Annotated in this window: 40 protein-coding genes and 1 pseudogene (2 of these 41 only partly in view); 21 read left to right on the top strand and 20 right to left on the bottom strand. The window is 73.1% G+C overall.

From position 1 onward, the window contains the following. A protein-coding gene (locus tag ABEA77_RS08435) for an MFS transporter (RefSeq protein WP_345643377.1) crosses the window boundary here: on the bottom strand, positions 1-41 show its beginning. Its footprint begins 1,315 nt before the window's first position; 41 of the gene's 1,356 nt are visible here — the first part of the coding sequence; its start codon is at positions 39-41; its stop codon lies beyond the left edge, outside the window. A gap of 120 nt (positions 42-161) precedes the next feature. Here ABEA77_RS08435 and ABEA77_RS08430 point away from each other — a divergent pair, with 120 nt between their 5' ends. After that, complete coding sequence (locus ABEA77_RS08430; RefSeq protein WP_345643375.1) at positions 162-1,610, top strand: aromatic amino acid ammonia-lyase; 1,449 nt, start codon at positions 162-164, stop codon at positions 1,608-1,610. Positions 1,611-1,695: 85 nt separating this feature from the next. On the opposite strand, the gene pyk is transcribed toward ABEA77_RS08430, so the two are convergent. The 3 genes from pyk to pta form a co-directional block, all read right to left on the bottom strand. Further along, the gene (pyk, locus tag ABEA77_RS08425) at positions 1,696-3,123 is read right to left on the bottom strand and encodes a pyruvate kinase (RefSeq protein ID WP_345643373.1); all 1,428 of its coding nucleotides are present in this window, start codon (positions 3,121-3,123) and stop codon (positions 1,696-1,698) included. Positions 3,124-3,197: 74 nt separating this feature from the next. After that, the gene (locus tag ABEA77_RS08420; RefSeq protein WP_345643370.1) at positions 3,198-4,436 is read right to left on the bottom strand and encodes an acetate kinase; all 1,239 of its coding nucleotides are present in this window, start codon (positions 4,434-4,436) and stop codon (positions 3,198-3,200) included. Beyond that, on the bottom strand, positions 4,433-6,520 hold the full coding sequence (gene pta, locus ABEA77_RS08415) for a phosphate acetyltransferase (protein ID WP_345643367.1): 2,088 nt from the start codon (positions 6,518-6,520) through the stop codon (positions 4,433-4,435). The genes ABEA77_RS08420 and pta overlap by 4 nt, the downstream gene beginning before the upstream one ends. A gap of 370 nt (positions 6,521-6,890) precedes the next feature. Here pta and ABEA77_RS08410 point away from each other — a divergent pair, with 370 nt between their 5' ends. After that, positions 6,891-7,916, top strand: a complete 1,026-nt coding sequence (locus ABEA77_RS08410; protein ID WP_345643364.1) for an ATP-dependent 6-phosphofructokinase — start codon at positions 6,891-6,893, stop codon at positions 7,914-7,916. Positions 7,917-8,055: 139 nt separating this feature from the next. Here ABEA77_RS08410 and ABEA77_RS08405 read toward each other — a convergent pair whose 3' ends face one another. Together ABEA77_RS08405 and ABEA77_RS08400 are read right to left on the bottom strand one after the other, a co-directional pair. Continuing rightward, positions 8,056-8,745 (bottom strand): response regulator, encoded by a 690-nt coding sequence (locus ABEA77_RS08405; protein WP_345643361.1) that lies wholly within the window; start codon positions 8,743-8,745, stop codon positions 8,056-8,058. Then, entirely contained in the window at positions 8,742-10,349 is a 1,608-nt protein-coding gene (locus tag ABEA77_RS08400) for an ATP-binding protein (protein ID WP_345643479.1), read from the bottom strand. The genes ABEA77_RS08405 and ABEA77_RS08400 overlap by 4 nt, the downstream gene beginning before the upstream one ends. A 265-nt stretch (positions 10,350-10,614) precedes the next feature. Between ABEA77_RS08400 and ABEA77_RS08395 the strand changes: the two genes are divergently transcribed. Next, on the top strand, positions 10,615-12,006 hold the full coding sequence (locus ABEA77_RS08395; RefSeq protein ID WP_345643358.1) for a cation:dicarboxylate symporter family transporter: 1,392 nt from the start codon (positions 10,615-10,617) through the stop codon (positions 12,004-12,006). A gap of 136 nt (positions 12,007-12,142) precedes the next feature. Here the strand turns inward: ABEA77_RS08395 and ABEA77_RS08390 are convergent, their stop codons facing one another. Next, on the bottom strand, positions 12,143-12,901 hold the full coding sequence (locus tag ABEA77_RS08390) for a class I SAM-dependent methyltransferase (RefSeq protein WP_345643355.1): 759 nt from the start codon (positions 12,899-12,901) through the stop codon (positions 12,143-12,145). A 249-nt stretch (positions 12,902-13,150) separates the two neighbouring features. Between ABEA77_RS08390 and ABEA77_RS08385 the strand changes: the two genes are divergently transcribed. Genes ABEA77_RS08385 through ABEA77_RS08375 form a run of 3 tightly spaced genes read left to right on the top strand, consistent with a single transcriptional unit; the run spans position 13,151 to position 17,256 of the window. Further along, positions 13,151-15,415 (top strand): HelD family protein, encoded by a 2,265-nt coding sequence (locus ABEA77_RS08385; RefSeq protein ID WP_345643353.1) that lies wholly within the window; start codon positions 13,151-13,153, stop codon positions 15,413-15,415. A 45-nt stretch (positions 15,416-15,460) separates the two neighbouring features. Further along, on the top strand, positions 15,461-16,096 hold the full coding sequence (locus ABEA77_RS08380) for a TetR/AcrR family transcriptional regulator (RefSeq protein WP_345643351.1): 636 nt from the start codon (positions 15,461-15,463) through the stop codon (positions 16,094-16,096). A gap of 26 nt (positions 16,097-16,122) precedes the next feature. Further along, the gene (locus tag ABEA77_RS08375; RefSeq protein WP_345643349.1) at positions 16,123-17,256 is read left to right on the top strand and encodes a glycosyltransferase; all 1,134 of its coding nucleotides are present in this window, start codon (positions 16,123-16,125) and stop codon (positions 17,254-17,256) included. 145 nt (positions 17,257-17,401) lie between these two features. On the opposite strand, the gene glgB is transcribed toward ABEA77_RS08375, so the two are convergent. From glgB to ABEA77_RS08355, 4 genes and pseudogenes are all read right to left on the bottom strand, one after another. Continuing rightward, positions 17,402-19,810, bottom strand: coding sequence for a 1,4-alpha-glucan branching enzyme (glgB, locus tag ABEA77_RS08370; protein ID WP_345643346.1), 2,409 nt, complete (start codon positions 19,808-19,810; stop codon positions 17,402-17,404). A 158-nt stretch (positions 19,811-19,968) separates the two neighbouring features. Continuing rightward, positions 19,969-21,393 (bottom strand): maltokinase N-terminal cap-like domain-containing protein, encoded by a 1,425-nt coding sequence (locus tag ABEA77_RS08365; protein ID WP_345643343.1) that lies wholly within the window; start codon positions 21,391-21,393, stop codon positions 19,969-19,971. 410 nt (positions 21,394-21,803) lie between these two features. After that, positions 21,804-23,519, bottom strand: a pseudogene (gene treS / locus ABEA77_RS08360) (maltose alpha-D-glucosyltransferase); the annotation flags it as partial. After that, entirely contained in the window at positions 23,516-25,504 is a 1,989-nt protein-coding gene (locus tag ABEA77_RS08355) for an alpha-1,4-glucan--maltose-1-phosphate maltosyltransferase (protein ID WP_345643477.1), read from the bottom strand. The pseudogene treS and the gene ABEA77_RS08355, both read right to left, overlap by 4 nt. Positions 25,505-26,063: 559 nt before the next feature. On the opposite strand from ABEA77_RS08355, the gene glgP reads away from it, so the two are divergent. After that, positions 26,064-28,754 (top strand): alpha-glucan family phosphorylase, encoded by a 2,691-nt coding sequence (glgP, locus tag ABEA77_RS08350; protein WP_345643341.1) that lies wholly within the window; start codon positions 26,064-26,066, stop codon positions 28,752-28,754. Positions 28,755-29,038: 284 nt separating this feature from the next. Beyond that, positions 29,039-30,280, top strand: a complete 1,242-nt coding sequence (locus ABEA77_RS08345; RefSeq protein WP_345643337.1) for an alginate lyase family protein — start codon at positions 29,039-29,041, stop codon at positions 30,278-30,280. A gap of 74 nt (positions 30,281-30,354) precedes the next feature. Here ABEA77_RS08345 and ABEA77_RS08340 read toward each other — a convergent pair whose 3' ends face one another. From ABEA77_RS08340 to glgX, 5 genes are all read right to left on the bottom strand, one after another. After that, positions 30,355-31,266: a squalene/phytoene synthase family protein gene (locus ABEA77_RS08340; RefSeq protein WP_345643335.1), complete on the bottom strand. Its 912-nt coding sequence runs from the start codon at positions 31,264-31,266 to the stop codon at positions 30,355-30,357. A 165-nt stretch (positions 31,267-31,431) separates the two neighbouring features. Then, a complete protein-coding gene (locus ABEA77_RS08335; RefSeq protein ID WP_425588230.1) occupies positions 31,432-33,114 on the bottom strand; it encodes a M4 family metallopeptidase in 1,683 nt (560 codons plus the stop codon). Between the two features lie 422 nt (positions 33,115-33,536). Continuing rightward, positions 33,537-35,414: an ABC transporter ATP-binding protein gene (locus ABEA77_RS08330; RefSeq protein WP_345643334.1), complete on the bottom strand. Its 1,878-nt coding sequence runs from the start codon at positions 35,412-35,414 to the stop codon at positions 33,537-33,539. Continuing rightward, a complete protein-coding gene (locus tag ABEA77_RS08325; protein WP_345643332.1) occupies positions 35,411-37,498 on the bottom strand; it encodes an ABC transporter ATP-binding protein in 2,088 nt (695 codons plus the stop codon). The genes ABEA77_RS08330 and ABEA77_RS08325 overlap by 4 nt, the downstream gene beginning before the upstream one ends. Positions 37,499-37,880: 382 nt before the next feature. Continuing rightward, entirely contained in the window at positions 37,881-40,172 is a 2,292-nt protein-coding gene (glgX, locus tag ABEA77_RS08320) for a glycogen debranching protein GlgX (protein WP_345643329.1), read from the bottom strand. A 182-nt stretch (positions 40,173-40,354) separates the two neighbouring features. Here glgX and ABEA77_RS08315 point away from each other — a divergent pair, with 182 nt between their 5' ends. The 5 genes from ABEA77_RS08315 (at position 40,355) to ABEA77_RS08295 (ending at position 46,022) form a co-directional block, all read left to right on the top strand. Next, positions 40,355-41,581 carry a L,D-transpeptidase gene (locus ABEA77_RS08315; protein WP_345643326.1) on the top strand — a complete coding sequence of 409 codons (1,227 nt, stop codon included), beginning with the start codon at positions 40,355-40,357 and terminating at the stop codon, positions 41,579-41,581. 229 nt (positions 41,582-41,810) lie between these two features. Beyond that, on the top strand, positions 41,811-43,091 hold the full coding sequence (locus ABEA77_RS08310; protein WP_425588229.1) for a L,D-transpeptidase: 1,281 nt from the start codon (positions 41,811-41,813) through the stop codon (positions 43,089-43,091). A gap of 100 nt (positions 43,092-43,191) precedes the next feature. Continuing rightward, entirely contained in the window at positions 43,192-43,962 is a 771-nt protein-coding gene (locus tag ABEA77_RS08305; RefSeq protein ID WP_345643325.1) for an enoyl-CoA hydratase/isomerase family protein, read from the top strand. A gap of 355 nt (positions 43,963-44,317) precedes the next feature. Beyond that, positions 44,318-44,830, top strand: a complete 513-nt coding sequence (locus ABEA77_RS08300) for an ATP-binding protein (RefSeq protein WP_425588232.1) — start codon at positions 44,318-44,320, stop codon at positions 44,828-44,830. A gap of 199 nt (positions 44,831-45,029) precedes the next feature. Continuing rightward, a complete protein-coding gene (locus tag ABEA77_RS08295; protein ID WP_345643319.1) occupies positions 45,030-46,022 on the top strand; it encodes a L,D-transpeptidase in 993 nt (330 codons plus the stop codon). Here ABEA77_RS08295 and ABEA77_RS08290 read toward each other — a convergent pair whose 3' ends face one another. The 3 genes from ABEA77_RS08290 to ABEA77_RS08280 all read right to left on the bottom strand — a co-directional run bounded on the left by ABEA77_RS08290 (position 46,023) and on the right by ABEA77_RS08280 (position 48,777). Then, a complete protein-coding gene (locus tag ABEA77_RS08290) occupies positions 46,023-46,742 on the bottom strand; it encodes a DedA family protein (protein ID WP_345643316.1) in 720 nt (239 codons plus the stop codon). It abuts the gene before it with no gap. 154 nt (positions 46,743-46,896) lie between these two features. Further along, positions 46,897-48,363 (bottom strand): hydrolase, encoded by a 1,467-nt coding sequence (locus tag ABEA77_RS08285; protein ID WP_345643314.1) that lies wholly within the window; start codon positions 48,361-48,363, stop codon positions 46,897-46,899. A gap of 201 nt (positions 48,364-48,564) precedes the next feature. Then, positions 48,565-48,777 carry a hypothetical protein gene (locus tag ABEA77_RS08280; RefSeq protein ID WP_345643311.1) on the bottom strand — a complete coding sequence of 71 codons (213 nt, stop codon included), beginning with the start codon at positions 48,775-48,777 and terminating at the stop codon, positions 48,565-48,567. A gap of 864 nt (positions 48,778-49,641) precedes the next feature. On the opposite strand from ABEA77_RS08280, the gene ABEA77_RS08275 reads away from it, so the two are divergent. After that, on the top strand, positions 49,642-52,533 hold the full coding sequence (locus ABEA77_RS08275) for an AfsR/SARP family transcriptional regulator (protein ID WP_345643309.1): 2,892 nt from the start codon (positions 49,642-49,644) through the stop codon (positions 52,531-52,533). A 42-nt stretch (positions 52,534-52,575) separates the two neighbouring features. Here ABEA77_RS08275 and ABEA77_RS08270 read toward each other — a convergent pair whose 3' ends face one another. Continuing rightward, entirely contained in the window at positions 52,576-52,776 is a 201-nt protein-coding gene (locus tag ABEA77_RS08270; protein ID WP_345643306.1) for a hypothetical protein, read from the bottom strand. Positions 52,777-53,060: 284 nt separating this feature from the next. Here ABEA77_RS08270 and ABEA77_RS08265 point away from each other — a divergent pair, with 284 nt between their 5' ends. From ABEA77_RS08265 to ABEA77_RS08235, 7 genes are all read left to right on the top strand, one after another. Further along, positions 53,061-53,843, top strand: coding sequence for a class I SAM-dependent methyltransferase (locus tag ABEA77_RS08265; protein WP_345643303.1), 783 nt, complete (start codon positions 53,061-53,063; stop codon positions 53,841-53,843). Positions 53,844-53,856: 13 nt separating this feature from the next. Continuing rightward, the gene (locus ABEA77_RS08260) at positions 53,857-54,570 is read left to right on the top strand and encodes a 7-carboxy-7-deazaguanine synthase QueE (RefSeq protein WP_345643300.1); all 714 of its coding nucleotides are present in this window, start codon (positions 53,857-53,859) and stop codon (positions 54,568-54,570) included. Between the two features lie 41 nt (positions 54,571-54,611). Then, the gene (locus ABEA77_RS08255; RefSeq protein WP_345643297.1) at positions 54,612-54,974 is read left to right on the top strand and encodes a 6-pyruvoyl trahydropterin synthase family protein; all 363 of its coding nucleotides are present in this window, start codon (positions 54,612-54,614) and stop codon (positions 54,972-54,974) included. A 35-nt stretch (positions 54,975-55,009) separates the two neighbouring features. Further along, the gene (gene folE / locus ABEA77_RS08250) at positions 55,010-55,600 is read left to right on the top strand and encodes a GTP cyclohydrolase I (RefSeq protein ID WP_345643294.1); all 591 of its coding nucleotides are present in this window, start codon (positions 55,010-55,012) and stop codon (positions 55,598-55,600) included. Between the two features lie 52 nt (positions 55,601-55,652). Further along, complete coding sequence (locus ABEA77_RS08245) at positions 55,653-56,636, top strand: aspartyl/asparaginyl beta-hydroxylase domain-containing protein (RefSeq protein WP_345643291.1); 984 nt, start codon at positions 55,653-55,655, stop codon at positions 56,634-56,636. A 73-nt stretch (positions 56,637-56,709) separates the two neighbouring features. Next, the gene (gene queC / locus ABEA77_RS08240) at positions 56,710-57,399 is read left to right on the top strand and encodes a 7-cyano-7-deazaguanine synthase QueC (RefSeq protein ID WP_345643289.1); all 690 of its coding nucleotides are present in this window, start codon (positions 56,710-56,712) and stop codon (positions 57,397-57,399) included. After that, positions 57,396-57,671, top strand: the beginning of a protein-coding gene (locus tag ABEA77_RS08235; protein WP_345643286.1) for an isopenicillin N synthase family dioxygenase. Its footprint extends 750 nt past the window's final position; the window shows 276 of its 1,026 coding nt (coding positions 1-276); the start codon lies at positions 57,396-57,398; its stop codon lies off the right edge, out of view. Before queC ends, ABEA77_RS08235 begins: the two co-directional genes overlap by 4 nt.

Raw genomic sequence — 57,671 nt, 5'->3', positions numbered from 1 at the left:
GCCGGCCCCGTGGCCTGCGTCGTCAGGTCGTGATCAGGCATCGTTCCACGTGGTCCCATCCGCGGCGCGGGCAGCGGTGCCCGCCCTCTTGCCAAGGTCCTGAATAACAAGTTTCATGGAGCCTCATTCATGAATGAATAGTTGTCAAGGAGGTGAACGGCATGGGCTCTGGCACCCTCCGCGTCGACGGACGCGGGCTGCGCCCCGAGGACGTCGTACGGGTCGCGCGGCGCGGCCAGGCGGTCAGCCTCGACGGGAAGGCGCTGGAACGCGCGCTCCAGGCGTACCGGGTCGCACGGGACAGCGAGACCAAGCGGGCCGTCTACGGAAGGACCACAGGAGTCGGCGCCAACCGCCACGAGGTCGTCGACCCGGACTCCGTCGACCAGCACGGGCTGCGCCTGCTGCGCAGCCACGCCGGCACCTCGGGACCGCGGACCCCGGAGGACACCGTACGGGCCACCCTCCTCATCCGCCTCAACCAGCTCGCCGCGGCGGGCAGCGGAGTCCACCCGCGGATCCTGGAGGCGCTCGCCGCCGCGCTGCGCGCCGGGGCCGTGCCCGCGCCCCACGCGCGCGGCTCCATCGGCACCGGCGACCTCGGCGCGCTCGCCGAGATCGCGCTGACCCTCGCGGGCGAGCGGCCCTGGGCGAGCGGTCACCTCGACCCCGTGCCGATCAGTCCGGGCGACGCGCTCGCCTTCATCTCCAGCAACGCCGCCACCCTCGCCACCTCCGTCCTCGCCTGGTCCGACCTGAGCAGGCTGCTGCGCGCGAGCCATGTGGTCGCGGCGCTCTCGTACGTGGCGCTCGACGGCTCGCCCGAGGCGTTCGCCACCCGGGTGCACGCGCAGCGCCCGCACCCCGGCTCGGTGCACTGCGCGGCCGAGATGCGCAGGCTGCTGTGGGGCGAGGCGGAGCCCGCTGACGGCGCCAGGCTCCAGGACCCGTTCGGGCTGCGCGCCTTCCCGCAGGTGCAGGGGCCCGCGCTGGAGGCGGCCGACGCCCTGCGCGCCGTGCTGGAGATCGACATCAACGCGGCCGCGGAGAACCCGTTCATCGACGCCGAGACCGGCCGCGTCTACCACCACGGCCACTTCGCGACCTCGCACCTCGCGCTCGGCCTCGACCGGCTGCGGGCGGCGCTGCACCATGTCGCGGAGCTGTCGAGCGCGCGGCTGAGCGACCTGGTGGAGCCCGACCTGACGGGCCTTGCGCCGTTCCTCGCGGACGGCCCCGCGGGCAGTTCGGGGATCATGATCCTGGAGTACGTGTCGCACGACGCGCTCAGCAGGCTCAGGCACGCGGCCTCGCCCGTGACCCTGGGCACCGCGATCATCTCCCGCGGTCTGGAGGACCACGCGAGCTTCGCCTCGCAGGCCGCGCACAGCACGACCGAGGCGGTGAGCGCGTACCGCACGGTGCTCGCCTGCGAGCTGCTCGGCGTGGTGCGCGCGCTGTCGCTGCGGACGCCCGACCTGCCGGACACCCCGGTCGCCGAGGCACTCCACCGGGCGCAACAGGTGCTGCCCCTGGTGCGCGAGGACCACCCGCTGACGGCGGAGATAGCGGCCGCCGAGAACATCGTCCCGTTCCTCGCCGACCTCTGACCGGCCGCGGGCGGCGGACGTACGACGGCGGGCCGCGCCCCCCCGGTCGGGGGAGCGCGGCCCGCCGTGGGCGCCGCCGTGCGGCTCAGAGCTGTGTGCCGCCCAGGTGGTGGACCCGGACCATGTTGGTGGTGCCGGGCACCCCGGGGGGCGAGCCCGCGGTGATGACCATGGTGTCGCCCTCGCCGAAGCGCTGGAGCTTCGACAGCTCCACGTCCACCAGGTCGACCATCTCGTCCGTGGTGCCGACCCACGGCACCACGAAGGACTCCACGCCCCAGCTGAGCGCGAGCTGATTGCGGGTCGCCTCGTCGGTGGTGAAGGCGAGGATCGGCTGGCAGGCGCGGTAGCGGGAGAGCCGGCGCGCCGTGTCGCCCGACTGTGTGAACGCGACCAGCGCCCTGCCGTCGAGGAAGTCCGCGATCTCGCAGGCCGCGCGGGCGACCGAGCCGCCCTGCGTGCGCGGCTTGCGTCCCTCGACCAGCGGTTCGAGGCCCTTGGAGAGCAGTTCCTTGTCGGCGGCCGTGACGATCTTCGACATCGTCTTGACGGTCTCGACGGGGTACGCGCCCACCGAGGACTCCGCCGACAGCATGACCGCGTCCGCGCCGTCCAGGATCGCGTTGGCCACGTCGGACGCCTCGGCGCGCGTCGGGCGGGAGTTGGTGATCATCGACTCCATCATCTGGGTCGCCACGATCACCGGCTTCGCGTTCCGCCTGCACAGCTCGATGAGCTGCTTCTGCACCATCGGGACCTTTTCGAGCGGATACTCGACGGCCAGGTCGCCGCGGGCCACCATGACGCTGTCGAACGCCGCGACGACCGCCTCCATGTTGGCGACGGCCTGCGGCTTCTCGACCTTGGCGATGACCGGGACCCGGCGGCCCTCCTCGTCCATGACCTTGTGGACGTCCACCACGTCCTGCGCGTCCCGCACGAAGGACAGCGCGACCATGTCGCAGCCCATCCGCAGGCCGAAGCGCAGGTCCTCGATGTCCTTGTCGGACAGCGCGGGCACGTTGACCGCGGCGCCCGGCAGGTTGATGCCCTTGTGGTCGGAGATGACGCCACCCTCGACCACCATGGTCTTCACCCGAGGCCCCGACACCTCGACGACCCGCAGCTCGACGTTGCCGTCGTTGATCAGGACCGGGTCGCCCTTGGCGACGTCGCCCGGCAGGCCTTTGTACGTGGTCCCGCAGATGGTCTTGTCGCCGGGGACGTCCTCGGTGGTGATGGTGAACTCGTCACCGCGCACCAGCTCGACGGGGCCCTCGGCGAAGGTCTCCAGGCGGATCTTGGGGCCCTGGAGGTCGACCATCACACCCACGGCGCGGCCGGTGTCGGCCGAGGCCCTGCGGACGCGGTCGTAGCGGCCCTGGTGCTCCTCGTGGCTGCCGTGGCTCATGTTCAGACGGGCCACGTTCATGCCGGCCTCGATGAGAGCCTTCAGCTGCTCGTAGGAATCAACGGCTGGGCCCAGGGTGCAGACGATTTTGGAACGGCGCATGAGGCTGATCCTATCGGTTTGTTTCCCGGCGGAATATTCCGCCTGGTGAAAAATACAAATGGGCAGTACCCCGCTCAGGCGTGTCTTTTCTCCGGGCCGCCGTCACGGGAAGAGGCGAGTGCGAAAGTCTGCCGCGCGATCTCCAGCTCCTCGTCGGTCGGCACCACGGCGACGGCGACCCGCGCCCCCTCCGGCGAGACGAGCCGCGGCTCGCCCGACCGCACGGCGTTGCGGCCGGCGTCCACCGCGAGGCCGAACCCTTCGAGGCCCGCGACGGCAGCCTCCCGCACCTCCGCCGCGTTCTCACCCACCCCCGCTGTGAACACCACCGCGTCCACCCGGCCGAGCACCGCCGTATAGGCGCCGATGTATTTCCGCAGCCGGTGCGTGTAGACGGCGAAGGCGAGTTCCGCCGCGCGGTCGCCCTCGTCGATCCTGCGCCGGATCTCGCGCATGTCGTTGTCCCCGCAGAGACCGACAAGTCCGCTTTTCTTGTTCAGAAGTTCATCGATCTCGTCGATGCCCATACCGGCGACCCGCGACAGGTGGAACACCACCGCCGGGTCGATGTCCCCGGAGCGCGTGCCCATCACGAGCCCTTCGAGGGGGGTGAGCCCCATCGAGGTGTCCACGCAGCGGCCGCCCGCCACCGCGGAGGCCGAGGCGCCGTTGCCCAGGTGCAGGACGATCACGTTGGTGTCCTCAAGCGGGCGTCCCAGCAGCTCGGCCGCGCGGCGCGAGACATACGCGTGCGACGTGCCGTGGAAGCCGTAGCGGCGCACCAGGTGCGCGTCCGCGGTCGCCGTGTCGACCGCGTAGCGGTACGCGTGCTCCGGCATCGTCGCGTGGAACGCCGTGTCGAAGACCGCGACCTGCGGCAGGTCGGGGCGCAGCTCCCGGGCGGTGCGGATGCCCATCAGGTTCGCCGGGTTGTGCAGCGGCGCGAGCGGCACCAGCTTCTCGATCTCCGCGAGTACGTCGTCGTCGACGAGCGCGGGCTCGGTGAACCGGGGCCCGCCGTGCACCACCCGGTGGCCGACCGCGGCCACCTCGGGGGAGTCGAGGCCGAGGCCGTCGGCGCGCAGCTCCGCCGAGGCGGCGCGCAGCGCCTCGCCGTGGTCCGCGACCCGCTCCGTGCGCTCTCTGCGCCCGCCGGCCGGCGCGAGCGGGGTGTGCACGACGCGGGAGGAGCGCTCGCCGATCCGCTCCACAAGACCTGACGCGAGCCGGTCGCCCGAGTCCATGTCGATCAGCTGGTACTTCAGCGACGACGAGCCCGAGTTCAGCACCAGGACGCGTGCGGGCCTGCTCATACGGTCTCTTCCTCCTGCGCCGCCTGCGCCTGGATGGCGGTGATCGCGACGGTGTTGACGATGTCCTGGACCAGCGCGCCCCGCGAGAGGTCGTTCACGGGCTTGCGCAGTCCTTGCAGGACCGGCCCGACCGCGACCGCGTTCGCCGACCGCTGGACCGCCTTGTACGTGTTGTTGCCGGTGTTCAGGTCGGGGAAGACCAGCACCGTCGCCCGGCCCGCCACCTCGGAGCCCGGCAGCTTCGTCGCCGCGACGGACGGCTCCACGGCCGCGTCGTACTGGATCGGCCCCTCGATCCGCAGGTCCGGGTGCGCCTCGCGTACCCGGAGCGTCGCCTCGCGAACCTTGTCGACATCCGCGCCCGAACCCGACGTGCCGGTCGAGTACGACAGCATCGCGATCCGCGGGTCCACGCCGAATCGCTCCGCCGTCGCGGCCGCCTGCACGGCGATGTCCGCGAGCTGCTCGGCGTCCGGGTCCGGGTTGACCGCGCAGTCCCCGTACACCAGGACGCGGTCGGCCAGGCACATGAAGAAGACCGAGGAGACGATCGAGGCGCCGGGGCGGGTCTTGATGATCTCGAACGCCGGGCGGATGGTGGCCGCCGTGGAGTGCACGGACCCGGAGACCATGCCGTCCGCGAGGCCCGCCTCCACCATCAGCGTCCCGAAGTAGTTCACGTCCGCCACCACGTCGTACGCCAGCTCCACCGTCACGCCCCGGTGCGCGCGCAGCTCGGCGTACCGCTCGGCGAACCGCTTGCGCAGATCGGAGACGGCCGGGTCGACGAGGTGTGCGTCCCCGAGGTCGGCGCCGAGGTCCGCGGCCCGCTTGCGGATCGTGTCCGGGTCGCCGAGCAGCGTCAGGTCGCACACGTCCCTGCGCAGCAGCACGTCGGCCGCGCGCAGCACCCGCTCCTCGGTGCCCTCCGGCAGCACCACCCGGCGGCGCACCGCGCGCGCCTGCTCCAGCAGGTCGTGCTCGAACATCATCGGCGTGACGCGCGCGCCCCGCTCGACCGAGAGCCGCTCGACCAGGTCCGCCGTGTCCACGTACCGCTCGAAGAGGCCGAGCGCGGTCTCCGCCTTGCGCGGCGTGCCCGCGGTGAGCTTGCCCTCAAGGGCGAAGAGGCGCGCGGCCGTCGGGAAGGACCCCTGGGCCACCGAGACCACGGGCGTGCCGGGCGCGAGCCGCTCCGCGAGCCGCAGGACGGAGTCGTCGGGCCGCTCGTCCAGGGTCAGCACGACCCCGGCGATCGGCGGTGTGCCCGCCGAGTGCGCGGCCAGCGCCCCCACCACGATGTCCGCGCGGTCCCCCGGCGTGATCACCACGCAGCCGGGCGTCAGCGCGCCCAGCAGGTTGGGCAGCATCGCCCCGCCGAAGACGAAACCGAGCGCGTCGCGGGCGAGCCCGGAGTCGTCGCCGAGCAGCACCGTCCCCCCGAGCGCCCCGGTGACCTGCGCGACGGTCGGCGCCGCGAGCGCCGCGTGGTCGGGCAGCACGTAGCAGGGGACAGGCAGCTGCCCGCCCAGTCCCGCGGCGATCGCGTCGCGATCCTCGGCCGCTACCCGGTTCACCACCAGCGTCATCACGTCGCAGCCGAGCGCCTCGTACGCCCTGAACGCGTTGCGCGCCTCCGCGCGCACCGACTCGGCGTGCTGGTCCTTGCCGCCGACGACGGCGATCACGGACGTGCCGAACTCGTTGGCGAGGCGGGCGTTGAGCGCCAGCTCGTCGGGGAGCTGCGTGGCGGCGAAGTCCGTGCCCAGCACCAGCACCACGTCGTACGCGGCGGCCACCCGGTGGAACCCGTCCACCAGCCGGGACACCAGCTCGTCCGTGCCGCTCTCCGCCTGGAGCACGGACGCCGTGCGGTAGTCGAGGCCGTAGACCGTGTCCGGGTCCTGGGAGAGGCGGTAGCGCGAGCGCAGCAGCTCGAACATCCGGTCCGGGCGGTCGTGCACCAGCGGCCTGAACACCCCCACCCGGTCCACCTGCCGGGTCAGCAGCTCCATGACCCCCAGCTCGACCACCTGCCGCCCGTCCCCGCGGTCGATCCCGGTCACGTACACGCCGCGCGTCACCCCGTGCTCCCCTCGTTCCGTCGTCCGTCGTCCGTCGCCTGACGCCCGACGCCTGACGCCTGTCAACATCAATGGCTCTCCGCGTACCCCCACCCGCGGGGCGCCCGGCCCCGCGCCGAGCCCGCGATCCGGTGGCGTACGCCCTCTTGACAGTAACCCGGGCGGATGGGTAGAGCGCTCCGGGGCCGTACGGGCCGCGACCCGGTCGCCACGGGCGCGCGGATGTGCTCCCCGGAGCGCTTCTGAGCGCCGTGCGGCCGGTGCGCTGCGGGCCCCTGGACCGTGGCAGGATCGGTACACGGCCACCGACCGGGCCGGCCCGGCCACCGCGTCGGCCGCCGCAGAGCAGGAGCAGGAGACGACAGCGACCATGCGTATCGGAATTCTCACAGCGGGCGGCGACTGCCCGGGGCTGAACGCCGTGATCCGCTCGGTCGTGCACCGCGCCATGGCCGAGCACGGCGACGACGTGATCGGCTTCGAGGACGGCTTCAAGGGCCTGCTCGACGGCCACTTCAGGCCCCTCGACCTCAACGCGGTGAGCGGCATCCTGGCCCGCGGCGGCACCATCCTCGGCTCCGCGCGGCTGGAGCGCGACCGGCTGCGCGAGGCCGCGGAGAACTGCCGGGAGCTGGCCATGCGCTACGGCATCGACGTGCTCATCCCGATCGGCGGCGAGGGGACGCTGACGGCCGCGCGGCTGCTGTCCGACGCGGGCATGCCGGTGGTCGGCGTCCCGAAGACCATCGACAACGACATCCACTCCACGGACCGCACCTTCGGCTTCGACACCGCGGTCGGCGTCGCCACCGAGGCCATAGACCGCCTCAAGACCACCGCGGAGTCCCACCAGCGTGTGATGGTCGTCGAGGTCATGGGCCGGCACGCCGGGTGGATCGCGCTGGAGTCCGGCATGGCGGGCGGCGCGCACGGGATCTGCCTGCCCGAGCGGCCCTTCGAGGTCGACAAGCTGGTCAAGATGGTGAGGGAGCGCTTCGAGCGCGGCAAGAAGTTCGCCGTGATCTGCGTCGCCGAGGGCGCCCACCCGGCCGAGGGCACCATGGACTACCGCCGCGGCGAGATCGACCAGTTCGGCCACGAACGCTTCCTCGGCATCGGCAACCGCCTCGCCGCCGAGCTCGAACGCCGGCTCGGCACCGAGGCCAAGCCGGTCATCCTCGGCCATGTGCAGCGCGGCGGCACCCCGACCGCGTACGACCGCGTCCTCGCCACCCGCTTCGGATGGCACGCCGTCGAGGCCGCGCACCGCGGCGAGTTCGGCCGGATGACCGCGCTGCGCGGCACCGCCATCGAGATGGTCCCGCTGGCAGAGGCGGTCACCCGCCTCAAGACCGTCCCGGAGAACCGGATGTTCGAGGCCGAGTCGGTCTTCTGACCCCGACAGCCTTCTGCCCCGGCCACCGCGCTGTCCCCGGCAGTCCTCTGCCCCCGGCCGCCGCCCTGTCCCCGACAGTCTTCCGCCGCGCTGTCCCCGCGTCGCGCGCCCGGAGCCGTGGGGTGCGCGGGCGTGCGGGTCAGTGGCGGGCCGGGAGCCAGCGGTACTGGAGTTCCGGGCGGCCCACCTGGCCGTAGCGCGGGCTGCGCTCCGCGCGGTGGGCGGTGACCAGGTGCTCCAGATAGCGGCGGGCCGTGATGCGGGAGATGCCGACCTCGACGGCGAGTTCGGCCGCGGTCAGACCCGCGTCCGAGGCGCGCAGCGCCGTGGTGACGGCGGTCAGCGTGGGCGCGCTGAGCCCCTTGGGCAGCGCCGCGGGCTCCGGCGCGCGCAGGGCGCCGAGCGCGCGGTCCACCTCGTCCTGGCCGCTGGCCTCCCCGGCGGCGCCCCTGAACTCCGCGTAGCGCACGAGGCGTTCGCGCAGCGTCGCGAAGGTGAAGGGTTTCAGCACGTACTGCACCACGCCGAGGGAGACGCCCTCCCTGACCAGCGCCAGGTCCCGTGCCGAGGTCACCGCCACCACGTCGGCCTGGTGGCCGCCCGCCCGCATCGCCCGCAGCAGCTGGAGCCCGTGGCCGTCCGGCAGATAGAGGTCGAGCAGGATCAGGTCGACCGCCCGCCGGTCGAGCAGCCGCACCGCCTCGGCGCGGCTGTGCGCGACACCCACCGCCGTGAACCCCGGCACCCGGCCCACGTACAGTTCGTGCGCGTCGGCCGCGACCGGGTCGTCCTCCACGATCAGCACCCGGATCGGCTCGCCCCCGGTCACGGGGCCACCGCCCCGGCCCGCGCGCCGGCCAGCGGCAGCCGCACCGTGAACTCCGCGCCGCCGCCCTCAGCCCCGGCCACCGCCACGCTGCCGTGCGCCCGGTGCACGGCCTGCCGTACGAGCGCGAGGCCGAGCCCCCGGCCCGGACCGTTGGTCGACCAGCCGCGCCTGAACACCTCGTCGGCCTGCTCGGGCGCGACTCCCGGGCCGGTGTCGCGCACCCGCAACAACAGCTCTCCCACCGCGGCGCCGTCCTCCGCGGCGCCCTCCTCCGCCCGCGCGGGCGCGGGCTCTACGCGTGCCGTCACCGTGACCCTCGCCGGGCCCTCGCCGGAACCCGCGGCGTCCACGGCGTTGTCGACGAGGTTGCCGAGGATCGTCACCAGGTCGCGGGTGGACAGCGTCGGCGGCAGCACCCCGTCGTCCATCCTGCTGTCAGGGGCGAGTACCAGCTCCACCCCGCGCTCGTTGGCCTGCGCCGCCTTGCCGAGCAGCAGCGCTGCGAGCACCGGCTCGCCGACCGCCGTGACCACCTGGTCGGTCAGGGCCTGCGCGAGCTCCAGCTCCGAGGTGGCGAACGCGACGGCCTGGTCCACCCGCCCCAGCTCGATCAGCGACACCACCGTGTGCAGCCGGTTCGCCGCCTCGTGCGCCTGCGAGCGCAGCGCCTCGGTGAAGCGCCGCTCCGAGTCCAACTCGCCCGAGAGCGCCTGTAGTTCGGTGTGATCGCGCAGGGTGACCACCGTACCGCTGCGCTCGCCGCCCACCACGGGCCGGGTGTTGACCACCACGATCCGCTCCTCCGTCAGATGCACCTCGTCGACCCGGGGCTCGGACGCGAGCAGCGCGCCGGTCAGCGGTGCCGGCAGGCCCAGCTCGGCCACCGGGCGGCCCACCGCCGACGCGTCGAGCCCCAGCAGCTCCCGGCCGCCGTCGTTGATCAGCGCGATCCTGCGCCGTCCGTCGAGCATCAGCAACCCCTCGCGCACCGCGTGCAGCGCGGCCTGGTGGTAGTCGTACATCCGGCTCAGGGCCCGCGCGTCCAGCCCGTGCGTGTGGCGGCGCAGCCGCGCGTTGATCACATACGTGCCGAGCGCGCCCAGCACCAGCGCCGCGCCCGCCACCAGGGCGAGCACCCTGAGCTGGTGCATCACCTGGCTGGATATCCGCTCCACCGTGATGCCCACGCTCACCAGGCCGACGATGCGGCCGCCGTCCCTGACCGGCGTGACCGCACGGACCGAGGGGCCGAGCGTGCCCGCGTACGTCTCGGTGAAGGTCTTCCCGCGCAGCGCGGGCGCGGTGGTGCCGAGGAAGCGCTTGCCGATCTGCCGGGGGTCGGGATGCGTCCAGCGGATGCCGTGCGTGTCCATGATCGTGATGAAGTCGACCTTCGTGTCGCGCCTGACCCGCTCCGCGTACGGCTGGAGCGCGGCCGAGGGGTCGGGCGTGCGGATGGCGTCCGCCACGGACGGCGCCTCCGCGAGGGAGCGCGCCGCGACCACCACCTCGCGCGCCGCGGTGCTCCGGGCCTGGGAGCGGTCGTTGGCGTACGCGAACACGGCGCACCACGCGACGACCACGGCCACCAGGACGGCCTGCATCGCGAACAGCTGGCCGGCCAGGCTGCGCGGCCTGCGTCCCACGGGGAAGACCCGGGGGAGGCCCCTGGTGAAAGGCGCGGCGAAGGCCCTGGGGAGAGCCGTGGGAAAGAAGCGCATGGCGCCAGTGTCCCTGCCCGGCGCCCGGGGAGTGGTGGCGATATCCACACAACCCCTGGCCGGAAATCGTATGAACGAAATGAACAGAAGGGTGACCGGGGTCACAGCACGGTGGATAGTCGCCGAGACCCCGAGTCAAGGAGGACACGTGGCTGCGAGGCGGGACCGAACCCACTTCCTGTACATCGCCGTTGTGGTGGCCGTGCTGCTCGGCATCCTGGTGGGCTTCGTCGCCCCCGGAACCGCCGTCCAGCTCAAGCCCATCGGCACCGGATTCGTCGACCTCATCACCATGATGATCGCGCCGGTCATCTTCTGCACGATCGTGCTCGGCATCGGATCCGTGCGCAAGGCCGCCAAGGTGGGCGCCGTCGGCGGTCTGGCCATCGGCTACTTCCTGGTGATGTCGACCGTCGCCCTCGCCATCGGCCTGATCGTCGGCAACATCCTGGAGCCAGGACAGGGGCTGCACCTCACCGAGTCCGTACGCCAGTCCGGCGTGGCGCAGGCCAAGGGGACGAGCGACTCGCTGCCCGACTTCCTGCTCAGCATCATCCCCACCACCCTGGTCTCCGCCTTCACCGAGGGCTCCACGCTCCAGGCGCTGCTGATCGCGCTGCTCGCGGGCTTCGCGCTGCAGGCCATGGGCTCGGCGGGCGAGCCGGTGCTCCGCGGCATCGAGCACATCCAGCGGCTGGTGTTCCGCATCCTCGCCATGATCATGTGGGCCGCCCCGGTGGGCGCGTTCGGCGCGATGGCGGCGGTGGTCGGCGAGACCGGCGTCGACGCGCTCAAGTCGCTCGCCGTGATCATGATCGGCTTCTACGCCACCTGCGCGATCTTCGTCTTCGTCGTCCTCGGCCTGGTGCTGCGGGTGTTCGCCAAGGTCAACATCTTCCTGCTGCTGAAGTACCTGGCGCGCGAGTTCCTGCTGATCCTCTCCACGTCCTCGTCGGAGTCCGCGCTGCCCCGGCTGATCGCGAAGATGGAGCACCTGGGCGTCAGCAAGTCCGTCGCGGGCATCACCGTGCCGACCGGCTACTCGTTCAACCTCGACGGCACGGCCATCTACCTGACCATGGCGTCCATCTTCATCGCCGAGGCGATGGACAAGCCGCTCTCGATCGGCCAGCAGATCTCGCTGCTCGTCTTCATGATCGTCGCGTCGAAGGGCGCGGCGGGCGTCACCGGCGCGGGGCTCGCCACCCTCGCGGGCGGCCTCCAGTCGCACCGGCCGGAACTGGTCGACGGCGTCGGCCTGATCGTCGGCATCGACCGGTTCATGAGCGAGGCGCGCGCCCTGACCAACTTCGCGGGCAACGCCGTCGCCACCGTTCTCGTCGGCAACTGGACGAAGGAGCTCGACCGGGGCCGCCTCGACGAAGTCCTCGCGGGCCGCGTGCCGTTCGACGAGCGCACGCTGATGGACGAGAGCGACAAGGCCGCGGCGCCCGCCCTCGACAAGGCCGCGGCCCCCGCCGCCGCGGTGGCCGACCAGCGCGGTGACGACGCCGCGCAGCAGACCAGGGCCGGGGTCTAACCCCCCCCATCCCCCCACCCCGGCCCGGGGAACCGGCCGGCCCGAGCGGACGCGCAGCCGCCCCGCCGGCCGGACGACTGCGTCCCAAAGGCGCCCCCGGGGCGGCTGCGCGTCCGCTCGGGCGGCGCCCCGCCGCTCAGCCCAGCCGCGCGTGGGCCGTGTGCAGGACCATGCCGCACGGCGTGGGCCCGCCTGGCGGGGTGATCGCCGCGGCCTGCGCGAGGAAGGCGCCGCGCACCTCGGTCACCAGATCCGGCGGCAGCGGCCGCACGTCGTACATCCCCGCCATGGACTCCCAGACCCGCTCGGCGGGGCCGCTCAGGTCGACGCGCAGCGTCGCCCAGGCGACCGGGCCGAACCCGGCGGGCGCGAGCAGCTCGTCGAGCCCCTCGCGGGTCCTGGCGCGCGGATCGCCGAGGCGTGGGATGCGCAGCGGCCCGGCCTCCGGCGGTACGGCCCGCCGCAGCAGCGCCGCGAAGACCTCGTACGCCCCCTCGCCCCCGCCGCCCACGACGCAGGCAAGCAGCCCGCCGGGCGCCAGCACCCGCGCGGCCTCGGCCGCCACCCGGTCGGCCTGCGCCATCAGCATCAGCGCCATGTGCGCGACGCACGCGTCGAACGAACCGTCGGCGAACGGCAGTTCCTGGGCCCTGCCGACGCGCAGCCGGGCCCCGGCGAGCGCGGGCCGCCGCCGTGCGAGCGCCAGCGCCTGAGGCGACAGGTCGACGCCCGCGAGGTCCGCGGGGTCGCGCTCCCGCGCCAGGAGCTCAAGCAACAGTCCGTCGCCGCAGCCCAGTTCGACCACCCGGCGGGCTCCCGCGACGAGGTCGGCCAGCACCCGGTAGCTCGACCGTCCGTCCCCGGTCCCGGCACGGCCCAGCAACTGGGAGGTCACGTCCGGGTGTTCGGCGTGGAAGGCGCGGAGAAAGGCTTCCTGGACACCCGCATCGTCGGGCGGCGGTGGTGACGGTGACGCGAAAGCCGCGGTGACGAAAGACAATGGCCCCGCTCGTCAATTGACGAGCGGGGCCATTGTCTGCGTATATTGGGGGTTTCCGCGCTCAATCAGCACCGTTATTGCCGTAAGGGATTGTGTGTGAGAGTGCGGACGTTCATTACGGAGAATACCAGGGCAGGGGAAGAATTGTCAACCGACGCGGTACAGGACGAGCAGCAATTCATCTCCGATCTCTATGCCCGCCTCGACGCCCTCAGGGACCGGGCGGAGGGCTCGGTGCGGCAGTCCGTCGCGCAGGTCGGGACCGGCAGGCAGGCCAAGCTGGAGCGCGACGTGCACGTCCAGGAGGAGACGGCGCGGCTCGCCCAGCTGAATGCCGTCGAGAGCGGACTGTGTTTCGGGCGCATCGATTTCCGGGACGGCGTGAGCCATCACATCGGCCGTATCGGAATGCGCGAGGACGACGCGGAGCGCACACCTCTCCTGATCGACTGGCGTGCCCCCGTCGCCCGCCCGTTCTATCTCGCGACGGGCTATTCCCCGATGGGCCTGCGCCGCCGCAGGCACCTCAGCACCCGCGGGCGCACCGTCACGGACCTGCACGACGAGATCATGGACCTCGGCGACACGACCCGCACGGGCCACGAGAGCCGCGACGCGGACGAAGTGCTGCTCGCCGCCCTCAACGCGGCGCGCACCGGCCGCATGGCCGACATCGTGCAGACCATCCAGGCCGAGCAGGACCGCGTCATCAGGGCCTCGCACCGCGGCGTCCTCGTCGTCGAGGGCGGTCCCGGCACCGGCAAGACGGCCGTCGCCCTGCACCGCGCCGCCTACCTGCTGTACGCGCACCGCGAGCAGCTCGCCAGGCGCGCGGTGCTCGTCGTCGGGCCCAACCCCGCCTTCCTCGGCTACATCGGCGAGGTCCTGCCCTCGCTCGGCGAGACCGGCGTGCTGCTCGCGACGGTCGGCGAGCTGTTCCCCGGCGTCGCGGCGAGGGGCAAGGACACCCCGGCGGCCGCGGCCGTCAAGGGCTCGCCCGGGATGGCGGGCGTCCTCGCCCGCGCCGTGCGGGACCGCCAGACGGTGCCCGAGCACGTGCTGGAGATCGTCCACGAGGATCACGGCGTCCTCCCGCTCGACCGTGCGAGCGCCGAGGACGCGCGCGCCGCGGCCCGCGCCACCGGGCTGCCGCACAACCTCGCGCGCCCGCACTTCGCTTTCCGCGTCATCGACGCCCTGACCGCGGGGCTCGCCGAGCGCCTCGGCGCCGACCCGTACGGTGGTCCCAACCTGCTCGGCGCCGACGACATCGCCCAGCTCGGCAAGGAGATCGCCACCAGCCGCGCCGTGCACGCGGCGATCGACGAGCTGTGGCCCTCCCTCACCCCCGAGCGTCTTGTGGCGGGGTTCCTCGCCGACCCGCTCCAGCTGCCCGAGCACGAACAGGCCCTGGTGCGGCGGGTGGACGGCCCCTGGACCCCGGCCGACGTGCCGCTGCTCGACGAGGCGGCCGAGCTCCTCGGCGCCGACGACAGCGCGGAGCGCGCCGCCCAGGAGGCCGCGCGTCAGGAGCAGATCGCGTACGCGCAGGGCGTGCTCGACGTCTCCGCGGGCTCCACGACCTACGAGTTCGAGGACGAGGAGTCCGAGGTCCTCACGGCCCACGACATCATCGACGCCGAGCGGTTCGCCGAGCGGCAGGAGGAGGCCGACACCCGCAGCGCCGCCGAGCGCGCCGCCGCCGACCGCACCTGGGCCTTCGGGCACATCGTCGTGGACGAGGCGCAGGAACTGTCCGCGATGGCCTGGCGGTTGCTGATGCGCCGCTGCCCGAGCCGGTCCATGACCCTGGTCGGCGACCCCGCCCAGACCGGTGACGCTGCGGGCTGCGACACCTGGCAGGAGATCCTCGGGCCGTATGTGGGGGACCGCTGGCGCCTTGAGCGGCTCGGCGTCAACTACCGCACCCCGGCGGAGATCATGGCGGTCGCCGCCGAGGTGCGCAGGTCCGTGGAGCCGGGCTTCGAGCCGCCGCGCTCCGTACGGTCCACCGGCGCGGAGCCGCTCGTGCGGACCGTGCCCGAGGGCGAGTTGGTGCGGGCCGCGGTCGCGCTCGCCGCCGAGCGGGGCGCGCGGGCCCAGTCCGCGGACGGCGGCAGGCTCGCGGTGATCGCCCCCGCCGTGCTGCTGCCCCGGCTCGCCGCCGCGCTGCCCTCGGCGTCCTGCGGCGAGGCCCCCGACCTGACGAGCCCCGCCGTGCTGCTCACCGCCCGGCAGGCGAAGGGCCTCGAATTCGACCGGGTGGTGGTCGTCGATCCGGACGGCGTGCGGGGCGGTTCGCCGCGCGGCGCCAACGACCTCTACGTGGCCCTGACACGGGCCACGCAGTGGCTCGGCATCGTCCGCGCACAGGGCGACGCGGCCGGGCCGCCGCCCGCGGGGGAGTAGCTCCGCAGCCCCGGCCGGACCGCCGGCCCCTCCTACAGTGGGCGCATGTCACCTCGCCCCTACCGCTCCACCGTCCGTGAGCGCGCCGCCGCCTCCACCAGGAACGCGATCCTGGACGCGGCCGAGTCCCTCTTCGCGGAGCACGGCTACCCGCGGGTGAGCGTCAGCCGCGTCGCGGAGGCCGCCGAGGTGGCGGCGGGCACGGTCTACGCCTCCTTCGGCAGCAAGGCCGCCCTCGTCGTCGGGCTGATGGAGCGCGCCGCGGCCGACGAGGCCGTCACCCGGGCGCTCGCCGCCGTCGACGCGGCCGACAGCGGCGGGCAGGTCGTCGCGCTCACCCTCGCGGGCGCCGGTGCGCTGCTGCGGCGCCATGGGCGCGCCATCTCCGTGCTGTACGACAACGCCTCGGCCGACCCGGACATCGCCGCCGCCGTGGAGCGCGCGGAAGCCCTCCAGCGCGAACGCCTCGACGGCATCGTCGCCCGCCTCGCGGATCTCGGCGCGCTGCGGGCCGGCCTGGCGCGGCGGGACGCGGTCCGCGTCCTCGAGTACTACGCGGGCCCTCCGTCCTGGCGGCGTCTGCGCGCCCTCGGCTGGAGCGGGCGGCGCGCCGAGGAGTGGCTCACCGACCAGGTCTCCTACGCCCTGCTCGGTGCGCCAGGCGGGGCCGCGTCCGCCTAATTGAGTGAAGCGCTACTCTAATAAATATGCGTGTACTCTTCTCCAGCACCCCCGCACACGGCCATCTGCTGCCGCAGCTCCCGCTCGCCCGCGCCTTCCGCGACCGCGGCGACACCGTCGCCGTGCTGACCGGCGAGGCCTTCGCCCCCGTCCTCGCGCCCGAGGGGATCGACCTGCTCGCCGCGGGCCCCGCCGTCGACGTGCTCTTCGCCGAGACCGCCCGCAGGACGGGCGTCGACGCGGCGAGCAACCCCACCCCCGAGTCCGTCGCCGAGTTCTTCGCCGGCGCCCGCGTCGACCTGACGGCCGACGACGCCCTCGCCGCCGCCAGGGACTTCGCACCCGACCTGGTCGTCGCCGAGGCGTGTGACGTCGTCGGACCGCTCGCCGCCGCCGTCCTCGGCGTACCGCTCGCCACCCTCGCCTTCGGGCCCGCGATACCGGACGAGTTCACCGCCGGCCTCGCCGCGGTCGCCGCGCCCCGCTTCGCCGCGCGCGGCGCCGCCCCCGCCCCGGCCCGGTGGTACCTCGACCCCTGCCCCGACGTGCTCCAGGCGCCGGACTGGCAGGCGCCCGAGGGGCGTCTCCCGCTGCGCCCGGAGCCGCACCGCGGCCCCGGCGCCGCGTCCGCCGCCCCCGAGCCGGCCCGGGAGGGCGCGCGACGCCGGGTGCTCGTCTCCTTCGGCACGTACTTCGCGGAGCCCCGCGTCCTCGGTCCGATCCTGGCCGCGCTGTCGGCCGCCGACGTGGACCTGCGCGTCACGCTCGGCCTCACCGCGTCGGCCGACGACTACGACATCGACCGCGAGCGCGTCGAGTTCGTCGGCTTCACCCCCCTCGACCAACTGCTGCGCGGTGTCGACCTCGTCGTCACCCACGGCGGCGCGGGCACCACGCTCGGCACGCTCGCGCGCGGCCTGCCGCTCGTCGTCGTGCCCCAGGGCGCCGACCAGTTCCTCCAGGCGGCCGGGGTCGCGGCCTCGGGCACAGGCCTCGCGGTCCCGCCGGATGCAGCCACCCCCGAGTCCGTCGCCCGCGCCGCGGCCGACGTGCTGGCCGGCCCGGAGTACGCGGACGCCGCCCGCAAGGCCGCCGACCAGATCGCCGGCATGCCGTCGCCCGCCGAAGTCGCCGACCACCTCGCCGCCGCGCTGGCCTGACCCGTACCGCACCGGGAGCAACGCCCCCGCACACGGGGGCGACACCCCCGCAGCGGGAGCCTGCGGCCCCGCGCACAGGCACCGGCCGGCGGCAGTGCGCCGCCGGCCGGTGCCTGTGTCCCCGCCGCGTGCGGCCGTGCCGCTGCTACACGGGCCTGAACCACACCGTGGACAGCGGCGGCAGCGTCGGGCACACACTGGCCCCGCGGCCGTGCGCCGCGACCGGCTCGGGCTTGAGCACCTCGGTGTTGCGCACACCGCCGCCGCCGTACCGCGCCTCGTCGGTGTTGAGTACCTCGGCCCACCCCGCGTACGCCTCCGGCACACCGAGCCGGTAGTTCTCGCGCACCACGGGCGAGAAGTTCGACACCGCGAGCAGCGGTGTGCCCGAGCGGTCGAGCCGCAGGAACGCGAACACGTTGTCCTCCGCCGCGCCGCCCTCGACCCAGCCGAACCCCTCGGGCTCGGTGTCCCGCTCCCACAGTGCCGGGGTGTCGCGGTAGACCCGGTTGAGGTCCGCCACCAGGCTGCGCACGCCCCGGTGGTCGTCCGCCGCCGTGTACGAGGAGTCCACCAGCCACCAGTCAGGTCCGTGACTCTCCGACCACTCGGCGCCCTGCGCGAACTCCTGTCCCATGAAAAGCAGTTGCTTGCCCGGATGGGCCCACATGAAGCCCAGGTAGGCGCGGTGGTTGGCGCGCTGCTGCCACCAGTCGCCCGGCATCTTCGACACCAGCGCGCCCTTGCCGTGCACGACCTCGTCGTGCGAGATCGGCAGGACGTAGTTCTCGCTGTACGCGTACACCATCGAGAACGTCATCTCGTCATGGTGGTACTTGCGGTGCACCGGCTCCTTCGCCATGTACTCCAGCGAGTCGTGCATCCACCCCATGTTCCACTTCAGGCCGAAGCCGAGGCCGCCGAAGCCGCCGGGGCCGGTGTGGTGGGTGGCGCGGGTGACTCCGTCCCAGGCCGTCGACTCCTCCGCGACCGTCACCACACCGGGACAGCGCCGGTAGACCGTGGCGTTCATCTCCTGGAGGAAGCGCACCGCGTCCAGGTTCTCCCGGCCGCCGTACTCGTTGGGCGCCCACTGCCCGTCCTCGCGCGAGTAGTCCAGGTACAGCATCGAGGCCACCGCGTCGACCCGCAGGCCGTCGATGTGGAACTCCTCGCACCAGTACACGGCGTTCGCCACCAGGAAGTTGCGCACCTCGGTGCGCCCGTAGTCGAAGGTCAGCGTGCCCCAGTCGGGGTGCTCGGCCCTGCGCGCGTCGCCCGGCTCGTACAGCGGGCGCCCGTCGAAGTGCGCCAGCGCCCAGTCGTCCTTCGGGAAGTGCGCGGGCACCCAGTCGACGAGCACACCGATGCCCGCCCGGTGCAGCGCGTCCACCAGGAACCTGAAGTCGTCGGGCGTGCCCATCCGCGACGTGGGCGCGTAGAAGCCGGTGACCTGGTAGCCCCACGAACCGCCGAAGGGGTGTTCCGCGATCGGCATCAGCTCCACGTGCGTGAAGCCCAGCTCCGTGACGTACGCGGGCAGTTGCTCGGCCAGCTGGCGGTAGGTGAGGCCGGGCCGCCAGGACGGCAGGTGCACCTCGTACACCGAGAACGGCGCCGCGTGCGCCGGCCGGTCCGCGCGGTGCGCCAGCCACTCCTGGTCCTGCCACGCGTGGTGCGACGCGGTCACCACCGACGCCGTCGCGGGCGGCACCTCGGCGGCCCGCGCCATCGGGTCGGCGCGCAGCGTGTGGTGCCCCTCGGGCGTGCAGATGTCGAACTTGTACGTGTCGCCCTCGCCGACCTCGGGGACGAACAGCTCCCACACGCCGGTCGAACCGAGCGACCGCATCGGCAGCGCCGTGCCGTCCCAGTAGTTGAAGCCGCCGGCGACCCGCACCCCGCGCGCGTTCGGCGCCCACACCGTGAAGCGGGTGCCGGTCACGCCCTGGTGGTCGAGGACCGTGGCGCCGAGCGCCTTCCACAGCTCCTCGTGCCGGCCCTCCGCGATCAGGTGCAGGTCGAGTTCGCCGAGTGCGGGCAAAAACCGGTACGGATCCTGCACGTCGACGACGTCGTCGCCCTCGGTGTCCCCGTAGCGCACCCGCAGGGTGTAGACGGGGACCTCGGCCAGCGGCAGCACACCCGAGAACAGCCCGTCGCCTTCGTCGTCGAGCGCCGTGACCGAGCCGTCGGCGACGACGTCCACCGCCCGCGCGTACGGCCGCAGCGCGCGCACCGCCACGCCGCCGGCCACCGGGTGGGCACCGAGCAGCGCGTGCGGATCGTGGTGCTCGCCGCGCAGCAGGCGCGCCCGGTCGCCGTCGTCGAGCGGCGGCGCGGGCCGCGTGCCCGTGGGCCCGCGCGAGGAGCCGCCCGCGGCCCCAGAAGGGACACCGGTGTCCCCGGACGGAGTGCGGCGCGCGGGCACGGGCCTGCCGGGCGGCTGCTTGCCCGGCGGGCCCGCCGGCACGGAGCCCGACGCCTTGGCGGGGCGGAAACGGGCGGAGACTTCTGGCTCCGACGGGGTGTCGGACGACGGGCGGGCGGTCACGGTGCTGCCTCCTCGGCGAGCGTCAAACGGGCGTGGGCGTGAAGCGCGGGGGGTGGCGTGCGCGGGGGTGCCGTGGGACGAGTCTGCTGGACCCGGGCCCGCGGCGCGAGCGGGCCGGGGGAGCGGAGCGAAGGGGGCGCCCGAGGGGGGCGCGCCGCTCAGCCCCCGGCCGCGAGGCGCTCGATCGCGGCCATCGGGACGGGCAGCCAGTCTGGCCTGTGCCGTGCCTCGTACAGCACCTCGTAGACGGCCTTGTCCGTCTCGTAGGCGCGCAGCAGCTCGGGCTCGGCGCGCGGGTCGCCGCCCGCGGCCTCTGCGTACCCCTCGCAGTAGGCGTCGCGGCAGCGTGCCGCCCAGTCCGCGCGCCAGGGTTCGTGGGAGCGCGCCGCGTAGTCGAAGGAGCGCAGCATCCCCGCGACGTCCCGCACCGGCGGCTGCGGCCTGGTGCGCTCGGCGAGCGGTCTCGCGGGCTCGCCCTCGAAGTCGATGACGGACCAGCGGCCGTCCGGGGTGTGCAGTATCTGGCCGAGGTGCAGGTCGCCGTGGACCCGCTGGGCGGGCCGCGCGCGCTCCGTCGCGCGCAGCGCCTCGAACGCGGCGCGCAGCCCCGGCGCGTACGGCTGGAGCGCGGGCACCGCCTGCGCCGCGGCGGCGAGCCTGCGGCTCATCGCCTTGGCAAGCTCCGCCGTACGGGCCCGGTCGAGCGTCACCGTCGGCAGCGCCGCCGCCAGCGCCAGGTGCACCTCGGCGGTGGCCCGGCCCAGGTCGCGCGCCTCCGGAACGAAGTCGCGGCCGTCCGCGAGCGCGGCGAGCGCCAGCTGCCAGCCGTCCGTCGAGCCGCGCAGATACGGCTGGAGGATGCCGAGCGTCAGCCGCTCCGCGCCGCCCGCCGGATCCTCCGCCTCGAACCAGGCGACCGGCGCGGGCACCCGCTCGCACCCCTCGGCGGCGAGCGCGCGCGGCAGCTCCAGGTCCGGGTGCGGGCCCGGCACCACCCGCCGCAGGATCTTCAGGATGTAGGCGTCCCCGTACACCAGGGACGTGTTGGACTGCTCGGCGCCGAGCGGCCTGGGGGAGAGCCCGGCCGGGATGCGGCCCGCCCGGCCGAAGCGCAGCGGCCCGACCGCGTCCACCGAGCGCAGCCGGTCCATCAGCACGCCCGCGAGGTAGGGGTCGTGCAGCGCGTCGTAGACCGTGCGGCCCGCGAGCGGACCCCCGGTGGCCCGGCCGACCAGCGCGGAGGAGAGGTGCTGCGGCAGTGACGTCCGTACGCCGAGCAGGAGTTGGTAGCAGTCGTCGGCGGCGGTCGGCTCGGGCCCCCGCTCGTCGTGCTGCTCCACGCGCAGCAGCAGGTGCAGCAGCCCCGGGCCCTCGCCGCCCGAGGGGACGGGCGGCAGCAGCTCGGTGACCGCCATGGGCACGAGCCCCGTCAGACCGCGGCCCTTGCCCGCGAACCAGCGCTGCCGTGGCAGCCAGTCGAGCAGCAGGGGGGCGAGGGACTCGACCACCGCGGTCGCGGCGGCCGAGGGGGTGTGTGCCCGGACGGCGCGTGCGGTACTCCGGGCGGATGCAGCCTTCGGCATGGCAGCGCGTCCTTTCCCCGGGAACACCACAGGATGCGCGGAGTCTCCCGGATTGCGGCGGTTGCTGTCCGGCTGTACGGGATGTGTCGGGTGAGGATGATCCGTACGGAGCCGAGCCGTGACGGAGTATCCGGACGCGGCGTGAGCCCCACGAGCCGGCCGTCGGTGAGAGTGCCCCGTGCGGGACGGGGGAAACCGTCCCGCACGGGCCGCGCCGGCCGGGCGTCGCCGTGGCCACCCGGTGCTCAGGACCGCGGGCGGACCCGCGTACCGTCCTCGGAAGGACCAGCCGCCTCCTCCGGACTCTCGGCGCGCACCGCCTCCTTCGGGCCCGGCGCGGCGGCGGGCCTGGCGTCCGGCGCGGCACCGACCCCGGCGCCGAGCGAGGGCCCCGACGACAGCGGCGCGGGCGCCGCGTCCTTGCGCAGCCGGAACCAGTAGAAGCCGTGGCCCGCGAGCGTCAGCAGGTAGGGCCACTCGCCGATGGCGGGGAAGCGCACCCCGCCGATCAGCTCGACCGGGTGGCGCCCGCTGTACTCGCGCAGGTCGAGCTCGGTGGGCTGCGCGAAGCGGGAGAAGTTGTGTACGCACAGCACGAGGTCGTCGCCGTTGCCCTCGGGCGACGGCGCCTCCCGCAGGAAGGCGAGCACCGCCGGGTTGGACGACGGCAGTTCGGTGTACGAGCCGATGCCGAACGCCGGGTTCTGCTTGCGGATCTCGATCATCCGGCGGGTCCAGTGCAGCAGCGAGGAGGGCGACGCCATGGCCGCCTCGACGTTGGTGACCTGGTAGCCGTAGACCGGGTCCATGATCGTGGGCAGGTAGAGCCGGCCGGGATCGCTCGACGAGAAGCCGGCGTTGCGGTCGGGCGTCCACTGCATCGGCGTTCTGACCGCGTCGCGGTCGCCGAGCCAGATGTTGTCGCCCATGCCGATCTCGTCGCCGTAGTAGAGGATCGGCGAGCCGGGCAGCGAAAGCAGCAGCGCGGTGAACAGCTCGATCTGGTTGCGGTCGTTGTCGAGCAGCGGGGCGAGGCGCCGCCTGATGCCGATGTTGGCGCGCATCCGCGGGTCCTTGGCGTACTCCGCGTACATGTAGTCGCGTTCCTCGTCCGTCACCATTTCGAGCGTGAGCTCGTCGTGGTTGCGCAGGAAGATGCCCCACTGGCAGCCGCTCGGGATCGCCGGGGTCTTCGCGAGGATCTCGGAGACGGGGTAGCGCGACTCGCGGCGCACCGCCATGAAGATGCGCGGCATCACCGGGAAGTGGAACGCCATGTGGCACTCGTCGCCGCCCTTGGCGTAGTCGCCGAAGTAGTCGACCACGTCCTCAGGCCACTGGTTGGCCTCGGCGAGCAGCACGGTGTCCGGGTAGTGCGCGTCGATCTCCGCGCGCACCCGCTTGAGGAACTCGTGCGTGCGCGGCAGGTTCTCGCAGTTGGTGCCCTCCTCCGCGTACAGGTAGGGCACGGCGTCGAGGCGGAAGCCGTCGATACCGAGGTCGAGCCAGAACCGCAGGGCGGAGATCATCTCCTCCTGCACCGTCGGGTTCTCGTAGTTGAGGTCCGGCTGGTGGGAGAAGAACCGGTGCCAGTAGTACTGCTTGCGCACCGGGTCGAAGGTCCAGTTGGACGCCTCGGTGTCGACGAAGATGATCCGGGCGTCGGGGTACTGCTTGTCGTCGTCTGCCCAGACGTAGTAGTCGCCGTACGGCCCTTCCGGGTTGGCGCGCGACTCCTGGAACCAGGGGTGCTGGTCGCTCGTGTGGTTCATGACCACGTCGATGATCACACGCATGCCGCGCTGGTGCGCGGCGTCGACGAACTCCACGAAGTCGGCGAGGTCGCCGAACTCCGGCAGTACGGCCGTGTAGTCGGCCACGTCGTACCCGCCGTCGCGCAGCGGGGACTTGAAGAACGGCGGCAGCCAGAGGCAGTCGACGCCGAGCCACTGCAGATAGTCGAGCTTGGCGGTGAGGCCCTTGAGGTCACCGATGCCGTCGCCGTTGCTGTCCTGGAACGAACGCACCAGGACCTCGTAGAAGACGGCGCGTTTGAACCAGTCGGGGTTGCGGTCCTTCGCGGGAGTGTCCTCGAAGGTGTCGTGGACGGGCTCATTGACGATCATGATGTGGGTGACCCTCCGATCGGCGGGGACGGTCGCAGGGCGACGATGTGCGCGGGCGTGACGCCCGGCTCCAGGCGCACATAGTTGGCCCTGCCCCAGTGATAGGTGTCGCCGGTGAGCTCGTCGCGCACCGGAACGGTCTCGTGCCATTCGAGGCCGAGCCGCGGCATGTCCAACGAGACCGTGGCCTCCTGGGTGTGGTGCGGGTCGAGGTTGGCGACCACCAGAACGATGTTCGAACCCGCCCGCTTGCTGTACACCAGGACGGAGTCGTTGTCGGCGTGGTGGAAGTGGATGTCCCGCAGCTGCTGGAGCGCCGGATGCCTGCGCCGCAGCCGGTTGAGCGTGGTGATCAGTGGTGCGATCGTGCGGCCCTCCCGCTCGGCCGCCTCCCAGTCCCTGGGGCGCAGCTGGTACTTCTCGGAGTCCATGTACTCCTCGCTGCCGGGGCGCACCGGGGTGTTCTCGCACAGCTCGTACCCCGCGTACACACCCCAGGACGGGGACATCGTCGCCGCGAGCACCGCGCGCACCTCGAACGCCGGCCGGCCGCCCTCCTGAAGGTACGCGTGCAGGATGTCGGGCGTGTTGACGAAGAAATTCGGGCGCATGTACGCGGCGGTCTCGCGCGACAGCTCGGTGAGGTAGTCCGTCAGCTCCTGCTTGCTGTTGCGCCAGGTGAAGTAGGTGTAGGACTGCTGGAAGCCGATCGCCGCCAGGGTGCGCATCATCGCCGGGCGGGTGAACGCCTCGGCGAGGAAGACCACGTCCGGATCGGTCCGGTTCACGGTACGGATGACCTTCTCCCAGAAGACCACGGGCTTGGTGTGCGGGTTGTCGACCCGGAAGACGCGTACCCCGTGCTCCATCCAGTACCGCAGCACCCGCACGGTTTCCCGCACGAGTCCTCGCATGTCCGCGTCGAACGCGATCGGGTAGATGTCCTGGTACTTCTTCGGCGGGTTCTCCGCGTACGCGATCGAGCCGTCCGGCCTGTGGTGGAACCACTCCGGCTTCTTCTTGACCCACGGGTGGTCGGGCGAGCACTGGAGGGCGAAGTCGAGCGCGACCTCCATGCGCAGGTCGCGGGCGGTCTCGACGAACCGGTCGAAGTCCTCGATGGTGCCGAGGTCCGGGTGGACCGCGTCGTGTCCGCCCTCGGCGGAGCCGATCGCCCACGGCACCCCGACGTCCTCGGGGCCGGCCGACAGGGTGTTGTTGGGGCCCTTGCGGAAGGTGGTGCCGATGGGGTGGATGGGCGGCAGGTACACCACGTCGAAGCCCATCGCGGCGATCGCGGGCAGCCGCTCCGCCGCCGTCGCGAAGGTCCCGCTCACCGGCGGCTCGCCGGGCCTGACCTGCGCGCCCTCGGACCGCGGGAACATCTCGTACCACGACCCGAACAGCGCGCGCCTGCGCTCGACCTTCAGCGGCAGCGGCTTCGACGCGGAGACCAGGTCGCGCAGCGGGTGCTTCGCCAGCGCCTCGTCCACCTCGGGCGTCAGCGCCGCCGCGAGCCGCGCCGCCGCCGGGCGTGCGGCGTCGCGCAGCGCGTCCACCGCGGCGAGCACCGACTCGCGGCCCTCGCGCTTCGGCACGCCCTCGGCCGCCCGCTCGTACAGCGCGGCGCCCTCCGCGAGCACCAGGTCCGTGTCGATGCCCGCCGGGATCTTGATCGACGCCGTGTGCCGCCAGGTGGTGACCGGGTCGCTCCACGCCTCCACCGTGTACGTCCAGGCGCCTTCCTCCGTCGGGGTGACCTCCGCGCCCCACCGGTCCGTGCCGGGCGCCAGCTCGCGCATGGGCGTGAAGGGCCCCGGGCGGCCCGCCGGGTCGGTGAGGACCACGTTGGCCGCCACCGCGTCATGGCCCTCGCGGAAGACGGTGGCGGTGACCTGGAAGGTTTCACCGCTCACCGCCTTGGCGGGGCGTCTGCCGCAGTCGACGAGGGGAGCGACGTCGAGGACGGGGATGCGACCGATCAGTTTCACCGAATCACCTGGAGGCTGGGCGGGCGGGCGTGGCGGGCAGTGCGCGTGGTGCGGGTGTGGTGCAGGCGGTGCTGCCGGGCGGTGCCCGGTGCGGGCGACTACGGCGGGCGATCAGATTTTGTACGGCTTTTGCTGTTCTTTTTAGCTGCTTGATCGAGTGCGGACACGGTGCGAGCAGGGCCGTTCTCGTGCGCGTTCACCCGAACAGCCCGTGCGGACCGCGCGTACGGAGGAGCCTTCCATGCGGACGGGCCCGCCAATCCGGCGGAGTGTTAACTCCCCGCACCGAAGCGGTCACCCAATCCTCCACCGAGCGGCCGCCGCGCGCGAGTCCGGGCCGCGCACCCCGCATGCTGCCCCATCCGGCGCGTGCCCCGGCACAACACGGCGGATCCTCGCGGGGTACGCCGTAGGTACGGCGCGGAAACCGCCGCGACGCGCGCGAATGCGCCGTGGTTGTCGGGGGCAGGGTCCGGCTAACGTCTCACCACGGCGGGACGCCCGGCGCGGCGCGTCCCCTCCGATACGTATGTCCCTTGCGAAGGTGGAGCACGTGAAGGCAATCCGTCGGTTCACCGTCCGCCCGGTACTTCCCGAGCCCCTCGGCCCGCTGAACGACCTGGCCCGCAACCTGCGCTGGTCCTGGCACACGCCGACCCGCGAACTGTTCGAGGCCGTGGACCCCGAGGGGTGGCGCGCGGCGGGCCACGACCCGGTGCGGCTGCTCGGGGCCGTCTCCGCCGGGCGGCTCGCCGAACTCGCCGCGGACCGGGACTTCCTCGCCGGACTGGACGCGGCCGCCGCCGACCTCGACGCCTACCTGAACGGCGAGCGCTGGTACCAGCGGCGGGACGCGGGTCTCACCGGGCCCGCGGACGAGGCGGCGGGTGGGCCGGGCGGCGAGCTGCCCGCCGCCGTCGCGTACTTCTCGCCCGAGTTCGGCATCACCGCGGCCCTGCCGCAGTACTCGGGCGGCCTCGGCATCCTCGCGGGCGACCACCTGAAGGCGGCGAGCGACCTGGGCGCGCCGCTGATCGGTGTCGGGCTGCTCTACCGGCACGGCTACTTCCGCCAGTCCCTGTCCCGCGACGGCTGGCAGCAGGAGACCTACCCGGTCCTCGACCCGCACGAGCTGCCGCTGACCTGGCTGCGCGCGCCGGACGGGACGCCCGTCCTGGTGGAGCTCGCGCTGCCGGCCGGCCGGGTGCTGCGCGCCCGCGTCTGGCAGGCGCAGGTCGGCCGGGTGCCGCTGCTGCTGCTCGACTCGGACGTCGAGGAGAACGGGCCCACCGAGCGCGAGGTGACCGACCGGCTCTACGGCGGCGGCAGCGAGCACCGGCTGCTCCAGGAGATGCTGCTCGGCATCGGCGGGGTGCGGGCCGTGCGCGCGTACTGCAGGCTGACCGGGCACCCCGAGCCCGAGGTCTTCCACACCAACGAGGGCCACGCGGGCTTCCTCGGCCTCGAACGCATCCGCGAGCTGATCGCGGCGGACGCCGGGGGCACCGGCTTCGAGGCGGCGCTCGAAGCGGTCCGCGCGGGCACGGTCTTCACCACCCACACCCCGGTGCCCGCGGGCATCGACCGCTTCGACCGCGGCCTCGTCGAGCGCCACTTCGGCGAGGACGGCGAACTGCCGGGGGTCGACGTGGAGCGGGTACTCGGCCTCGGTCTAGAGACCTACCAGGGCGGCGACCCCCACCTGTTCAACATGGCCGTGATGGGGCTGCGGCTCGCCGGACGGGCCAACGGCGTGTCCACCCTGCACGGCGCCGTGAGCCGGGAGATGTTCGCCGCCCTCTGGCCGGGCTTCGACGCCGACGAGGTGCCGATCACCAGTGTGACCAACGGTGTCCACGCGCCGACCTGGGTGGCCCCCGAGGTGGCCGCACTGGGGGCCGGGAAGATCGGCGCCGAGCGGGCCGAGCAGGCGCTGAGCGTCGGCGGCTCCGGCCGGTGGGACGCCGTCGGGGAGATCCCGGACGAGGACGTGTGGCGGGTGCGGCGGGCGTTGCGCGGGCAGCTCGTCGAGGAGGTGCGCGGCAGGCTGCGCGCCTCGTGGCGGCAGCGCGGCGCGGCCGCGGCGGAGCTCGGCTGGATCGACTCCGTGCTCGACCCTGACGTGCTGACCATCGGCTTCGCCCGCCGGGTGCCCTCGTACAAGCGGCTGACGCTGATGCTGCGGGACCGCGAGCGGCTGACGCGGCTGCTGCTCGACCCCGAGCGCCCGGTGCAGATCGTGGTGGCGGGCAAGGCGCACCCGGCGGACGACGGCGGCAAGCGGCTCATCCAGGAGCTGGTGCACTTCGCGGACGACCCGCGGGTGCGGGAGCGGATCGTGTTCCTGCCCGACTACGGCATGGGCATGGCGCAGAAGCTCTACCCGGGCTGCGACGTCTGGCTGAACAACCCGCTCCGCCCGCTGGAGGCGTGCGGCACGAGCGGCATGAAGGCCGCGCTGAACGGCTGCCTCAACCTCTCGGTCCTGGACGGCTGGTGGGACGAGTGGTACGAGCCGGACTTCGGCTGGGCGATCCCCACCGCCGACGGGTCGGCGGCGGCGGACGAGAACCGGCGCGACGAGCTGGAGGCCAACGCGCTCTACGAGCTGATCGAGAACCGGATCGCGCCGCGCTTCTACGACCGCGGCGGCGACGGCGCGGGCCTGCCGGGCCGGTGGATCGAAATGGTCCGCCGCACCCTGGTCACCCTGGGGCCGAAGGTGCTCGCGGGCCGGATGGTGCGGGAGTACGTGGAGCGGCTGTACGTGCCGGCCGCGCTGGCGCACCGGCGGCTCGACCCGGAGGCGGCGGCCGAGCTGGCGGCGTGGAAGTACCGGGTGCGCACGCTGTGGCCGTATGTCTCGGTCGACCATGTGGAGGCCGCCTCGGCCGGCGCGGCCGGCGGCTCGGCCGAGCTGGGCGCCACGCTGTCGCTGCGGGTGGGCGTGGGCCTCGGAGAACTGCGGCCCGAGGACGTCGAGGTGCAGGCGGTCGCCGGACGGGTCGGCTCCGACGACGCCCTCGCGGACGCGCAGGCGTTCCCGCTGAAGCCCGCGGGCGGTGCCGACGGCGAGGGCCGCTGGGTCTTCGAGGGGCCGCTCGCGCTGGACCGCACGGGCCCGTTCGGCTACACGGTGCGGGTGCTGCCCGCGCACCCGCTGCTGGCCAACGGCGCCGACCTCGGCCTGGTCGCCCTGCCCGCGGAGGCGGCGGGCGAGCACGCGGGCGTGCTGCTGCGGTAGCGCGGGGCGCGTCGGCGGGCGCGGTGCGCCCCGGGGCCCGGGCCCCGGGGCGCACCGCTGTCGTGTGCCGCCGCAGCGGGTGCCCGGAGTGCGGGCAGGGGTGCGTGGCTCAGCGGCTCGGGGCCCCAACGGACCAGTAAAGGTACGGACCTTGACGCGTGCTGTGCGGCGGCTCTACCTTCCCTGCCAACACGTTCACAACTTCACCCGGCGTTCATGTGGATGAACGACTGGTCGCCTGCCGGGCGGAGTTGCGGCATCCCCGCACCGGAAGGCATCCCCACATGCGCACCGGAAAGACCTCGCGCCTCATCGGCCTCGGCACCGCGCTCGCCGGTGTCACCGCGGCCCTCTGCATGGCGCCCGCCTCGGCCACCACCACGGGCGCGGCCCACCCCGCGGGGGCGCCGGCCGTGGCCGCCGCGCCCGCGGCCTTCGTCCACCCCGGCGTCAACCTGAACACCGCACAGCTGGACTTCGTGCGGAGCAAGGTGCAGGCGGGGGCCCAGCCCTGGAAGTCCGCCTACGACCAGATGGCGGCGAGCCGGTACGCCGACCTCAACCGCACGCCGAAACCGCGCGCGAACGTGGAGTGCGGCTCGTACTCCAACCCCAACAACGGCTGCACCGACGAGCGCCAGGACGCGATCGCCGCCTACACCGACGCGCTCACCTGGTACATCACCCGCGACGACCGCTACGCGCAGAAGGCGATCCAGCTGATGGACGCCTGGTCGGCGACCATCCAGCAGCACACCAACTCCAACGCCCCGCTCCAGACCGGCTGGGCGGGAGCCTCCTGGCCCAAGGCCGCGGAGATCATCAAGCACGTGTACGGCAACTGGCCGGGCGAGGGCCGGTTCGACACCATGCTGCGCAACGTCTACCTGCCGAACCTCATCAAGGGCTCCAACTCCAACGGGAACTGGGAGCTGACGATGATGGAGGCGGCGGTGAGCATCTCCGTCTACCTCGACGACACGACGGACTACGACACCGCGATCTCCAAGTACCTGACCAGGACCGCCGCCTACGTCTACCTGCCGTCGGACGGCGACCTGCCGAAGACGGTGCCGAGCCAGAACCTCGACACCCGCGACAAGATCGTCTCCTACTGGCAGGGCCAGTCGACGTACAACGCGTCGATGGCCGGTGTCACGCAGGAGACCTGCCGCGACTTCACGCACACCGGCTACGGCATCTCCAACATCGGCCATGTCTACGAGACGGCCCGCATCCAGGGCCAGGACCTCTACCCGCAGGTCGGGGAGCGGCTGCGGCAGGCGCTCGGCTTCCAGGCGAAGTTCGAGACGAAGGCCGCGTCCAAGCCCTCCGACCTGTGCCCGGGCAAGAGCCTCACGCTCGGCCTCGGCCCGATCACCGAGGTCGGCTTCAACGCCCTGCACACCCGCAAGGGCATCGCGATGACCAACACGCAGGCCCTGACCGAGTCGCAGCGTCCGGCGGGCTCGAACGACCTGTTCGTCGCCTGGGAGACGCTCACCAACGCGGAGAACCCCAACTAGTCGGCGTCGCACGAGCCGTGGCCTGCCGTCCGCCCGTACCTCGCCTACGGGACGGGCGGCGGGCCACGCGGTGTTCAGGCGGAGAGCGCCAGGGGCTCCCTGCGGGCCTGGGCCACCAGGCGGAGGCAGTCGGCCGGGTTGTCCCGGACCGGGCGGCGGACGACGTCGGCGCCCATCGCGCCGACGACGTCGAGGCGGTGGTGGTAGAGGCCGAGCAGGACCCGGACCAGCGGGCGGTAGTCGGCAGGGACCTCGGCGACGACCCGGCCCGCCGCGAGCAGCGTCGTGCGGGCCCTGTCCGCGGTGGCGAGCACCAGCTCGCGCACGGCGGGTGTCGCGCGGCCCTGCTCCAGGTCGGCGCGGCTGACGCCGAACCGCTCCAGGTCCGTGCGCGGCAGGGCGAAGCGGCCCTCGGCGACGTCCGAGGTCAGATCGGTCAGCAGGTCCGTGCGCTGGCAGGCGTCCGCGACGAGCCGGCAGGACGCGGCGAAGTCGTCGTCCGGCACCAGGTTCGGGGTCAGGCCGGTGCTCAGCATGATCCCCGGCCAGGTCAGCGTGTCGATGTAGCGCTGGTACGCGGCCTCGTCGGCGAAGCCGGGGAACTCCAGGTCGATCCTGGTGCCCTCCAGATAGGTGTCGAACCAGTGCCTCGGCAGGCCCGCCTCGCCCGCCGAGTGCACGAACGCCCGCAGCAGCGGGTGGTGCGAGTCGCCCGTGTCGAGGGCCCTGGTCACATGGCCCGTCCAGGCGTCGAGCTGCCGCACGCGGTCCGCGGGGGAGCCGTTGTCGCAGACGTCGTCGGTGAAGCCGAGCATGGAGGCGCCGGTCAGCGCGTGCGGCAGGAAGCCGGCCGGGGCCTGGAGGCGCACCACGCCGTACAGGGCGGGCTCCCGCCGCCGCAGATAGCGCGCGGCGGCGGTGTAGTCGGCGCGCAGCCCGGCGGACCGCACCCCCGCGAGATCCAGACAACGACGCCACGAACGCACGGACCGACTCCAGGAGGTGAGGGGGCCTGGCCCGGTCGCGGGCCACGGACACCGCCCAGGGTAACCAGCGCCGGCGGCGCGTCCGCGCACGGCGGAGCCGACCGGGTCGGGTGGACCCGGTCGGCTCCGGTGGCGCGCTCCCCGCGGGTACCGGGGAGGAGGGGCCTACGGGCGGGCGCCCACGTTGACGGCGGCCCAGGCGTTGGCCACCGCGGTGTACTCGGCCGACCCGTTGCCGTACAGGTCGGCGGCTGCGGCGAGGGTGCCCGTGCGGGCCGCCGCGTAGTTGGTGTTGCTGGTGAACTTGGTGCTGAGCGCGCGGAACCAGATCTGCTCGGCCTTGTCGCGGCCGATGCCGGTCACCGGCTTGCCGTCCGACGTCGGCGAGTTGTACTTCACGCCGCCCACGGTCTTCGCGCCGCTGCCCTCGGACAGCAGGTAGAAGAAGTGGTTGGCGACACCGGACGAGTAGTGCACGTCGAGCCTGCCGGTGCTGGAGGACCAGTAGTCGGCGGAGGCGCCGTCCTTGCTCGGCTGGTCCATGTAGCGCAGCGGCGAGCCGTCGCCGTTGATGTCGATCTTCTCGCCGATCAGGTAGTCGCCCGGGTCCGTGGTGTTGTTGGCGTACCACTCGACGGCGGTGCCGAAGATGTCCGAGGTGGCCTCGTTGAGGCCGCCGGACTCGCCCGAGTAGACCAGGCCCGCGGTGGCGGCGGTGACGCCGTGGGACATCTCGTGCCCGGCCACGTCGATCGCGGTCAGCGGCGCCTTGTTGCCCGCGCCGTCGCCGTAGGTCATGCAGAAGCAGGAGTCGTCCCAGAAGGCGTTGACGTAGCCGCTGCTGTAGTGGACCCGGGAGTACGCGGCGACACCGTTGCCCTTGATGCCGGTGCGGCCGTGCACGTCCTTGTAGTAGTCCCAGGTCAGCCCGGCGCCGTAGGCGGCGTCCGCGGCGGGCGTCTCGGTGTTGGTGCCGACGCCGTTGCCCCACACGTCGTCGGGGCCCGAGAAGAGGGTGCCCCTGCCGCTGGTCGCGCGGTTGAGGTTGTACGTGTTGTGCCCGCCGCGCGGAGTGTCCGTCAGCTGGTAAGCAGAGCCGGACTTCACGGAGTTGACCGTGACCTGGCCGCTGTACTCGGTGTTGCCCACACCGGTCTCGATGCCCTGCCACTGGAAGATCTTCTCGCCGGTGGCGGCGTCGGTGACGACGTGCAGCTGGTTGGGCGTGCCGTCCTCCTGGAAGCCGCCGACGACCGTCTCGTACGCGAGGCGGGGCGCGCCCTGGGCCATCCACACGACCTTGCGGGGCGCGGCGTCCGGCGCGCTCTGGGCGGAGCCGGCGGCAGCGGCGGCGCTCAGCGCCTGCCTGCTCGCGGCGGCGGGCGCCACGTCCGCGGTGGTGGAGACCCCCGTGAGGGACGCCTTGGACGCCTTGTCGACGGACTTCGTGGCGCCGGCCGACGAGGTCGCCACGACCATGTCGCCGCCGAGGACGGGCAGCCCCTGGTAGGTGCGCTCGTAGCGGGTGTGCGTGGTGCCGTCCGCGTCCTGGACGACGTCCTTGACCACCAGCTTCTCCTGCGGGCCGAGCCCGAGCTGCCGCGCCTGTGCGGCGGTGCCGTTCTCGGCCTCGGCTATCAGCCTGGCGTGCAGCGAGGGAGTGAGCTCGCGGGGCAGGGCGCCGGGCCTGGCGTCCTGGCCGGCCGCGACCAGCGCGGCGGGCGCGGTGCCCTGGACGCTCGACGCGCCCGCGGAGGCGGTACCGGTCTGGAGGGCGGCGGCGAGGAGGGCGGCCGCGGCGACGGCGGCACCGGTGGTCACGGCGCGGCGTTTGGGCGTGGATCTCACGCTGTCTCCTTGTGCGAGGGGGGTTGCGGACGCGGGGTCGGCGCCCGTCGTCCGGCGGAGTTCTTGGCGTGGGCATGAAGAACTTTTGCCGAACGCAGGAAGACTCGCAGGGGAGTGATGTTGTTGTCAGGAGCGCGTCAATTTGTTGACCGGAAAGCGACGGTCGTGTTCGAACGCCCGGACGGGAGCGGGGTGTTGCGGCGCTGTTACAGCCCCCGTGCGTCCCCGGGGGAAACGGTGCGCAACCCGGACACAGCGGCGCGGCCCCGCGGCCCCCGCACACCGCGGAGCCGCCCCCGCACACCTTCCTGTGCGACCGAAAGAATCCGGCCGCGCCGGATGGCGGGACGACCGGCCGGCGCGGCCCGCGGCGGCACCCGGGCAGGGTGGGGCGCGGCCCGCGGCGGGACCCGCGCCCGGGGTCAGGCCAGACTCTCCTGCCATGCCCGGTGCAGGCCGGCGAAGCGCCCTGTGCCGGCGGTCAGTTCGGCCGGGGAGCCGTCCTCGACGATGCTGCCGTCCTCCATCACGAGCACCCGGTCGGCGATCTCCACCGTGGAGAGCCGGTGCGCGATCACCACCGCGGTCCTGCCGCGCAGCACCGTGTCCATCGCCCGCTGCACGGCGCGCTCGCCGGGGATGTCGAGCGAGCTCGTCGCCTCGTCCAGGATCAGCACCGCGGGGTCGGCGAGCAGGGCACGCGCGAACGCCACCAACTGCCGCTGCCCCGCCGAGATCCGGCCGCCGCGCTTGCGCACGTCCGTGTCATAGCCGTCGGGCAGGCCCGCGACGAAGTCGTGTGCCCCGATCGCCCGCGCCGCCTCCTCGACCTCGGCCCGCGACGCGTCGGGGCGGCCGATCGCGATGTTCTCCGCGATCGTCCCCGAGAAGAGGAACGCCTCCTGTGTCACCATCACCACACCGCGCCGCAGCTCGGGCGTGTCCAGGTCGCGCAGGTCCACGCCGTCGAGCAGGACACGGCCCGACGTCGGGTCGTAGAACCGGGCGAGCAGCTTCGCCAGCGTCGACTTGCCCGCGCCGGTCGCGCCCACGACGGCGACGGTCTGGCCCGCGGGGATCCGCAGCGAGAACGGGCGCAGCACCTCGCCGCCCGTCCGGTAGCCGAAGCCCACCCCCTCGAAGACGACCTCACGGCCCGGCACACCGGTGCCGCGCGGCGGCAGCGGGCGCGGCCCGGCCGCCTCGGGAACCCCGGGCTCCTGCGCGAGCAGCCCCGCGATCTTCTCCAGTGAAGCCACCGCCGACTGGTAGGAGTTGAGGAACATCCCGAGCCGGTCGATCGGGTCGTACAGCCGCCGCAGGTAGAGCACGGCGGCGGCGAGCACGCCGAGTTCGAGCGTGCCGCCCGCCACCCGGTACGCGCCCCACAGCACCATGCCCGCGATCGCGGTGTTGGCGATCAGCCGCGAACCGATCACGTACCGCGCCATCTCCAGCAGCGCGTCGCCGTTGCTGCGCTCGTGGCGCCGGTTGAGACCCGCGAACTCCGCGTCGTTGACGGCCTCGCGGCGGAAGGCGCGCACGGGCCTGATGCCGTTCAGTGTCTCCGCGAACTTCACGATCACCGCTGCGATCGCGGTGGACCTGCGGCCGTACACCCGCCCCACGCGCCGCCGGTAGAGGCGCACCATGAGGGAGAGCGGCACGAAGGACAGCACGGCGAGCCCGCCGATGCCCGGGTCGAGCCAGAGCAGTGTGCCCGCGATGTACACGAACGACAGGATGACGGCGACCAGTTCCTGGAGGCCGTCGCCCAGCAGCTCGCGCAGCGACTCGACGTCCGTGGTCGAGCGGGAGATCAGCCGGCCCGACGTGTAGCGCTCGTGGAAGTCCACGCTCAGCGCCTGCGCGTGCCGGAAGATCCGGTCCCGCAGGTCGAACAGGCCCGCCTGGCTCACCCGCGTCGACGACTGGATGAACCCGTGCTGGAACCAGCCCGCGAGCACCGCGCTCAGCGCGTATCCGACGCCGACCGCGACGAGCGGTCCGTACCGCCCGTGCCGCAGCGCGGGCACCGCGTGGTCGATGGCGTACGCGACGAGCAGCGGGCCCGCCTGCGCCGCGGCCTGCTGGACCAGCAGCAGGACGACGGTGAGCGCGACCCCGCGGCGCAGCGGGCGCAGCAGCGAGCCGAGCAGGGCGCGGGTCGCGCCGGGCGGCGCGGGCAGCGCGTCCCGGTCGAACGGGTCCGCCTGCCCCGCGGCCGCCGCGGCGGCCGCGGGGCCCGCGCCCTCGGGCCGGCTGCCGCCTGGCACCTCGGTCGTCGTCGGCGTGCTCATCGTGCCCCCTCCTGGTCCGAGAGGACCCGCTCGTCTGCGGTCGCGTCCGCCCCGGACCCGGCCGCCGCCTCCGCCTGCTGGGCCGGCATCGCGGGCGCCGCGCCCGTGGCCGGATCGTGCGCTGCCGGGTCCTGCGCTGCCGGGCCTTGCGCTGCCGGGCCTTGCGCTGCCGGGCCTTGCGCTGCCGTGTCGTGCGCTGCCGGGTCCTGCGCGCCCCCCATCAGCCAGGCGTATTCCGCGTTCTCGCGCAGGAGTTGCTGGTGGGTGCCGACCGCGGTGATCCGGCCGCCCGACAGCAGGGCCACCCGGTCGGCGAGCAGGACCGTCGAGGGGCGGTGCGCCACCACCAGCGCGGTCGTGCCGCTCAGCACCCGCCGCAGGGCGGCCTCCACCAGCGCCTCGGTGTGCACGTCGAGCGCCGAGAGCGGATCGTCGAGCACCAGGTAGCGTGGCCTGCCGACCACCGCCCTGGCCAGCGCGAGGCGCTGGCGCTGGCCGCCCGACAGGCTCAGGCCCTGCTCGCCGACCTGGGTGTCAGCGCCCTGCGGCAGCGCGTGCACGAAACCGGCCTGCGCGATGTCGAGTGCCCGGTCCAGATCGCCTTCCGTGCCCGCTGTTCCCTCCGTTCCCTCCGTTCCCTCTGTTCCTTCCGTGTCTGCCGTGTCTGCCGTGTCTTCTTCGTTCATGCCCATCAGGACGTTCTCCGCGGCGCTCGCCGAAAAGAGAGTGGGCTCCTCGAACGCCACCGACACCAGCCGCCGCAGCCGCTCGCGCGGCATCAGCGCGATGTCCTCGCCGTCCAGCGTGATGCGGCCCGCCGTGACCTCGTGCAGGCGCGGCACGAGCGCGGTCAGTGTCGTCTTGCCCGAGCCCGTCGCGCCGACGAGCGCCATGGTCTCGCCGCCGCGCACCTCAAGGTCGACCCCGTCGAGCACGGGGGCGGCGTCCGCCGGGGCGTCGGGATAGCGGAAGACCACGCCTTCGAAGCGCAGCCCGCCCGGCCGGGCGCCCGCACCCGGCGCACCCGGGACGCCTGGGACGCCCGGGACGGCGCCGGCGTCCTGAGCGGGCCCGGGGGCGGGCGCGTCCGCCTCCTCCGCCGCGTCCATCGGCTCGAAGAAGCGCTCCGTCGCGGTGGCGGCCTCCTGGCTCATCGCGAGCATGAAGCCGATCGACTCCACCGGCCAGCGCAGCGCGAGCGCTGTCGAGAGGAAGGCGACCAGGGTGCCCGCGGAGAGGCCGTCGTCCGCGACCTGCACCGTGCCGAGGACCAGCGCCGCCGCGATGGCCAGTTCGGGGACGACCGTGATCACGGCCCACAGCCGTGCGAGCAGCCGCCCCTTCGCCAGTTCCGTGACCCGCACCCTCGCGGCGAGCTCCCGGAACGCCTGGGCCTGGCTGCGGTGGCGGCCGAAGCCCTTCACGATCCGGATGCCGAGCACGCCCTCCTCGACCGCCGTGGTCACGTCGCCCACCTGGTCCTGGGCGCGCCGCGCCACCAGCGCGTACCGCGTCTCGAACAGCGAGCACACGATCATCAACGGCAGCACGGGGATCAGCAGCACTAGGCCGAGCGACCAGTCCTGCACCAGCAGGATCACACAACCGACCAGGATCGTGGTGCCGTTGACCAGCAGGAACGTCAGCGGGAACGCCAGGAACTGACGCACCAGCATCAGATCGGTCGTCCCCCGCGACAGCAGCTGCCCCGAGGGCCACCGGTCGTGGAACGCGACCGGCAGCCGCTGGAGGTGCCGGTACAGGTCGGCACGCATCGCCGCCTCCACCCCGGCGAGCCGGCGCGCCACCAGCCAGCGCCGCAGGCCGAAGAGGCCGGCCTCCGCCACCCCGAGCAGCAGCAGGTACAGCGCCCCGCGCCAGATCCCCGCCGAGTCCCCGTCCCTGACCGGGCCGTCGACCATCCACTTGAGCACCAGCGGGAAGACCAGGCCGATGCAGGACGCCGCTATGGCCACCACGGCGGCCCCGCCGAGCCGCGCACGCACCGGTCGGACGTACGGCCACAGCCGCAGCAGCGATCTCACGGCCGACCGTTCACCGGCGGCTGACAGATTCTTGGACATCCGGCCGACACTACGGGCCCGCGCCGGCATCATTCACGCGGTTTTCCGCCGGATCAGGGCGGCCCCGCGCCACCGCGCACCGTGTCCCGCGGGGCCGGGGCGGATCCGCCGACCGGGGCCCGCGTCAGCCGATCGGGCCAGCGGCTGTGCGACCGGGTCGCCGCCATCGACGTCGCAGGCCCTCGACCAGGCCGCGCGGCGGGGGAGACGTGCGCCGAGAGAGGCCATACCGCGTTCGTCGAGACGCGCCGGGAGGATGCCTTCCGCCGGGGCCCGCCGGCCCCCTTCGCCCGCCCCCGGCACGGCGTCTCCGCGGCCGTGGCGCCCGGCCCGATGGGCCGTAAGGACCCGCGGGTGGCGGGCCCCCGTCGCACCGGCCCGCTCAACTTCCCTGCCCGCCCGCACCGTTGCGCGGGGCCGTGCCCGTGCCCGGGGCCCGCAGCAGCAGGAGGGAGCGGGGCGGCACCGCGAGGGGGGCACCTCCCGGGTGGCGGGTGCCCGGCTCGTCCCCCTGGTCCTCCCGCGAGGTGTCGAGCACCAGCTCGTACCCCTCGGCCCACGGTGGCCCCGGCAGCAGGACGTCCACGGGCTCGTGGCCCGCGTGCAGGACCGCGAGGAACCCGTCGTCCGGCGCGCCCCGGCCCGGGGCGCCGTCCCCGGAGAGGAAGAACACCAGCGTGCACGCGGGCCCGTGCCAGTCGTCCTGCGTCATCTCCGCGCTGTCCGGCCTGAACCACGCAAGGTCGGGCGGCCCGCCGGAGACGCGGGGCCGCCCCGAGAAGAACTCCCGCCTCCGCAGCACCGGATGGGCCGCGCGCAGCCGCAGCAGCCGCGCCGCCAGCGCCCGCAGCGCGGCCCAGCCGGGGTCGCCGAGCAGCGACCAGTCCACCCAGCCGGTCTCGTTGTCCTGGCAGTACGCGTTGTTGTTGCCGCCCTGGGTGCGCCCCATCTCGTCGCCCGCGACCAGCATCGGCACGCCCGCCGAGAGCAGCAGCGTGGCGAGCAGGTTGCGCAGCTGGCGGCGGCGCAGCGCCGCCACCCGCGGGTCGTCGCTCTCGCCCTCCGCGCCGCAGTTCCAGGACCTGTTGTCGTCCGTGCCGTCCCTGTTGCCCTCGCCGTTGGCCTCGTTGTGCTTGCGCTCGTACGAGACGAGGTCGCGCAGCGTGAAACCGTCGTGCGCCGTCACGAAGTTGACCGAGGCGTACGGGGCGCGCCCTTCCCGCTCGTACAGGTCGCTCGACCCGGAGACCCGGGTGCCGAGCTCCCGCACGTCGGGCGCGGCGCCCCGCCAGAAGTCCCGCACCGCGTCGCGGTAGCGGTCGTTCCACTCCGACCACGGCGGCGGGAACGCGCCCACCTGGTAGCCGCCGGGCCCCACGTCCCACGGCTCCGCGATCAGCTTCACGCGCCGCAGCACCGGGTCCTGCGCGAGCACCGCGAGGAACGGTCCCGCCATGTCCACCCCGCCGCCGGCCGACCTGGCGAGGGTGGCCGCGAGGTCGAAGCGGAAGCCGTCCACGCCCATCTCGGTCACCCAGTACCGCAGCGAGTCCGCGATCAGCCGCAGCGCCGCTGGTCGCGCCGCGTCCAGGGTGTTGCCGCAGCCCGTGACGTCGGTGTAGCGGCGGGCGTCCTGCTGGAGCCGGTAGTGCGCGCGGTTGTCGACGCCGCGCAGCGACAGTGTCGGCCCCAGCTCGCCGCCCTCCGCCGTGTGGTTGTAGACCACGTCGAGGATCACCTCGATGCCCGCCGCGTGCAGCGCGCGCACCATCCGGCGGAACTCGCCGACCTGCTCGCCGCGGGTGCCGCAGGCCGCGTATCCGGCGTGCGGGGCGAACCAGCCGATCGGGTTGTAGCCCCAGTGGTTGGTCAGGCCGCGCCGCAGCAGATGGTCCTCGTGGGCGAACTGCTGCACCGGCAGCAGCTCCACCGCCGTCACCCCGAGCTCCCGCAGGTGCTCGACCGCCGCCTGGTGCGCGAGGCCCGCGTAGGTGCCGCGCAGCTCCTCGGGCACCCCGGGGTGGCGCCTGGTGAAGCCCTTCACGTGCAGTTCGTACAGCACGGTGTCGGCCCACGGCGTGCCGGGCCGCAGCCACCCGTCCGCCGCCTCGGGCACGCCGTCCGCGACCACCACGCCCTTCGGCACGAAGGGCGCGGAGTCCCGCTCGTCGCGCACCGTGTCGGCGACCTGCCGCTGCGGCCAGTCCCGCACGTGCCCGTACACCTCGGGCGGCAGCCGGAACTCGCCGTCGACGGCTCGCGCGTACGGGTCGAGCAGCAGCTTCGCCGGGTTCCACCTGGCGCCCGTCCACGGGTCCCACCTGCCGTGCACCCGGAAGCCGTAGCGCGCACCCGCCCCCACGCCCGGCAGGAAGCCGTGCCAGACGCCCTCGGTGCGCTCCGTCAGCGCGTACCGCGTCTCCTGCGCGCCGGGCCCCTCGCCCTCGAAGAGGCAGACCTCCACCGCCTCCGCGCCGCCCGCCCACAGGGCGAAGCCGGTGCCCGCGGCGCCGCCGGGGCCCGTGCCCACCCGGGCGCCCAGCGGCTCGGGGCCGCCGGGCAGCACCGACCGCGGGTCGCCGTACCGGTGCGGGCGGCGCCCGGCCGCCGCCGCGGGCGCGCCGGCCCGCCCGGCCGCCCGGGTCCACTCGTCCTGCTCGGCTGCGCTCGCCACCTGCCGGCCTCCCGCGGCTCGTCGGCCCCTGGGGGCCCGCGCGGCGGCCCCGCGCGGGCCGCCCCCTGTCGTGCTCGTCGTCCCCCGTGTTCTTCCCCTCAGCGGCCCCGCCCTCACGTGCGGCCGGGTGGCCCTGCGCCGCCCCACGTTTCCCCCGGGGCCCGGCCGTCGTTGGGCGGGACGTGAGACAGCTATCGCAGCGGGCCGCAGCCCGCGCCGCCGCCCTCGCCCTCGCCGCCGCCGCGCTCCTCACGGGCACCGTGGGCTGCGACGGCGGCCCCGCCGGCACGGCGGGCAAGGACGGAGCGCCCCGTGCGGCCTCCGCCGACTCCATCCGCGTCACACCGCGCGACGGCGCCAAGGGCGTCGGCCGGGGCGACCGCATCAGCGTCACCGTCCCCGAGGGCCGGCTCGAACGCGTCGCGGTCCGGCAGATCGAGGCCGCCGACCCCGTCGACCTGCCCGGCCGGCTCTCGGGCGACGGGCGCACCTGGACGCCGCTGCCCGGCGCCCACCCCGCGCTCGCCGCCAAGTACGGCGTCGACGCGGTCACCGTCGACGACGGGGGCCGCCGCGCGGCCCGGCACACCACTTTCACCACCGAGGTCCCCGCGCACCGCTTCATCGGCTACTTCACCCCGGAGAACCGTGCCACCGTGGGCACGGGCATGATCGTCTCCATCGACTTCAACCGGCCCGTCAGGGACCGCGCGGCCGTGCAGCGTGCCATCACCGTCACCGCGCGGCCCGCCGTCGAGGTCGCCGGCCACTGGTTCGGCGACCGGCGGCTCGACTTCCGCCCCGAGCACTACTGGCGGCCCGGCACCGGGGTCACCGTCGCGATGAACCTCAGGGACGTCCAGGCGGCGCCTGGCGTGTACGGCATCCAGCACAAGACGGTCGGCTTCACCGTGGGCCGCTCCCAGGTCTCCACCGTGGACGCCGCGGCGCACACGATGCGCGTGCGCGGCGAGGACGGCCGGCTCCTCGCCACCCTCCCGGTCACCGCGGGCGCCCCGAACCGCACCACGTACAACGGCAAGATGGTCGTCTCCGAGATGTACGACGTGACCCGGATGAACGGCTCCACGGTCGGCTTCGGCGGCGAGTACGACATCAAGGACGTGCCCCACGCCGTACGCCTGACCACCTCGGGCACCTTCCTGCACGGCAACTACTGGGCCCCCGCCGAGACGTTCGGGTCCCGCAACACCAGCCACGGATGCGTCGGGCTGCGGGACGTCAAGGGCGGCAGTTCCTCCACCCCCGCGGGCTGGTTCTTCGACCGCACACTCATCGGCGACGTCGTGGAGGTCGTGAACTCCGCGGACCGCACCGTCGCGCCGGACAACGGACTCAGCGGCTGGAACCTGGACTGGCCTGCCTGGAAGCAGGGTTCGGCCATCTGAGTGGGGGAATACGTCCTTGTCGTCGGGGGGTCGTCGGGGGGTCGTCGGGGCGTGGTCGGGGCGTCGTCGGGGACGCGCCGGGCGGTCCCCGGTTGGGACCGAACGGTGACAATCAGGTGAACGCGGCGCCGTATTCGGTGTGATTATCTATCGCCAGGCGCGTGCGTTCGACACGTGCGGGAGTGCGGGCCGTGGCGGGGGCCAGGCCGTGCGAGGGGAGACGACCGACGTGAAGCAGCCACCTGTACGGCCGGGGCGGCGGCCCGGCGAAGCGGCGGGGACCCGGGCGCGACGGCGCTCCCGGCGGGGTGCAGGGCCGCTCGCCCTCGTCGTCGGCGCGCTGTTGTTCGCCGCGACCGCCTGCGGGGGCGGCGGTACGGGCAAGGACGGCGGCGACGACGGCAAGGCGCCGGCCGGCGCGGGCGCGTCGACGGTGAAGGACGACGCCCCGCAGGCGGTGGTCAGGGTCGCGCCGTCCGACGGCGCCACGTCCGTCGCGACGACCGGCGCGCTGCGGGTCCGCGTCGAGCGCGGCACGCTGACCGCGGTCACGGTGCGCGACGCGAAGGGCGCGCGGGTGGCGGGCAGGCTGTCCGCCGACGGCACGAGCTGGCAGCCGAGCGGGCACCTCGCCGCGTCCACCAGGTACGCCGTGCACGCCACCGCGAAGGACGCCAGGGGCCGGGTGTCCGCGAAGGACACCACGTTCACCACGCTCACCCCGAAGAACACCTTCATCGGCTACTACACGCCCGAGGACAAGTCGACCGTCGGCGTCGGCATGCCCGTCTCGCTCAGCTTCACCCGCGGCATCACAGAACCGGAGGCCGTGGAGAAGGCCGTCACGGTCACCACGGACCCCGCGGTCCCCGTCGAGGGGCACTGGTTCGGCAACGACCGCCTCGACTTCCGCCCCGAGCACTACTGGAAGCCCGGCACCAAGGTCACCGTCAGGCTCGACCTGGACGGCGTGCAGGGCAGGCCCGGCGTGTACGGGACGCAGGCCAAGACGGTCAGCTTCACCGTGGGCCGCAGCCAGGTCTCCACGGTCGACGCGGCCAAGCACACGATGAAGGTCGTGCGGGACGGTAAGCAGATCCGGCAGATCCCGGTCAGCGCGGGCGGCCCCGGGCACACCACCTGGCAGGGCGAGATGGTCATCAGCGAGAAGGACCCGGTGACCAGGATGGACAGCCAGACCGTCGGCCTCGGCGGCGAGTACGACATCCCGGACGTGCCGCACGCCATGCGGCTCACCCAGTCGGGGACGTTCATCCACGGCAACTACTGGGCCGCGACGAGCGTCTTCGGGTCGCAGAACACCAGCCACGGCTGCGTCGGCCTGCACGACAGGCGCGGCGGCGGCCACAACGGCACGCCGGCGTCGTGGTTCTACGACAACTCCCTCATCGGCGACGTGGTCGTCGTGAAGAACTCGCACGACAGGACCGTCGCGCCGGACAACGGCCTCAACGGCTGGAACATGTCCTGGGCCGACTGGAAGAAGTGAGGCAGGGGGCCGCCCGCGCGGGCGGCCCCCCGGCGGACCCGGAGCCCCGCGGGCGGGCGCGCCGGGTCCGCCGTCGTTAGCGGGCGTTAACCTGCCTCGTATGGCAACGGTAACTCTCGAAGTGTCCGGCGGCGTCGGCACGATCCGGCTCGACCGCCCCCCGATGAACGCGCTCGACACAGACGTACAGGACCGCATCCGTGACCTCGCCCGGGAGGCGGGGGAGCGCGCGGACGTGCGCGCGGTGATCCTCTACGGCGGTGACAAGGTCTTCGCGGCAGGCGCCGACATCAAGGAGATGCGCGCCATGGACCACGCCGCGATGGTCGTGCGCTCCCGCGCCCTCCAGGAGTCCTTCACCGCGGTGGCGAAGATCCCCAAGCCGGTGGTCGCCGCGGTCACCGGCTACGCGCTCGGCGGCGGCTGCGAGCTGGCGCTCTGCGCCGACTACCGCATCGCCGCCGACAACGCGAAGCTCGGCCAGCCGGAGATCCTGCTCGGCCTGATTCCCGGTGCGGGCGGTACCCAGCGCCTGGCCCGGCTGATCGGCCCCTCGCGGGCCAAGGACCTGATCTTCACGGGCCGTCAGGTCCGGGCCGACGAGGCGCTCGCCCTCGGCCTGGTCGACCGGGTGGTCCCCGCGGGCAGCGTCTACGCCGAGGCGCAGCAGTGGGCGGAACGGCTGGCGAAGGGGCCTGCGATCGCGCTGCGCGCGGCGAAGGAGGCCGTGGACGCGGGCCTTGAAACCGACCTCGACTCCGGCCTCGCGCTCGAACGTACGTGGTTCGCGGGCCTGTTCGCCACGGAGGACCGCGAGCGCGGCATGCGGTCGTTCGTGGAGGACGGCCCCGGCAAGGCGCAGTTCCTCTGACGGCGGTGCGCGGGGGCCCGCGGCGGTGTCCCGGCAGGGTGCCGCGCGAGCCCCCCGCGTGCGCCCGGCGCATGCTCCGGCGCAAACCCCCTGTGACCCCGGTACCGCCCCGGGGTGGCCGCGCGCGCCGGTTCAGCTTCCGGACGTACCGGCCGCCGCGTGCCTTAAGCGGAACTTAACGGCGGGCCGTCTCGCGGGCCGCTCATCACTCGAAATCCAGGCGTATAAGCAGGTCGGACGGGGTGTCGAAGGGGCCGTTCTGCCATTGGCATATGCCGATGCAATTGCGCGGAATCTCGCGTTCCGGGGGTGGAATCCTCCGGAACGGCCACGCGGCGCCGTCCGGACGGCCATGATGGGAGGCATGGCGGGCCTGGAGAACGTAGAGCAGCCGCGGTGGCTTGGCGGTGCGGTCACCGTGCGGCGGACGCCGGCCGTCGAGGACGACCAGGCGCTCCAAGCGCTGGAGTTGTACGGCGACCCGACCGAGGCGGAGGTGCGCCTCGCGTCCCTCCCGGAGTCGGCAGCGGTGGCCCGCCGCATCACCCACGGCGTCGTCCTGCGGCGGTGGTCGCTCTCCCCCGACCTCGCGGAACACGCCGTCCTGCTCGTCTCGGAACTCGTCGGCAACGCCGTGCGCCACACCGGCGCCCGGGTCTTCGGCCTGCGGATGCTGCGCCGCAGGGGGTGGATCAGGATCGAGGTGCGCGACCCCTCAAGGGGCCTGCCCTGCCTGATGCCCGTACAGGCGACGGACGTCAGCGGGCGCGGCCTGTTCCTCGTCGACAAGCTCGCCGACCGCTGGGGCGTGGACCTGCTGCCGCGCGGCAAGAGCACCTGGTTCGAGATGCGCCTCCAGGACCGCTGAACACCGCGGCGGGCTCGCGCCGGCGCCGGCGCGGCCGGGCCCGCCCGGCGTACGGCGCCGGGCGCCGGGCACACGCTCAGAGGTCGGGCCGGGCTTTGTCCGCGCTTTGCCAGGGCGGGGGAACTGCCAGGTCCGGGCCGTCGTCCCTGTAGATGTCGGACGTGCGGCAACGTGTGTGGTGCGAGCGGGAGCTGAGGTAATGGGCGTGGGCATAGGCCAGGGCAAAAGGGGCATCGGGGCGGTACTGCTTGCCGGTGCGCTGCTGGTCGGGGCGACCGCGTGCGGGGGGAATCCGGCCGCGGACGCCTCGGGAGCGTCCGACGGCAAGGGAAAGCCGGCGAACAGCGCGTCGGCGAAGCCGAGCCCGTCGAAGCCGGCCGCGCCCGCGATGCTGCTCGACACCATCACCCCGCGCGGCGGCACGGTCGGCGTCGCCCAGCCCATCTCCGTGGTCTTCAGCAACCCGGTGGCCCAGTCGGCGCGCGCCGACGTCGAGAAGCACCTCAAGGTGACGACGTCGCGGCCGGTCACCGGCGCCTGGCACTGGTTCAGCGACACCCGGGTGGACTTCCGCCCGCAGGACTACTGGGCGAGCGGCACCAAGGTCGGCGTCGACGCGCAGATGACGGGCGTCAAGAACGGCAACGGCCGGGTGGGCGTGCACGACTACCGGCACTCCTTCACCATCGGCGACGACGTGGAGGCGAAGGTCTCCGTGCCCGACCACACCATGACCGTCACCAAGAACGGCGCCAGGGTCCGCACCCTGCCCATCGACGCGGGCAGCCCCCAGTGGCCCTCCTGGGACGGCACGATGGCCGTCATCGACAAGGCCGCAAAGGTCCACATGACCTCCTGCAGCGTCGGCATCAGCTGCACCAAGGGCGCCCCCGACTACTACGACGAGACGCTGCCGTGGGACGTGCACCTGACGACGTCCGGCACGTACATCCACTACTCGGACGGCGACCCGTACCCCGGCCACAGCTACGGTTCGCACGGCTGCGTCCACCTGTCGATGGCCGACGCCAAGTGGTTCTACCACTACGTCAAGCCGGGCGACCCCGTCACCATCACCGGCTCCCCGCGCGGCAAGGCACCGGGCGACAACGGCTACGCGGACTACAACCTCTCCTGGAGCGACTGGCTCAAGTCGAGCGCCTCGGGCACCGTCACCACGGCCACCGCCTGATCAGCGGCTGCGCTCGCGGGGGCGGGGCCCCTCGCCCGGGTCGTCGGACGCGGCGGCCTGCCCGGCGGGGCGGGCGGCCGCGTCCGCGCGGGCCCTGCGGCGGCGGCGCACATGGCGCAGGACCAGCAGGACGAGCGCCGCGGCCACGACGGCCGCGAGGACCAGCTCGTACCGCTGGATCTGCGGGTAGACCGTGTCCAAGTGCTGCCCCGCCACATAGCCCACGCCCGACCACGCGCCCACCCACAGGACCGCGCCCAGCGCGTTGAACAGCAGGAAGCGCCGCCAGGGCATCAGGGTCATGCCGGCGATGATCCCGTTGGCCTGGCGCAGGCCGTCCACGAAGCGGGCGACCGTGACGATCTTGCCGCCGTGCCGCTGGAAGAACTCCTCGGCCTTCTTCACCCGCTCGGGCGTCAGCAGTACGTACTTGCCGTAGCGGTCCACGAGCCGGTGCCCGCCGAAGCGGCCGATCGCGTAGCCGACGTTGTCGCCGAGCACGGCCGCCACCACGGCGATCGCCACGACCGCGACCATGTTGAGGCGGCCGGCCCCCGCGTACACGGCCGACGCGATCAGGATCGTCTCGCCCGGCACGGGGATGCCGAAGTCCTCAAGGAACAGCAGCCCGCCGACCGCCAGATAGCCCCAGTGGTCGAGGACGGGCGCGATGCCGCCGAGGACACCGGGCAGGTTCGGCGGCGCGTCCGCCAGCGGCACGGTGCGCCTCCTTCGCTCGGGCCGCGGGGCGCGGGACCCTCCGGCGGCGGTGGTCGCCGCGACGGACATCGCGGGACGTACCGCTCCTCACCGTAACGCCTCGGACCGCGCGGCCGCGGTCCGAGGCGTTCCCTGGTGGGAGGGGCCGGGCGGATCAGCCCACGGTCAGCGCCGTGTCGTCGAGCACGAAGGATGTCTGGAGCTTCGACCCCTCCGTCCCGGTGAAGCGCAGCGTCACGCTCTGCCCGGCGTACCCGCCGAGGTCGGCGGTGTGCTGCTGGTAGCCGCTGGCGGCGTCGGCGTTCGACCAGCTGCCGACCGTGTCGGGCACCGCCCCCGGGGCGCCGACGACCTGCACTTTCAGCGTGTCGTATGCGGTGCTGCCGGTCTCGGCGGTGTCGATGTGCAGCCAGTAGCTCAGCCGCGCGGCGCAGTCCGCGGGCAGCGCGAGGGTCTGGGAGAGCGTGTCGGTCGTCGCCGCGCCGTAGCCGTCGAGCCATGCCTTGTACGAGCCGGACCGCGCGGCCTCGTCCGCGCTGTCGGTGATCACCTTGGCGGAGGCGTTCCAGCCGGTGGCGCCCGACTCGAAGCCGGGGTTGGCCAGCAGCTGGCGGGCGTCGCAGTCCCCGCCCGGGGGCGGCGTCGTGCCACCGCCGCCTGCCGAGCCCTCGCCGGAGAGCCACGCGGTGGCATTGAGCGCGAGCGCCGCGTTGGTGCCGTCCGGGTCGTTCCAGCCGTCATACAGGGTGTCGCCCGGATGGCCCGTGCCGTCGTCGATCGGTGAGCTGTCGCCCCAGACCGCCACCCGGCCGCTGCCGAAGGTGCTGGTGACGAAGAAGGCGCCGGTGGTGCCGGAGGTGTTCGCACCCGCCTTCCACAGCAGGCCCTTCACGTCCGGGTTGTCGCCCGGGTCGAGGGTGAAGGTGGTGCCGTCCGCGATGGTGGACCCGGTGACCTTGCCGAAGGCGCCGTTCAGTACCGGGTTCGCGCTGTCGCTGATGGCGCGCGGGGTGCCGGAGGAGATGTCGACCGAGTCGACGGAGAAGCCGAAGGGGTCGGTGTCGTCGACGCCGTTGTCCGTCATCAGGTCGTTGATGACCTTCGGCGAGTCGTAGCCGTCGTTGTTGCGGTCGCTGCCGGTGTGGTCGGAGACGAGGAAGAGGCCGCCGCCGCCTTGCACGAACTTCATGATCGCGGTCTTCTCGGCGGCCGTGAACCGGATGTTCGGCTCGGGCAGCACGAACGTGTCGAAGTTCTTCAGGTCGAGCGCGCCGGAGCCGCCGTAGGTGATGGAGCTGCCGGACGGCAGGGTGTCGAGCGTGTAGTCGCCCGTCCGCTGGAGCGCGACGCCCCACGAGGAGAGCGCGCCGGTCCAGTCCGTCTCCGCGGACGGCGAGGGATCCTCGCCGAGCGGGTCGGGCTGGCTGGTGGAGACGACCCAGTCGGCGTTGCCCGCCGTCTCGGCCTCCGTGTTGTCGAACAGGACGCGGTGCGCGGCGGCGCGCGGCGCGGCCGAGGCGGCCACCGGCGCGGCCTGTGCCTCGGCGAGCGCGCCCGTGGCGAGCATGCCGAGCGAGGCCAGCGCGGCGGCGGCCAGTCGGGACGTGCGGGCTCTGAGCATCGGTCGACCTCCGTGTGGGGCGGGGCGGGCGATCCTGCGGGTACGGGCCGCCGCCGCACGCGCGGCGGCCTGGGCGCGCCGCGCGTGCGGAGGGCGTGGGGATACTCTGCGCGCGTAGACCCGTCCGGGGGAAGACCGCCTCGGCCACCGCAGGTGAACGCCGTAGGCGTGCGGGTCTGGCCCCTCGCCGCCCTGCCCCGGTCAGCGGCGGGCGTAGCGGACCGCGAGCCCCGCCGTGACGCCCATCGCCACCAGCGAGCTCACGATGCCGTACACGGTGCCGAGCACTGCCCAGAACACGGTCAGCCCGGCGAGCAGCAGGGTCCCGAGGGCCGCGGGGTTCTCGAACAAGGCCTCGGCGGCCTGCCGCCCCAGCCGCCGCCCCGCGCTCAGCGCGCGCGTCACGGAGTTCATTCGTCCATGATGCGCCCACCGCGGGGACACCGCCCGCGCTGAGCGGCCGCGCTTCCTGCCGCCTGACCGGCCGCCGCCGTACGCGCTCCGCCCGGTGGTCGTCTCGTACCGCTCAAACGGAACGTTTCGTTCCCGTAGTTCATCCATTGTTCACCGCGCGACCGCCAACTGGCTGTGCGGGGAGCGGCCTTAAACTGTGTGGTGAGCGGTGAGGCGGTCGAGTCGCGTGCGGAAGCAGGGGGAGGCGGCGAGTCCGGGGAAGGTCGGGGCAATGGCGGGCTGTTCTTTCGTGTCGTGGGCGTGGACGGCAGCAGCCGGACGGCCGAGACGTGGTACGTGGAGGCGTGGGGCGTGAAGCGGCGGCCACGGTAGGGGCCGTGTCTCGTTCGGTGGCGGGTTGTCACCGGTGCCAGGGTCCGGCTGTCGCGGACCTCCACGGGGGAGGAACCGGCCGGACCGGCGCGGGCGGAGCGCGGCGGCAGCCTGTGCCGAGCCCACGCGCCGACCGGCGCCTGGGCGGTGGCCGCGACCAGTGCCTTGCCAGGAGCGTCCGGCGAAGTCCTGCCCCGAGCCCGCGAGAGCGACGACGCCTCGGCGGTCCCGCACCACCTGTCGGGCAACGCCCCCTCCCCCTTCGCTTCCACGTGCCCCGCCCCGCGTCACTCGACCAACCCCCACCACAGAGGACATGTGCTGAGCGAAAGACATCGGCAACCTCTGCGCCGCGACGCAGAAACGGTGTGCTGACCCGGAAGCAGCCGCGTCAGCCAACGGTTGTGACCGAGAAGTCAGGTCAGCACGGACAGCACTGCCTCCGCGCGTGCGTCAGACCAAGCCTGGCTGTACCAAAGAAATGGAATGCGCATGGCAGCGTCGGCAGGTTACGACGACAGCGGGGAGGCGGCGGCCCCCTTCCGGGTGCTCGGGCCGCTGGAGGTGAGCGGGAAGCAGGGGGTCGTGAACGTGGCGCCGGGGCGGCAGGAGGTCGTCCTCGGGGCCCTGGTGCTCCAACTCAACCGGGTCGTGGAGACCGCCTACCTGGTGGACGCCATCTGGGCCCACGACCCGCCGAAGACGGCACGCACCCAGGTGCAGATATGCGTCTCCAGGCTCCGCAAGGCGTTGTCGGACGGGGGAGTCGACGCCACCATCGAGACCCGCTCCCACGGGTACGTCCTGAGGGCGCCCGAGGACGCGACCGACGTCGGCGCCTTCCGCCGCCTGGTGGCGCAGGCACAGGACCTGGCCGGTGAGGGCCTGAAGGCGTCAGCGGTGAGCGCGCTGCGTGCGGCGACGGGCCTGTGGCGGGGCCGGTGCCTTGCGGGCACCCCGAGCGAGGTCCTGGCCGGCACGGCGGTGCAGCTGGACGAGGCCCGCATCGAGGCCGTGGAGACATGCGTGCGGCTGGAGCTCGAACTGGGCCGCCACGAGCGCCTGATCGGCGAGTTGCAGCAGCTCGTCGCCCACCACCCGCTGCGCGAGCGGCTGCGCGGGCACCTCATGACGGCGCTGTACCGCTCGGGCCGGCAGGCGGAGGCGATGGACACCTACCACCAGGGTCGACTGATCTTCACCGAGGAACTGGGCCTCGACCCGGGGAGGGAGCTGCGCGACCTGGCGCAGGCGATTCTGACCGGCAATGCCGACCGCGCGGTGGACGAACCGGCAGAACCGTACCCCGCCAGCGCGTCGCCGCCTCCCGAGGCGGGGCAGAACGGCGGCGCGGAGCCGGCGCCTGTCGCCGTCCCGAGGCAGCTCCCCACGGACGTCGGCGATTTCGTCGCCGACGGTTCGGTCGTCGCGGCCGTCCGCGACGCCGTCACCGTACGGCAGGACGGCGGGGGACCGAACGTGGCCGTGCTGCTCGGGCGGCCGGGCGTCGGCAAGAGCACGCTGGCCAGGCACGTGGCGCACCGGGTCGCGGCGGAGTACTTCCCGGACGGGCAGCTCTACTGCGACCTGCGCGGGCTGAGCGGACAGCCGGTGGTCCCCGCCGAGGCGTTGGGGCGGTTCCTCCGGGCGCTCGGCATCCCGGGACAGGCCGTACCCGACTCGCTCGACGAGCGCGCTGAGATGTACCGCAGCCTGCTGGCCGACCGCAGGATCCTGGTGCTGCTCGACGACGCGCTGAACGAGTCGCAGGTGATGCCCCTGCTGCCCGGCAGCGGCAGCAGCTGCGTGCTGGTCACCAGCCGCGGCCGGCTCACGGCGCTGCCCGGCACCCGCCGCTTCGATGTGGAGCCGCTGAGCCAGGAAGGAGCCGCCCAGCTCCTGGGACGGATCATCGGCGAGCACCGCGTGGAGAGCGAACGGGAGGCGGCGCGGGCCCTCACCCGGCTGGTGGGCGGGCTGCCGCTCGCGCTGCGGATCGTCGGCGCGCGGCTGGCCGCGCGCCCGCACTGGTCGCTGACCTCGCTGTGGTACCGGCTGGAGAACGAGCAGAGCAGGCTGGACGAGCTGGCGTACGGCGAGCTGTCGATCCGGGCCAGCCTCTCACTCAGCTATGACGGCCTGAACGCGGCCGACCGCCGTCTGCTGTGCCTGATGAGCCTGGCCGAGGGGACGGAGATCCCGAGCTGGCTGGGCGCCGCCCTCCTCGACGACCGCACGCCGCACCCCGCCGACCTGCTGGAACCGCTCATCGACATGCGGCTCCTCGACGTCACCGCCATGAGGGGCGGGGAGTTCCGCTGCGGGCTCTCGCAGATCGTGAGGACGTATGCGCAGGAACGGTTGCCGACGGAGATCTCCGAGGAGGAGCGCGCCGCGGCGGTACGGCGCATGGTCGGCGGCTGGTTGGCGCTGGTGGAGCGCGCACACAAGGAGATCTACGGCGGCGCCTACACCCTCGTCCCGGGCCGCGGCGAGCGGTGGCACCCGCCGGAGGACCAGGTCAGGCAGTGCCTGCGCGATCCGCTCGGGTGGCTGGAGAGCGAGCAGACCAATCTGTTGCACGCGGTCGAGCTGGCGGCCAGGTCCGGGCTCGACGAGCTGTGCTGGGAGCTGGCCACCACCCTGGTGACGCTCTTCGAGGCCCGTGGCTATCCCGAGCTCTGGGACCGCACCCACCAGGTGGCGCTGACCGCGGTGCAGGAGGCGGGCAACGAGCGGGGCCAGGCGGCGGTGCTCGCCTCCCTGGGGACCCTGCACCTGCACCGGGGCGAGCCCGAGGCGGCGGGCCCCTACCTCAGTACCGCCCTGGAGATGTTCGAGCGGGTGGGGGAGCCGACCGGTCATGCGCTGTGCCTGCGCGATCTGGCGCGGATCGAGCAGCACCACGGCGAGGACGACCGGGCGCTCGCCCTCTACGAGAGCGCCCAGCACGACTTCGTGCGGGCGGGCGATGTCGTCGGCCGCGCCTACGTACTGGGCGAGATGGCGCACATCACGATGAGGCGGGCCGACTTCACACGGACCCGCGCGTACCTCGACGAGGCGCTCGGGATCTGCCGCTCGGTGGGCTTCGACCGGGGCCAGGCGCTCGCGCTGCGCCGACTGGGCCAGATGCTGATGCACCAGGGCCAGTACGAGGAGGCAGAACGCACCCTGCTTGAGGTCCTCGACATGGTCGAAGCCGGTGGGGACCTGGTCGGGGAGGGCTATGTCCTGCACGACCTCGGCAGGGTCAACGCCCGTCTGCGCCGCGTGGAGCAGGCCCTCCAGTACTACTCGCAGTCGGCCAAGGTCCGCGAGCGGCTCCTCGACCACAGCGGCGCGGCCGCCGTCCGTGCTGACATCGTTGCCATCCTGAGGTGACCCGGGGTGCCGCCGTCCGGCGGCGCGAGGCGTGCCCGGCTGTCACGTCCACGGTGTGTTCGGAGGCTGGTGGCCGGTCGGCCTCAGGCACTCGTGGCCGTGCCTCTCGCCGTGGTGGGCCGCCGCGGCACTCACGCCGTCGTGCGTCGCCCCGCCGCCCAGGACGCCCTGCTGCACTCCCAGCGCGCCGAAGACCAGCATGGCGACGGCCCCCAAGGCGGCCAGAGACCCTCTGAAGGCCATCTCAGTTCCCCTCCGAAACGTTCCGCGGTTCGACCGGCTGTCGGAACGAGTGTCTGCGGGGCGCCCATCGCGGTCGCATGCTCCCGCTATCACCGCCCTATCCCCGCAGGGAATGTGCCGTGATGCCCCTCCGATAGGGCGGCGTCGGAGATTGGGAGCCGACCGGCCTCGGCACCTTCGGGGTACGGCCCTCAAGGAGTGGTGCGCATGACTGTGAGGAAGCAACTGGTGCGTGGCCTGCCGGACTTCTTTCTGACCGTGGCATACGGGAAGGTGCACGGCCTATGACGATGGACGCGGAGTTCTACTCCCGGGTGGCCGACCGGTTCGGCGGCTACTTCAGCGACGCGCAGAGCACCGACGTGTTCCCCGACGGCCGCCCCGACGCCGCTTTCGACGAACTGGTGGCCGCACTGGGGACGCCGCAGGCGCGGCTGCTCGATGTCGGCTGCGCCGACGGGCGCAGGCTGCTTCAGACCTCCCCCGCGTACGGCGCCGTGACCGGCATCGACCTGTCCCCTTCGATGCTGGAGTGCGCCGAGCGGTACCGCGAGGAGGCAGGTCTGAGGCACGTCGCCTTCGAGCTGTGCGACGCGGCGGCCACCGGTCTGCCCGACGGATCGGTCGATGTGGTCACCTCCCGCCGCGGCCCGCTGGTCGCCGGCGAGTTCGGGCGGGTGCTCCGCCCCGGCGGAGCCCTGGTGTACATGGGCATCGGGGAGCAGGACGCGCGCGAGCTGAAGGAGACGTTCGGGCGCGGCCAGGACTTCGGCAGCTGGAACGGCCGGCCGCTGGCGGACGAGGTGGCGGGTCAACTGTCCGAAGCGGGCTTCACGGTGACGCGGAGCCAGGCGTTCCGGTTCGAGGAGTTCTACCACTCGGCGGACGACCTGGACACGTTCCTCCAGCAGGTCCCGATCATCGAGGACTACGACCCCGCCGCCGACAAGGAGGTCTTCGAGCGGTACGCCGCCGCGGCGACCTTCGACGGGCGCATCAGGCTGCCGCGGCACTGGTTCATCGTGCAGGCGCAGAAGCCGGCGGCCGCACGTCCCTCGGACGCCTAGGAGGCGGTGCGCCATGGAGCAGGACCTCGTGGTCAACGAAATCTTCGGTCCGACCGTCCAGGGTGAGGGTCGGTCCATGGGGCGCCGATGCGCGTTCCTGCGGCTCGGCGGGTGCAACCTGTCGTGTTCGTGGTGCGACACGCCCTACACGTGGGACTGGACCGGGGCCGGCGACAGCGGGGTCGCCCACGACCCGCGCAAGGAGCTGCACCGCCGCCCGGTCGGCGACGTCCTCGCGGAACTGCTGGGATTCGGTACCGATCTCATCGTGATCTCCGGCGGCGAGCCCCTCGGGCAGCAGGAGCGGCTCGTCCCCCTGGTGGCGGCGCTGACCGCACACGGGAAAGAGATCGAGATCGAGACGAACGGCACGCATGCCGCGCTCCCCGAACTCGTCGACGCCGGCGTCCGGTTCAACGTCTCGCCGAAGCTGTCGCACTCGGGCGACCCCCTGAGACGCAGGATCGTTCCCGACGCGCTCACCAACCTCTCGGCGCTGCCGAGCAGCACCTTCAAGTTCGTCTGCCAGAACCACCGCGATCTCGACGAGGTGGCCGAGCTGGTCGACACCTTCGGCCTGGCCTCGGTGTGGATCATGCCGATCGGGCGCACCGCCGACGACGTCACCAAGCACATGGGCGAGTTGGCCGACGCGGTGGTGGAGCGGGGCTGGAACCTGACGACCCGACTGCACACCTTGTTGTGGGACGACACACGCGGCGTGTGAGCAACAGCGCGCGCACAGAAGGAAGAACGGGACCCGGATCGATGACCTTTCGCATCACGAAGAAATTTGAATTCTCGGCCAGTCACCAGCTCGCCGGGCTCCCCGCCGAGCACCAGTGTGCCCGGCTGCACGGCCACAACTATGTGATCGAGCTCGAACTCGCAGCCGACGATGCGGATCTGCTGCCCGTGGGCTTCGTCCGGGACTACGGAGACCTGTCCGCGTTCAAGGTGTGGCTCGACAACCACCTGGACCATCGGCATCTGAACGATGTGATGGAGACCAACCCGACGGCCGAGCACATGGCCGCCTGGATCTACCGGACCTGGTCGGTGGAGTTCCCCGAGTTGACCAGCGTAAGCGTCTCGGAGACCCCCAAGACGTGGGCCGAGTACCGGCCGTGACATCCATCATCCCGAAGCCTGAAGAGAGTGACCGCATGACGGTGGCAAAGCTGGACAGCATCGGCGATCCGTCGGCGCCGACGGCGACCGAGGACCCCCTGGTCGACCTCGCACGCCGACTGCTCAAGGAGATCGGCGAGGACCCCGACCGCGACGGGCTGCGCGACACGCCGGCGCGGTTCGCCCGCTGGTGGCGCGAGTTCATCAACTACGAGCCCGGCTCGCTCGGCACTCTCTTCGAGTCGATCGGCACGAGCCAGCTCGTCGTCGTCTCGGACATCCAGGTCTGGTCGCTGTGCGAGCACCACCTCCTGCCCTTCAACTGCTCCGTGACCATCGCCTACCGGCCCGCGGGCCATCTGCTCGGCCTGTCGAAGTTCGCCAGGGTCGCCCACCAGTACGCCCACAGGCTCCAGGTGCAGGAGCGGCTCGTGGACCAGATCGCCCTCGAAATCAGCACCCTCAGCGGCACCCCCGACGTCGCTGTCATCGCGAAGGGCGAGCACCTCTGCATGTCGATGCGCGGGATCAAGGCCGCCGCGCAGATGACGTCGACCGCCTACCGCGGGGAGTTCGGCACGGACCCCGGCCTCAGGGCCGAACTGTTCGACCTGCTCAGGGCGTGAGCGCGGTGTTCTGCGCACGGGGGAATGCCGTCCACTCGCCACGACAAGGACAATGATGAACGCACATGACTCCTCGACGCCCGCGGAAGCGGTGCGGCTGCTCCCCTCGCTGGACGTGGACCGCCTGGTGGGCGATCTGTTGACGGCACGCGACCACCTGTGGGACGAGCAGAGCTCGTACGTGAACGGGCGGGTGTCCAGGTGGGCAGAACAGGACTGGCGCTGCCTCGCGGTGCGCAGCCCCGGTGGCGACAAGACGCGTACCGACCCCGGTGGGCCGGGCAGCGTGGAGTTCGAGGACACCGAGTGGCTCGACCACATGCCGTACGTGCGGGAGACCCTCCGCTCGATACCCGGCCCCCTCTACGCGGCCCGCTTCATGGACCTCGGGCCCGGCGTCGTCGGGTACCCCCACTCCGACCCCAAGTTCAGCCCCGACTGGGGCATGGCCAGGCTGCACATGCCGGTCACCACCCACGAGGAGGCGCTGCTCGACCTCGACGGGGAGATCCACCGCTGGCAGCCGGGCGAGTTCTGGTTCGGCGACTTCAGCCGCAAGCACCAGATCCAGAACCTCGGCCCCGAGCACCGCGTCCACCTCGTCGTGGACGTGCTCGTCACGCCGGAACTCGCGCGGCTGTTCCCGCAGGATTGGGCCGACTACTTCAACGGCCCCGAAGTGCTCTACAACCGCCCGGCCGTGACCGCGACCGACGAGGAGCGCAAGGCCGCGCGGTGCTCGTTCGAGGCGCCGGAGCACCTGCTGGAGATCGAGGTGTTCGGGTCGCTCACCGGCCCGCAGCCGCAGGCCGCGTTCAGCATCGAGGACACCGAGCGGGGCCTGGCCGTCCGCTCCCCCCAGGACCACCTCTTCCCGCTCGAAGCCATCGGCGGAAACGAGTACCGCCTGGTCGGATGGAGCGACGAGCGGACCATCACCACACGGCTCGACGCCCCCCGGCCCGAGGTCGAGCTGACCTACCGCAAGGGCCGCAGGTCGGAGCAGCTGTGCGTCCCGGCCACGCCGGCGGCCTGACGACAGCCGCTGTCCGCGCGCCGCGCGCCGCGGCCCTGAAACCCACCCCTCACCGTTTGCCGGAAGGCGACGCATGCCGAAAACTGTCGCGATCGTGTCCGGGGGCCTGGACTCGGTCACCATGGCCTACCACCTCCACGATCAAGGACACACACTCCACCTGCTGTCCGTGAACTACGGCCAGCGCCATCTCGTCGAGCACGAGTTCGCCGCGGAGGCGGCGCAGGCGCTCGGCGTGCCGCACGACGTCGTCGATCTCAGTCCCGTCGGCAGGCTCCTGAGCGGGTCCTCGCTCACCGACCCGACCGTCGACGTGCCGGACCACCAGTCCGGGGCGTCGGGCGGCAGCCCGAACGTCGTACCCAACCGCAACGCCCTGCTGCTGTCCGTCGCCTTCGCGGTCGCCGTCGCACAGCAGGCGGAAGCGGTCGCCGTCGGCGTGGTCGACGACCTCCAGGCCGCGCCGGACAGCAACGCCGCGTTCATCGACTCCTTTCTCGCCATGGAGCGGATCGCGACCCGCGGATACGCGCACCCCGACCTGACCCTGACGGCACCCCTGGTCACGCTGCGCAAGAGCGACGTCGTGTCGCTCGGCGAGAAGCTCGGCGTCCCCTGGACCCGGACGTGGAGCTGCTTCAGGGGTGACGCGCAGCAGTGCGGGCGGTGCGCCGCCTGTAGGGAGCGGCAGGAGGCGTTCAGGGACGCCGGCGTGACCGACCCGACGACCTACCAGACCAGCGATGAGCAGGAGATGCCATGACCGACCGCTTGCCCGTGCTCGACCTCCGCGACGCCGCAGGCCCGCCGGAGGACCGGGCGGACTTCCTCGACAGGCTGCGCCGCGCCATTCACGAGGTCGGCTTCTTCCAGCTCGTCGGCCACGGCATCGAGGACACCGAGGACATGCTCGAACTGTCCCGCCGGTTCTTCGCGCTCCCCGAGTCCGACAGACTCGCGCTGAACATCCTCGACTCGCCGCTGTTCCGCGGCTACTCCGAGCTCGGCCGCGAACACACCAAGGGCATCCCCGAC

The sequence above is a fragment of the Streptomyces tremellae genome (assembly GCF_039540215.1).
In the GTDB taxonomy this organism is placed as follows: Bacteria; Actinomycetota; Actinomycetes; order Streptomycetales; family Streptomycetaceae; genus Streptomyces; species Streptomyces tremellae.
This window is presented reverse-complemented; position numbering and strand designations above follow the sequence as displayed.

Coding starts and splice junctions, on each gene's coding strand:
- ABEA77_RS08295 (WP_345643319.1), top strand. CDS start 45,030: ATGGGCGTGGGCATAGGCCAGGGCAAAAGGGGCATCGGGGCGGTACTG.
- ABEA77_RS08325 (WP_345643332.1), bottom strand. CDS start 37,498: ATGTCCAAGAATCTGTCAGCCGCCGGTGAACGGTCGGCCGTGAGATCG.
- ABEA77_RS08260 (WP_345643300.1), top strand. CDS start 53,857: ATGGAGCAGGACCTCGTGGTCAACGAAATCTTCGGTCCGACCGTCCAG.
- ABEA77_RS08410 (WP_345643364.1), top strand. CDS start 6,891: ATGCGTATCGGAATTCTCACAGCGGGCGGCGACTGCCCGGGGCTGAAC.
- ABEA77_RS08245 (WP_345643291.1), top strand. CDS start 55,653: ATGATGAACGCACATGACTCCTCGACGCCCGCGGAAGCGGTGCGGCTG.
- queC (WP_345643289.1), top strand. CDS start 56,710: ATGCCGAAAACTGTCGCGATCGTGTCCGGGGGCCTGGACTCGGTCACC.
- ABEA77_RS08380 (WP_345643351.1), top strand. CDS start 15,461: ATGTCACCTCGCCCCTACCGCTCCACCGTCCGTGAGCGCGCCGCCGCC.
- folE (WP_345643294.1), top strand. CDS start 55,010: ATGACGGTGGCAAAGCTGGACAGCATCGGCGATCCGTCGGCGCCGACG.
- ABEA77_RS08330 (WP_345643334.1), bottom strand. CDS start 35,414: ATGAGCACGCCGACGACGACCGAGGTGCCAGGCGGCAGCCGGCCCGAG.
- ABEA77_RS08265 (WP_345643303.1), top strand. CDS start 53,061: ATGACGATGGACGCGGAGTTCTACTCCCGGGTGGCCGACCGGTTCGGC.
- ABEA77_RS08345 (WP_345643337.1), top strand. CDS start 29,039: ATGCGCACCGGAAAGACCTCGCGCCTCATCGGCCTCGGCACCGCGCTC.
- ABEA77_RS08375 (WP_345643349.1), top strand. CDS start 16,123: ATGCGTGTACTCTTCTCCAGCACCCCCGCACACGGCCATCTGCTGCCG.
- ABEA77_RS08280 (WP_345643311.1), bottom strand. CDS start 48,777: ATGAACTCCGTGACGCGCGCGCTGAGCGCGGGGCGGCGGCTGGGGCGG.
- ABEA77_RS08285 (WP_345643314.1), bottom strand. CDS start 48,363: ATGCTCAGAGCCCGCACGTCCCGACTGGCCGCCGCCGCGCTGGCCTCG.
- ABEA77_RS08255 (WP_345643297.1), top strand. CDS start 54,612: ATGACCTTTCGCATCACGAAGAAATTTGAATTCTCGGCCAGTCACCAG.
- ABEA77_RS08430 (WP_345643375.1), top strand. CDS start 162: ATGGGCTCTGGCACCCTCCGCGTCGACGGACGCGGGCTGCGCCCCGAG.
- ABEA77_RS08305 (WP_345643325.1), top strand. CDS start 43,192: ATGGCAACGGTAACTCTCGAAGTGTCCGGCGGCGTCGGCACGATCCGG.
- ABEA77_RS08270 (WP_345643306.1), bottom strand. CDS start 52,776: ATGGCCTTCAGAGGGTCTCTGGCCGCCTTGGGGGCCGTCGCCATGCTG.
- ABEA77_RS08300 (WP_425588232.1), top strand. CDS start 44,318: ATGGGAGGCATGGCGGGCCTGGAGAACGTAGAGCAGCCGCGGTGGCTT.
- ABEA77_RS08400 (WP_345643479.1), bottom strand. CDS start 10,349: ATGCAGGCCGTCCTGGTGGCCGTGGTCGTCGCGTGGTGCGCCGTGTTC.
- ABEA77_RS08420 (WP_345643370.1), bottom strand. CDS start 4,436: ATGAGCAGGCCCGCACGCGTCCTGGTGCTGAACTCGGGCTCGTCGTCG.
- ABEA77_RS08365 (WP_345643343.1), bottom strand. CDS start 21,393: ATGCCGAAGGCTGCATCCGCCCGGAGTACCGCACGCGCCGTCCGGGCA.
- ABEA77_RS08275 (WP_345643309.1), top strand. CDS start 49,642: ATGGCAGCGTCGGCAGGTTACGACGACAGCGGGGAGGCGGCGGCCCCC.
- pyk (WP_345643373.1), bottom strand. CDS start 3,123: ATGCGCCGTTCCAAAATCGTCTGCACCCTGGGCCCAGCCGTTGATTCC.